A 57,671-nucleotide genomic window follows, 5' to 3' on the forward strand; every position below is an offset into this window, starting at 1 on the left:
CGGCCCCAGGTTAAAACGTCCATTGCTCAGATCGGTTTCATGACCAATCTCAACCGCCAAGCGCGTCAAAGGGGTTTGCGATTCGGCCGATACGATTTCACCGTCATCCGACTTCAAAAACAGCGTATTAAAATTCGCGGCCAACGCACTCGGATGCGCATCATAAGGATTCAGAGTATCGGTGGTGCCGGGCAAAACCAGGCCGGGCTGAAAATAACCGGCATCCAAATAAATCGCATCCAGATGCGACACGCCTCTATCCCCCAAGGCGGATCCCAAACGCGATGCGATGGTCTGCAATTCTTCCGACACCAAAAATGGGTCGCCATAGCCTTTGACCCACAAAATCACCGCGCCGTCCGACGCTCGTCTCACCACCCGAAAATCGGTTTTAAAACGGTGATCGCGCCCCCAGTGATCCAACGCCAAATAACCCGTTACCAATTTGGTGGTGGAAGCCGGAATCAATAACCGCTCCGCTTGATTCGACACCAACGGTTGCTCGGCAGCGTTCAGCAACAAGAGTCCCGAGGTCGGCCTTTTCGCCAGCTCCGACTCCAAAGCGGCGGCCGATGCCGTGAACGACACGAAGCAGGACAGCGCCAAGCCCGCAAGCACACGACCGGAAACCGGCCCGGTTCCAAACCTGCATATTGTCAAAAGCACTTTTTTCACGGACTTCCCTGCTTCGTTAAAATTTAAGTTTTCATTCTACTCGCTTTTGGCCGATGCCGACAGCAAAACCACCGCCAAAATACAATGACATTTTTCACCAGACCGGGTCGAATTTGAATACGAATTGAAACCACAGCATTGGGTGAAAAATGATAAGATAATTCGACATTCATCATACAAACTCAAACAACCAAAACCGTCATTGACACCGGAATTCGCTCAGGAACGCCTATGCAAGTACAAGACATGGAAAAGTTCTCGAAAATCCTCAGCTGGGTTTTCGCTTATTACGAAAAGGACTTAACCGACCTTACGTTTGAAATGTACTGGAACGGACTGAAAGACTATTCCATCGAACAGGTTCAAGAAGCGTTCAACGCCCACATGCAACACCCGGAAGAAGGCAAGTGGTGGCCGAAAGTCTCCGACATCATCAAACACTGCAAAGGCGGCACCCAAGACAACGCCTTGCGCGCCTGGAACGAAGTGGAAACCGCCATTCGCAAAGTCGGCGCCTATCAAGACGTGGTGTTTCACGATCCGCTGATCCATCACATCATTCATAAAATGGGCGGCTGGATGGCCATTTGCGACATTCCGGACGAAAAATCGCTGGTCTTTAAAGCCAATGAATTCAAAAACACTTACCGCGCCATGTACGGCACCCCGGCCCAGAATCAGCCGCCGGTAGAGTTGACCGGCATCATCAATGCCCAGAATTCAAAAATCGAAGGCGCGAAAAAGGCCCCGCCGGTTTTAATCGGCGACCCGAAAAAGGCGCGCGAAGTCATGAAACACCTCACCAGCCCCGACAAACTGATCACCATCAGCCGTACATCGCAAAAGCTGGCGCGTCAGTTGACCGAGCAATCCGCAGGATAAAGCATGAATATTCGTTTTGAAACCGAAGTGGCGGAAAAGCTTTCCATGCATGAAGCGATTTTTCTCGGCTGGCTACAATACAATTACACCCAATCACCGATTAAAACCGACGAACTGGAAAAGCTCTTTGCTTTCTGGCGTGACGAAGTACTTTATAAAGTATTGCTGAAACTGGAAGAACGGCAAATCATTCAGGTAAAACGCAATCTGGACGACTACTGCATCTTCCAGATCAACCCGAAAGCCTATCAGGAACAAACCGGCTTGACCCTACCCGCCGATGCGCAACTGCCGGCGAGCGAGGCTTTGATGGACGACAACCTTAAGAAACACCTCAAGCGCTTCCAAAGCACCGACTCGATTCTGAACAAAAAACTCAGTCAACTGATTCGAGAAAACAGTCAAGCCATGTTGCAATACGCCGAAGAGGAAGGCTTGTCACCGGAAGCGGCCAGTGCCAGCTTCGATAAATTCCTGCATTATGTCGCCGCCAACCCGGATCGCTTTTGGAACAGCGACTTGGTCGCCTATTGGCGCTTTTGGGTCAGCAACACCAAAGACAAGGTGCAAAACCAGCCAGGCCAACCCGGCACCGGCAAACGCGCCGCCATTGAGCGCTCCGTGCAAAGTGCCGCCAACAACTGGTTGAAAAAGAAAGCGCAAGACCCACAACTCTATCAATCGGTGAAAATCACCCACGAATAACCCGCTCGACCGCGAGTTATCACCATTCTCCAAAACCGCCAGGCCTGGCGGTTTTCTCGACATTTTACACGCCTAAAAAAACCCGCCGAAGCGGGTGTTGAAAACGCTTTCCGAACACGGAAAGCGTGGCTTAGGAAGCTCGCGAGTCTACTTGAACAAAGAACCGGTAATCCCGGCATACCAACCGTGCGCCGAACGCGCTTCCTTGGCAAAACTGCCGTCTTTCGGGAAGAGACCACCGCTGGTTTTAACGATTTTGCTTTGTTCCAACTTATAACCTGCCGCCACGGAAATGCCGTAATCCGGCGTCACCAATGAATAACACTGATTCCCCATCGTCGCATTGGCATTCGGCTGATGACCGGCCAACAAAGCGGCAACAGCCGCTCCGCACACCATGCCTTGCGAATTCGCCGAGAAACCGGACTTCGGCATCGGGCTGGCCACACTGGCATCCCCCAACACATGAATGTTCGGCACCAAAGTGGATTCAAACGTTTCCTGATTCACCGGACACCAGCCGGACGCATCGGTCAAGCCCATGCGTTTCGCCGTCGTGTTCGCGGTTTGCGACGGAATGTAATTCACCACATCCGCTTTAATCGTCTGACCATTAGCGGTAACCACTTCCTTGGTTTTCGGGTCCACACGAGTCACTTCACCGCCGTTCGATTTCGAAACCCATTCAATCATCGCATCATCCGAACCGTAACCGTAATATTCTTCCCAACCGGCAGTGAACATACCTTGTTTCGAGAACTTGTCTTTTGAATCCAGAATAATCAATTTCGCTTTCGGTTTATGCGCTTTCATGAAGGTCGCAATCATACTGGCACGCTCATAAGGCCCGGGAGGGCAACGGAACGGGTTCGGCGGCGCCGCCATCACCATCACCCCATTGTCGGGCATCGCCTGCAATTGAGATTTCAAAATCAACGTTTGGTAACCCGCTTTCCAGGCATGCGGCACTTGATATGCCGTCGATTCATCCAACCCCTCGATGGTATCCCACTTGAAGGAAATGCCTGGCGAGACCACCAAGCGGTCATAAGCCAACGGTTTCGAGGCCATGGCCAAACGCACCAACTGCTTGTCCGGATCGACACCGATGACTTCATCGTGCACAACGTTGATGCCGTGCTTTTGCTGCAGCGTCTTATAATTGAACGTAATGTCGTCGATGCCGACAATTCCGCCCAGCACCCAGTTACTGCCGAAGCAGGTTGAATAATCGGCGTTCTTTTCGACCAGCGTCACCTCAATATTCGGATTGGCTTTCTTGATGTTCTGAGCGGCGGAAATACCGCCCGGCCCACCACCGACCACGACCACTCGCCCAGCCGAAGCCGGTCCGGAACGGACTGCGGCGGCCGTACTGCAACCGGTGAGTAAGCTGGCGCCCGCCAGGGCGCCCAGTTTTAACAGGTCTCTTCGTTTCATATACCGTTTTCCTCTTTGATTATGGTTATGTTTCCCGCTGGCCGATTCAACAGACACGGGATAAGGGTTGAGACGCAACGCCTTGTCTAAAGTGCTTATCGTGCGCAACCAAACGTTCGCACCTTTTCAAACAGTTTCAAATTTCAAAAAGATACGATAAACAACTTAGCCTTGGCGCCATTTTAGATGCAAATAGTTTTTATTTATGCTGAATAAACCCTATCAATGCAAAGGAAATAAACGATTTTGTGAAATCAAGATCAGGCCGAAATGTGCAGATAAAAAGATAGAAAAAACAATGCGAAATCAGAATTGTGCAAGAAATTTGCAAAAAAAGCGTTCTAAACCAACACCTTTTAAGCAAACTCTAATATAAAAAATTTCGAAGACGGTCGACGGTATTCTCAGCGGATTAAGCGCGACTCATGTACTTGCCGGTCTCGGAGTTCACCTTTACGGTTTCACCCGGTTCGATGTATTCCGGAATCTGGATTTCCAAACCGGTACTCAAAGTCGCCGGTTTGGTTCGGCTGGTGGCGGATGCACTTTTCATGCCCGGCGCCGTCTCGACAATTTCCAACGCGACGGCAATCGGCAATTCAATCGCAATCACCTGTTCGTCCAGCACCAAGGCTTCAATCCCTTCCAGCGCCTCATACAAATAGCCGGTTTGGCCTTCCAAGTCTTCCGGCGACATGGTGTATTGCGAAAAGTCCTGCAAGTTCATGAACACATAGTTTTCACCGTCCATGTAACTGAACTGCACCGGCACCCGCTGGCAGTCGAGCTCCTTCAAAAAGTCGTCGCCCTTGAAGGACTCATCCAGCTTCTGGCCGGTTTTGACGTTATTGAAACGCACTTTATACAGAGTCGCCGCGCCACGTGACGACGGGCTTTTGCAATCGACGGTTTTCACCACATACGGCTGGTCGTTAATCTCAACCACCATGCCTTTTTTCAATTCATTCGCTTTTGGCATATTTCGTTTTCGCTCTTTTTAGGATTCGCACCCGCGCTCAATCCAAGCATCACGGCGGGCCCAGAGCATTATATTTTCTCGAACGCTCAAGCGACAACAAAAAAGAGCCAAACAAGTTAAAACCCAAAACAAATCAAATTCACCAAATTCACCAGGCCTGGTAGTTTCTGATTAACTCGGCAGATACACGAACGACAACATCGACACCGAGCTCATGTCGATAACATCATTGAAGAAATACACCTCATCGCGCACATCGCGAAGTCCCAAGCTGTATAAAAGCGGTAAATAGTGATCATAGGTCGGGTGCGCCTGTTTTCCTAAAGCGCCAAAGCCTTTGAAATCAATCAAAGTCGCATCGTCCCGCTCCGACACCGCCATTTTGACCCGCTCATTGAATTCCAACGCCCAGTCAAAGGCGGGCTTCTCTTGCCATTGGACCTGCGACAGATTATGCACCACATTACCGCTGGCCATCACCAGAACGCCCCGCTTGCGCAGGTCCTTCAAACGTGCCGCCAATTCATAATGAAACGCCGGTGGTTTTCGATAATCGATACTGAGTTGATACACCGGCACCTCCGCCTTCGGAAACATCGACAACAACACCGACCAGGTCCCGTGATCCAAGCCCCACTCGTCGGTCAGGGTCACTGTGTCTGGTGCCAGCTGTTGGGTCTGTTCGGCCAAGGCCGGCGCGCCATCACTCGGATATTGTTGCTCGAACAAGACGGGGGGAAAACCATAAAAGTCATGAATGGTTTCCGGTTTGGGCGCCGTCAACACCTGAGTTTTGCCCGGCGTAATCCAATGCGCTGAAATCGATAAAATCGCTTTCGGTTTCGGCAATGCCTGGCCGATAGCTTGCCAATTTCGGGTGACATCGTTTTCCGTAACCGCATTCATCGGGTTACCGTGCCCAACAAACAAAACAGGCATGGTCTGTGGCGTTTTTTCGAACCGACTTAAATGGTTCATCAGGGTTTGCAAGGAATAGTGACTCATGGGCTTTCTCGAAATATTTTCTGGGGTATATGGGATTATGTTGAGTTATGTTTGGTTAAAGCCTATTACGCCAAAAAACGACGCCGGAATAAAGTGGCTATTCGGCACAACAGTCTTTCCAAATAAAGCTTAATCACCCTCACCTTAAATCTATTATTGACATATAGATCCCAAAACACCGCCTATATTGACAACTGGTTTTCATTATGTAAACTAGTTGTCAACATGGTATTCAGGAGGTCACATGCCAAACAGCAAGCAAACGCTCATTACCGATACGGTTATTCAGATATTTCGTGCCAACGGACAACTGCTTCATTGGGGAGACGGATTGACCGGGCAATTCGGCCTAACCAGTGCGCGGTGGCAAATGCTGGGGGCTTTGGTGTTTTCGGATCACCCGATGACCGCCCCGCAAATGGCGAACAGCATGGGCGTCACCCGTCAAGGCGCGCTGAAGCAATTGAACCTGCTGGAAGCGGAATCTCTCGTGGCAAAACACCCCAACCCGATGAACAAGCGTTCACCGCTTTACCAGCTCACCGACGAAGGAAAAGCCCGCTATCAGCAGATACAGAACGGTTGGCATCGCCACTTGGAAAACATTGAACAAGCTTTTTCCTCGACCGATTTACAAACAACACTAAGGGTGTTGGAAAAACTGAAAGACTTACACGAAACACCACCGGCCTAATTGCGCTAAAAAAACCGGTAAACACCACCTCAACACGAAAAGGAACATACCATGACACGATGGATACACATTACCAGTGCCAGTCTCGCCTGGTGCTTGATTTTGATTTTTTGGACCAGCACCCTGCTGTCGGAAACCCTTGGCGGTCCAGATGACATTCAATTCGTCAAAACATATATTCTCTATGGGATGACGATTTTGATTCCGTCGATCATCACCGCCGGCATCAGTGGATTTCGCCTGAGTTGCGGCCGCCAAAATCGTCTGATTGAGCGCAAATTGAAACGCATGCCCATCATTGCCTTGAACGGCCTGCTGATTCTGTTACCGTCGGCGGTGTTTCTCGCCCACAAAGCGGATATCGGTGAGTTCGACGAACTGTTTTACGGTGTTCAAATGCTGGAGTTGACCGCAGGCCTGGTCAATTTTTATCTCATGACATTGAATGCCCGCGACGGCCGACGGTTAAGCCGACCGGATACCAATCAAAACCACGCCTCCATTGCAGAAAAACGCTAGTCGATTACGCATCAATGTTCGACGCGATTACGTCCGGATTGCTTGGCTTGATACAGCAGCTTGTCCAACTGTCCCTGTACGTCTTTAGGTGTGTGCTGAGCGTGCAGTTGAACCACACTGATACTGATGGTGAATTGGATGTCATGCGTCCAAGTAATCTGTTCAACACCGAGGCGTAAGGCTTCAGCCTTTTCAACCGCCTCTCGCAACCCGACCTTACGTAAAATCACCGCGAACTCTTCACCGCCCCAGCGAACCAAATCATCATCGGAACGAATGTGGTTGCGTACAAATCGCGTCAACCCTTTGAGAATCTCATCCCCCACCAAATGGCCGTGGGTGTCGTTGATTTTCTTGAAATGGTCAATGTCGTAAAACAAAATCGACACCGGTTCGCGACGGTCAAGCTGTTGAATCAACCAATACAACTGCTTATTGAAATAACGGCGGTTATAGGCCTTGGTCAGTTCATCCACTTCACTGGCGTGCCTGATGACTTTGTTTTTATGCTGCAGTACATCAATTTCATTCAACGTCGCTATCAAGCGACGGCTGTAACTGCGCAAAATCAAATACAGCAAGACCAGAAAGACCAACAAGGCCGAACCGCTTAAAATGATTTGCCCCCAGAGGTTTCGCAAATGGGTTTGATAGAAGTCGGTGATGTCTTCCAGCATCTGAAACTTGGCGACCGGCTCACCATCAAAAGACCCGAGATGCACACCGGTCACCACCAGATAGGTCCGATCATGCCGGTGTATCAGTTGAGAAACTTTGTTTTCGTCCACGGGCAGATGGTTGAAAATCGGATCGGTATAAACCACAGAATAGTCACCGACAATCGGATACGTTGCTTTGTGTTCCAAGGGCTGCAATTTCTCGGACTTGACCAGTACCTGCGATTTGATGGCAAACTGATGATTCAGACGATGGATGAAATATTCCGGGCGCACCCCGAATTCCAATACGCCGAGATAATGTTTATCGGCGTCAAACAACGGGCTGGTGATGCGATACGCAAACCCGTTGCGGCCGGTCTCAAAGCCACTGGCCTGTTTACGGCTTTGATTGACGGCCGCCACAATCGGGCGCACTTCCGTCAAATCGTCACCAGCGAACTCAGGACGGTGCATCCGCAGAATGGTGACATTATTGGGGTCGATAAAATGCATGACGAACAGATTCGGTTGCAACTGCCGCATCGCATCGTATTCCGGTTTGAGAAAATCGTAGAGCGCTTGGCGGTTTTGCGGGTGAACCAACTCAGTCAATTGCGGGTTTTGACCATAGTGCAATAACAGAAAGTTATAACTTTCCTTCAGGTGACGTTCCATATCATAAAAGGAACCGCGCACGCCTTCCGACAGGGTTTGAATTTTCTGGTCGAAACGTTTTTCGGTTTGCTCAACCCCGACATACAATTGAAAACACAGGGCGCCCGCGCCTATCAAGGCAATGGCCCAGTAATACACCCAATGCCATCCGGAATTGGGATTCACCCTTGCTTTGATCATCGCCAAACCCTTTGATTTTAAATTGAAAAACGTTTCAAACTCTTCAAATCGTTCGTGGTTTTAAGTATAACAATTTTTGTCTCATCGCGAACAAAAAACCATTATGTCCCCTTGCTCCCACTATGACCCACTTCTCCTCTTTACAGCGGCCACCGAACCTGTAAGATGGAACCTATATTCATTCCTACCGATTACAACGAGGCCATCGGATGACACCACGATTCGCGCTTTACTGGACACCCCTGACAATGCTTTTCCTGGCGTTTTGTTTCACTCCTTTCGCTTGGAGTGCGTCACTCGCCGTCGGCGAAAGTGCACCGGATTTCGCCTTAACCAATCAAAAAGGCGACACTGTCCGTTTATCGGATTACCGGGGTCAATGGGTCGTCTTGTATTTTTATCCAAAGGACGACACGCCCGGCTGCACCACCGAAGCCTGTAGTTTTCGCGACAATATCAACCGCTTGATTCAACGTCAGGCGGAGATTCTCGGTGTCAGCCTGGACGATTCCGCCAGCCACCAAGCCTTTGCCGAAAAACACCAACTGCCGTTTAACCTGCTGTCCGACCCGGACGGCAAAGTGGCCGAACAATATGGTTCGCTCGGCGACTATTTTTTATTCAAACTGGCGAAACGTCACAGTTTCATCATCAACCCGGATGGAAAAATCGTTAGAATTTATCGTGATGTCGACCCGGAAGCCCACGTCGCCATCGTATTAAAAGATTTAACGACGCTGCAAAAAGATTCGCGTTAAATCGATTCAGCATCGTCAGGGTTCCTCAAGCAATCCGGGGAAAGATTTCACGCTTGCCGCGGTCTAATGAGTAAACGGATACAGAAAAAGGAACCGCCATGTTACGCAAACTGTTAACCCTACTGGCTCTCGCCGCCACCCTGTCGGTAAGTGCCTGTGCCAAGGAGCCGGAAATGAACACGCCAACTGCCGAAAACACCGATTACATCGTTCTGGGAATGGGTTGTTTCTGGGGCGCCGAAAAACGCATGAGTGAAATTCCCGGGGTCGTTGACGTCGAAAGCGGCTACGCCGGCGGTGATGCCGAAAAGGCCGGTTATTACGACGTGCTCGGCCTGGAAAAAGAAATCCGCTACGGCAAAACCGACCAGCGCAACCATGCCGAAGTCATCAAGGTCACCTTCGATCCGCAAACAGTCGATTTGGAAACCATTCTGATTCATTTTTGGGAAAATCACGATCCAACCCAAGGCGACCGCCAGGGCAACGATGTCGGCACCAATTACCGCAGTGCCATCTACACCCATAACGACGCGCAAACCGCCGTCGCCAAACAGACCGAAGCGGCCTACCAAAGCGCTCTGACACAGGCCGGTTACCCGAAAATCACCACCGAAATCGCGCCGTTGCACAACTACATTACTGCCGAGGAATACCATCAGGATTATTTGCAGAAAAACCCCAACGGCTACTGTGGTCTGGGCGGCACCGGCGTGAAATACCCCGGCGACGGCAAATCACCGATGCCGAAAAGCGAACCGCCGGCCCCGCGCTTGCAAGGCAGTGATTTGAATCAAACGCGCCAGCTGGTGGTGTTCGAGGCCGAAGACTGCGCTTTTTGCAAACAGTTCAAAGCGGAAATCCTCGACGACTGGCAAGCCGATGTGGACGTCACCACCACCTTGAACCCCAATCCGCCGGAAGGCTGGACACTGGAAAAAACTTTATTCGCCACCCCGACCATCGTGTTGTTTGAAGACGGCCAAGAGGTATCGCGATTCACCGGTTATAACGGCGATAAAGCCCGTTTCTGGAAATGGATCGGCTTCCGCTTGCTGACGCCGGAACAACGCCGAATCGCCTTCGAGCAAGGCACAGAACAGGCCTTTACCGGTTCGCATCTCGATGAAAAACGCCCCGGCACCTTTGTGGACCTCATCACCGGCGCCGCGCTGTTCCGCAGCGACACCAAATTCGAGAGCGGTTCCGGGTGGCCGAGCTTTTTCAATCCAGTGGAAGGCGCCATCACCGAACATGAAGATTTCAGCCACGGCATGCACCGCATTGAAGTCCGCAGTGCCAGCTCCGGCATCCACTTAGGCCACGTGTTCAACGACGGCCCGCCGCCGACCCATAAGCGCTACTGCATCAACGGCAATGTGCTGAAATTCGTGCCGGATCCACCGGAAAACAGTTCGAACAACACGGAGTAATCCGCATGCGCATCGTGATTTTGGGCGGCACCGGCCTGGTCGGTTCTTACCTGAAACCGCAACTCGAACGGCATGGCCATAACGTCAAAGTTTATGGTCGTGAGGCGTTCGATCCCGGATTTGACTTGGCAGCCGAACTCAATGGCCTCGACTGCCTGATACAACTGAGCGGGGCCAATATCGGCCAACGTTGGACCGCCGCACACCAAAAACGCATTTGGACAAGCCGGGTGGATGTCAACCACCAACTGGCCAAAGTGCTGCAATCGCTGGACGAACCGCCTAAACGGGTCATCGCCGCTTCGGCCATCGGTTTCTATCCGGAATCCGATTGCGACCATCCATTGGACGAATCGCACACCGACGCCGGACAGAATGCTTTCGGCGATTTGGTCCAGGCCTGGGAAAAAGCCACCCAGAAACTCGCCGCACCGGAGCGACTGGTCACCTTTCGGTTCGGCGTCGTGCTGGCGGCGCATGGCGGCGCTTTGGGGAAAATGCTGCCCGCGTTTAAACTGGGGCTCGGCGGCCCGATTGCCGGTGGCCAGCAATGTTTTTCCTGGGTGCACATTGATGACCTGACACAAGGATTTTTATTTGCGCTCGACCATCCGGAGATGCACGGCACCTTCAACCTCACCAGCCCGCAACCGGTCTCGCAAGCCGAATTCGGTCGTCAATTGGCCCACCGGCTACACCGCCCTTTCTGGTTGCCGGTTTTCCGCTGGCAATTGCGGTTACTGCTCGGTGACGGCGCACAGGTGCTGACCGTCAGCCAAGCGGTGGTGCCCAATCAATTGACGAAAGCCGGATTCCGCTTCCAATACCCAACGCTCGATAAAGCGCTTGAGAACCTTTTCTGAAAAACCGCCAGGCCTGGTCATAAGGCGTGTTTTACTCGTGAATGGATGACGACGATTTTATAGCCGCCTTTTTACCTTTCGGGCTGAAATGTTCGGTCAATAAATCCACAAAAGCGCGAACCTTGGCCGACAAATAGTGACGATGCGGAAACACCGCATACACACCATGAGGCGGCAGTTCGTATTCGGCCAACACCTCAACCAGTTCACCCTGCTCAATCAAAGGCTGACAGAGAAATTCCGGCAAACGCCCGATGCCGACGCCGGCACTGACCAACGTCTGCTGCATCTGCAGGTTATTGGTTTCGGCAATATGCCCGATATCGACATTGATGACCTCGCCTTTTTCATTCACATATTCCCAGGTAATCGGCACCTGGTTATACAGGTACTTCACCGCCTGATGCGTGCGTAAGTCATTCGGGTGCTGCGGTGTACCGTGTTCGTCGAGATACGCTTGCGTGGCCACCGTAATCATTCGAAACGAGAGTATTTTGCGGCTAATCAGGTTGGAATCCTTCGACTCTCCCATCCGCACCGCCAGGTCAAAACCTTCGCCAGCCAAATCCACCAGACGACTGCTGAAATCCACATTGAGTTTGATGTCCGGATAACGCTGCATATACGTCGCCACCACCGGCAATAGGTGCGATTGGCCGAAACTGGCCGGCAAACTCACTTTCAAACGCCCCACCGGCTTTTGCTGCAAGGTGTCGATGCTCATTTCGGCTTCACGCGCTTCCATCAAGAGGCCGCGTGTTTTTTCGAAATAGACCCGTCCGATGTCGGTCAAACTCAAACTGCGGGTGGTGCGATTCAACAAGCGTGCGCCCAGCCGCTCTTCCAAACGGGTGACTTCCTTACTGATATACGACACCGAATGCCCCAACACCGACGCCGCTTCGGTAAAACTGCCGGATTCCACCACCTGCACAAAGGTACTGATGCCTTCCAAACTGTCGTGACGGTTTTTCATAAGCCTGCTCGATTGTTCTTTATTTGGAAAAAGTCTTTTTATTATTTAACCATTCTAAACCATACAACAACAATGTACGCTATTCATAACGCTGAAACGCAATACAAACTCGAACCGAACACAAAGGCAGGCACATGAAATTAACCAACAGTTTTTCCGGCTATGGCTGGATCAGCATCGCACTGCACTGGTTCATCGCCGTGGGGGTCATCGGCTTGTTTGCACTGGGTCTGTGGATGGTGGACCTGAGTTTTTACAGCCCCTGGTACCACGACGCCCCGGCGATTCATAAAAGCCTTGGGGTCTTGTTGGTCGGCTTGATGGCGTTGCGTCTGGTGTGGCGTTGGATCAACCCAACCCCACAACCACCCGCCAACCATTCCCGGTTCGTCACCTTCGCCGCCCACAGTGCGCATGCATTGTTGTACTTGCTGGTGTTTGCCTTGGGGGTGAGCGGGTATTTCATTTCCACCGCGGAAGGTCACGGCATCGAGGTATTCAACTGGTTTACCGTGCCGGCCTATCCGCTGGGCATTGAAAACCAGGCCGACATCGCCGGCGAATTCCATTATTGGATTGCCGTTACCTTAATCGCACTGGCGTGCGTACACATGCTGGCGGCACTGAAGCATCATTTCATCGACAAAGATGTCACCTTGAAACGCATGCTGAAAGCCACCGACGAATAACAACTTTATGAACCATCAAACACAACGTTATCTTAAAACACTATTGAAAGGAGAATCCTTATGAACACCCTCACTTGGCTTAAACGCACTTTCTTGGCCACCGGCCTTTCCATCGCCTCTCTGGGGCTGTCGGCTACGGCTGTCGCCGCACCGGCCAATTACCAAATCGACACCAAAGGCATGCACGCCTCGGTGAATTTTAAAATCCAACACTTGGGCTACAGTTGGTTGACCGGTCGTTTCGACCAGTTTGGCGGCACTTTCGTGTACGATTCCGAAAAGCCATCCAACAGTAAAGTGGATGTCAGCATCGACACCGACAGTGTCAACACCAACCATGCCGAGCGCGACAAGCACTTGCGCAGCGGTGACTTTCTGGACGTGAAGAAATTCCCGAAAGCGACCTTCGTCAGTACGGAAATCACCGAAAACGCCGACAAAACTCTGACCGTCAAAGGTGACCTCACATTGCACGGCGTCACCAAACCGATTGAAATCCAAGCCAGCAAAGTCGGCGAAGGTAAAGATCCTTGGGGCGGCTACCGTGCCGGGTTCACCGGAACCACCTTAATCAAACTGGCGGATTATGGCATTACGTATAATCTGGGGCCGGCGTCCACGGAAGTCTACTTCCAACTAAACCTGGAAGGCGTTCGTCAGTAAGGGCTTATCGTAAAGGCTTTCTTATAGAAAGCCACGTTATAAGCTTTAATCGAATCGAATAATACATAAAAGAGTCTCCTAAGACGTTACCGCTGGCCTCCCCCGAACCAGCGGTTTTTTTATCGATTTCCAAAACCCATCACCGCAACACGTAACCTTTTCACCAGGCCTGGTGACTTTTGTATCTCCCCGATAATCAACAACTTAATACTTTCCCAATCAAAGCGCCATCGAACTAAACATCGCTTTATTCCTCAAATTAGGGTAAGCTAGGTTCCCTTTTCGATGCAAATGCCTCGATTCATTTCTGTTTGACTCTGTTTGACCGAAACAACGCCTTACGCAACCCTTATGAGATCCATCTTTTATGAGCTTTAACGCCCTTGGTTTATCCACCCCCATTCTTGACGCCATTCAACAGCAAGGTTATGAAACACCGTCCCCGATCCAGCAACAAGCGATTCCCGCCGTTCTGGAAGGACGAGACGTCATGGCCGCGGCCCAAACCGGCACTGGCAAAACCGCCGGTTTTACGTTGCCAATATTGGAACGCTTATCAAAGGGGCCGTCTCCTAAAGCCAACCAAGCGCGCGCTTTGATTCTGACGCCCACACGTGAACTGGCGGCCCAAGTGGCCGACAGCGTGGCCACTTACGGCCAACATTTACCGCTCAAATCCACTGTGGTATTCGGCGGCGTCAAAATCAATCCGCAAATGATGCGCCTGCGCGGTGGCGTGGACATTCTGATTGCCACGCCCGGCCGTCTGCTCGACTTGCACAGCCAAAACGCCGTCAAATTCGATCAATTGGAAATACTCGTATTGGATGAAGCCGACCGGATGCTCGACATGGGCTTCATTCACGATCTAAAACGCATTGCCCGTCTGTTACCGAAAGACCGTCAGAATCTATTATTTTCAGCGACCTTTTCCAACGACATTCGAAAGCTGGCGCAAAGCTTCGTTCAAGACCCGGTGGAAATTTCCGTCACACCCCGCAATTCCACCGCCGAAACCGTGGCTCAGCAAGTTTACCCGGTCGACAAAAACCGCAAATCCGCACTGTTGATTCATTTAATTCAAGAACATAAATGGTTTCAGGTATTGGTGTTCTCCCGTACCAAACACGGCGCCAACCGCCTGACGCGTCAGCTGGAAACCAAAGGCATCCGCGCCGCTGCCATTCACGGCAACAAAAGCCAAGCCGCCCGAACGCGCGCCTTGAGTGAATTCAAGGACGGCAAAATTCAGGTACTGGTCGCCACCGACATTGCCGCGCGCGGGTTGGACATCGACCAACTGCCGCAAGTCATTAACTTCGATTTGCCCAATGTGGCCGAAGATTACGTCCACCGCATCGGTCGTACCGGTCGCGCCGGTGCCACCGGGCAAGCCATCTCACTGGTCAGTGCCGATGAAATCAAACAACTGTCTGACATCGAAAACCTGATTCAAAAACAAATTCCCCGTCATATTGAAGACGGTTTTGAACCCGAAACCGACTTGCCGGAAACCCGTTTGAACCACCGTCCGAAAAAGCCAAAAAAACCGAAGAAGCCCAAAAAAACCAACGCTCCTCAAGGCCAAACAGCGAATGAAGGTGCTACAAACGACACCCCATCCAACAAAAAACCGGCGCCTTCCCGAAGACGCAAACCCGCGTCCAACCGTAAGCCGTCTCAAAATCGTTCCGGCCAAAACCCATCCGGAAAACGGCCAAACCGTTCCCCCAAAAACACCCAGCATTGATTCATCAATTAATGATTTAAAACGCTTTCAAAACGCCCAGGCCTGGGCGTTTTTGACCTTTTCTGAATAAAAACCATTCCCGCTTCCATTTTTACCGTCACCTCCAAACTCGAACCAAAAAGATGACATCTCTGTAACATTTTGACTTAAAACGATTTTTTTCACTCAAAAACACCGAAAGGCTTCGTTTTCCAAAAATAATTGCGCTATAAAGAAAGTGACGAAAAACCTTATAAACATTAATAAATCAAACTTTTAGCAACCCAAAAAAACCTAATAAAAACAACATACTAAAAATTACGCACACCCAAGACAGAGTAATAGAGGCAGGCAAATGAACGGTTTAATGAATCTGACGATTAAAGCAAAACTCATCTTGTTGGTATTGGTGACCCTGGTCGGGATGTCATTCATCACCATTTACGACAGCATCACCGAAAAACAAATCATGATGGATGCCAAAAAAGAGCGCGTGGAAACCATCATCACCGGGATTTCATCGCAAATCCATGCCCTGCAGAACCAGGTCAAAGAAGGCAAGCTCACGATGGAGGCCGCCCAGAAAGAGGCCAAGGACATCGTCAGTTCGTTTCGCTACGATGGCAACAACTACGTCTGGATCAACGACTTTCATCCCAACATGATCATGCACCCGTTGAAACCCAGCCTGGACGGTTCCGACCTGAGCGAATACAAAGATAAAAAAGGCAATCTGCTGTTCGTCAATATGGCCAAAACCGCCGAAAAATCCGGTCAGGGCTATGTGGAATACTTCTGGACCAAGCCCAACCAAACCGTACCGGTACCGAAAATGTCGTTCGTGAAAGAAATTCCCGGCTGGAATTGGATTCTCGGCACCGGGATTTACATTGACGACGTCAACGAAGCCTTCTACGCCACACTCATCAGCCATTTCGTGATTCTGGCATTTTTAATCGCCATCAGCATCGGGGTCGCCTATTGGGTCTTCAACGCCATTAACCGTCCGTTGAAAGAAATGTCCTCAATCATGCAACGGGTCAGTAACGACGGCGACTTATCGCAAACCATTTCCATCCGCGGGAACGATGAAATCGGTCGCATTTCCGCCGACTTCAACCACCATATTCAGTTTCTCGCCAACACCATTGAAGAAATTCAATCGGTCATGGCCAACGTCGCTCGCGGCAATACCGATGTCTCGATTCACACCGAAATGAAGGGCGTGTTCGATGAATTGAAACAGGACGTCAATCAATCAATCGGTGCAAAACATCAACCAGACCATCGTCTTTTTGGATACCACCCTTTCATCTCTGTCAAAAGGCGAGTTCGATGTCCAAACCATTAGCGGGCTGGAAGGACGCTTCAAACACATTCTGGAAAACACCGAGTCGGTGGTAAACTCGTTGAAACTGTCCTTTGAGGAAATCAACCTGGTGATGTCGGAAATGAGCACCGGTAAATTCGACCGCCGCATCAGCATCGACGTCAAAGGCGAATTCGAAAAACTGGAACACAATATCAACCAGTCACTGGACTCGGTGGAAGAAGCCATTACTCATATTTCCGAAGCATTGAGTCGTCAGGCTTCCGGGAACTACGACCCGAAAAGCGACATTCAATTGACCGGCGACCTCAAACGCCTGGATTCCGCACTGCACACCACCTGTGACAAAGTCGGCACCACCATTTTGCAGATTAACCACAGTGCCGAAAGCGTTTCCCGCATGTCGGAAGAGCTGGCTCAAAGCGCCATGGCCTTCTCGGAAAAAACCCAGAACCAAGCCGCCACACTGGAAGAAACCTCCGCCTCGACGGAAGAAATCACCGCCACCGTCCGCCAGAACACCGATTCGGCCCGCAATGCCAATGCCCTGGCGCGTCAAGCGCAGGAAAAAGCTCACAAAGGCGCGCAAATCAATGAAGTGGCGGTTCAGTCGATGGATCAGATCACCGAATCCAGCAACCAGATTGCCGACATCATCACCCTGATTGACAGCATCGCTTTCCAGACCAACCTCTTAGCCCTGAACGCCGCCGTGGAAGCGGCACGTGCCGGCGAGCACGGGCGTGGTTTTGCGGTGGTCGCCGGTGAAGTGCGCAACCTGGCGCAAAAATCGGCTGATGCCGCCCGCCAAATCAAAACCCTGATTGAAGACAGCGTGCAAAAAATCCACGAAGGCGCGGATTACGTCAATCAATCCAAGGAATCGTTGAGTGAAATCAACGAAGTCATCACCAAAGTGACCAGCATCATTTCCGAAATCACCACCTCGTCGGAAGAACAGGCCAAGGCTGTGGAGCACATCAACCAGGCCATTGTCAGCCTGGACAAAGACACCCAGCAAAATGCCTTGATTGTGGAGCAAACCGCGCAGAACGCGCAGCAAATGAAAGAAGCGGCCTATCAGATGAGCCGCCAGGTGGATTTCTTCAAAGTCAGCGGCGATTCGGTACCACGCTTAAGCGACGAGACCGACGTCGACAACAAAATCGACTAACCCTTGAACCGAACTGTTTGTAAAAACCGCCAGGCCTGGCGGTTTTTGCCCTTAACGGCTTTGCAGAATCAACAGCGATAAATACGGCACCAGGCAAAACAAAATAATCGCCAGCTTATAAATCGCCATCCCGATATAGTGAATACGGTCAAACGCCGCCCGATCCAACTCGAACCATCGGGTATGCAAGCGATAGATCACATCGTGAGCGCCGATAAACATCGCCGCCCACACAATCAACACCGCCCAATTCAACAGCACGCTCCAGCCTAAAAACGCTTGTATCGTCGCCAACTCCATCACGTCTCTCCTGTTGTTTTAAAGGGTTTGAATCCGTGTTTTGATGTCCGCATCCAACTGTTTGGAAAAATCCGGTTGCGGCGTGGCCAACAAATAGCCCTGCGCATAGTCAATGCCCAGGCTTTTGACCAAGTCGAGGGTTTCCTCGTTCTCGATGAATTCCGCAATGGTTTCAATGCCGAGCGATTTCGCCATCGACACGGCGCTTTCCACAAACGCCAAGTCGATCTCGTTTTTGGACATATTGTTGATGAACTCGCCTTCGATCTTAATGAAATCCACCGGGAAGCGCTTCAAATATTGGAAAGACGAAAAGCCGGAACCGAAATCGTCAATGGCGAAGCGGAAGCCTTCCGAGCGCAGTTCACGCACGAACTTCTCCAGCAAGGCCACATTGTGCACGGTTTCACGTTCGGTGATTTCAAACACAATGCGTTCGTGGTCGATCTGATAGGTTTCCGTCAAGCCCTGAATCCGTTGAATGAACTCACTGGCCACAATCGCTTTCGGCGACAGGTTAATAAACAGCACGCCCTCATAACCGGAACGGTTGGCATCCGCCAGGGCTTTATCAATCAGAATCATGTCCATCTGATTCACCAAGCCCATGTGTTCGGCGGTTTCAATAAAACGCCCGGCGCTGATGAGTTCATCATCCTGACGCAACCGCATCAAAAGTTCATGCACTTCGATTTCGCCGGTTTCCATACTGACAATCGGCTGATAATTCGGTTCGATCGGTTCGCCGGTTTCCAGCGCTTTCATGATGAACAGACTCTGGTCGTTGGATTCCTTGTAGACCTCCACCAAATCGGCTTCCTGCGGATACGAAATGGCATTTTTGCCGCTACCCTTGGCACGGTACAACATGTTGTCCGCCACCATGAACAAATCTTCCTTGTCGTGTGCATGATCCGGATACATACTGATACCGATGGAACAGGTAATGTGTACCGGCTGGCCGCTCGGTGCCAGCAACTCGATGCCGTGCGTCGCGTCCAGTACCTTGTGCGCCAGTTCCTGCACTTCCGCAAAACCGGTTTCCGGGAAAATCACACAGAATTCATCCCCTCCGTAACGTGCGAAAATATCCCCTTCCCGCAAAGCGTTTTTGGCCGCCAAGGCAAACTGTTGCAACACTTCGTCGCCAAACGCATGACCGAACTGGTCGTTAATCAATTTGAAATTATCGAAGTCCAATAACATCAAACCGAAATCGTAATGATGACGGTGTGCACGCCCCACCTCATAGGCCAACATCTCATGAAACACCCGCTGATTGAACAAATGCGTCAACGGGTCGCGCGTGGCGTAATATTCCAGCTCCTTGGTGAATTTGTTAATGGCCTTGATGGAGCCGATAACGTTCACCAGGGTGGTCAAAATACTTTCCACCACCACGGAACGGGAGGAATCTTTCGGCGGGAAAGTCTTAACCCCCAAACCAACCACTCCGCCGATTTTCGGCGTATCCAGAATCAAACTCTTGCTTTGCGTCTGGATGCGGTTCTCAACCGCCAGCGGCTCTTTGGTGGCATAGCTGTGATTGACCTTGAAGACCGAGCCCTGTTCGAAAATCGACACTTCGCTGAGAATTTGCTTGGCATGCACTTCCAGTTCTTTTTCAATGGCTTTTTCCGGTTTGCCCAACCAGAAAACTTCAATGACATACTGTTCTGCATCATCGGTCCGAAACACCACGAACAACGTGTACAACGGCAATATCTGGTTGATTTCCTCCATCAACAAACAGATGTGTTGTTTCCAGTCCTTGACAATTTCCGACGACAGCACCAGTTTGTCGAGCAACTGGATTTCAAAGTCGAGAATGTCGCGGTCAATGGCGATGTTCTTAATCTTGTCTCCCAGTTGATTCAAGCTGTCATTCAACTGGTCGAACTCGGTGTAATCGAACACCGATTTGCCGTGCGCCAACTTCTTCAAATCATCGATTTGATTGATGGACACCACCTGCTGGTTCAAATCATGCACACTGCGCAACAGGCTTTTCGAAAAACGTCGCCCCACCCACAGTGCCAATAACACCGGAATCGGCATCAACAGCAGCATCCAAACCAAAAATTCGTTGCGAGCTGGCTTCAACACCTGCCCGATGTTTTGCTCGATGCCCATCACCCCCAGCACATCCCCCACCTTCGCTTGAGTATGACATTGCAGGCAGGCGTTCTGCGCCACCAATGGTCGGAAGCTGCGCACCCACTCGTCCTGTTTGATTTGCATCGGCTTCTTCGATTTCAACACTTCCTGAAAAAACGGCTGCATGCTGTCCGACACGTCCGACGCCAGAAAGCCGAATTGACGATTGACAATATCCGAACGGTAAATCGAAAAGGTCATGTCGTGGTCCTGGTAAGTCTGCTTCAAATCCGCGCGGAATTTCAGCAATTGTTCACGGTTCCAACCTTTGCTCATCAGCTGATACATGTTATCGAACGACAGCTGACTCAGGCTTTCAGCGTTTTCCACGCTTTGCTCACTGAAACGCTGGGTGAAAATCTGTGATGCGGCAAACAAGGTGATGATGAAAACCGCCAGAGCGGTAATCAACGCTCCCGCCAACATGGTCTGTTTCAAGTTCTTTTTGTGTTTGGTTTTATGGGGAGTCAGTGGGTTCACATCGGGCCTGTTCAATCTTGTTTTATCAATTGTTCTATCAAAAATACGTAGTATATTTTGCAACGAGTATAACGCAATAGATGCCCGCCAGCTATCAAATAAAACTTAAGCTAAATCAATTATTTTTAAGAACAACATAAACGGCTTCTATCCTTGGATTTGGGCCACTATCAATCAGCATTCTGCCCAGGTCTGGTCAAAAACCACCTTGCCGTCCTGAAAAAAATAGATATGCTAAAAAAAGCAAATACGATGACATTGAACCATTTTAAAAAGGCCAACCTCTTGCTCCACTCTCCCTTTCCATTACGTATTTCAATCGGGTTATTAGCCATCACCCTGCTGATGCCGTTGTCCGCCGTTCGGGCCGACATCGTCGACATCGGCGTGTTGAATTTGCGCAATACCGAAGCCGACAAAGCCTTTTGGGCGAAGACCGCACAATGGCTTTCCAAAGAGATTCCCAACCACCAATTCGTCATCAAGCCCATGGGACCGGAATGCCTGACCCACGCCATCAACAAACAACAGCTCGATTTCGCCATCACCAATCCGTCGCAAATCGTCGCGCTGGAAAAAACCGACGATGTCCACCCCATCGCCACCTTGCAAACCCGCTACGAGACCCGACCTTACAGCCATTTCGGTGCCGCACTCATCACCCGCGCCGACCGCAGTGACCTGAAACGCCTGTCCGACTTGAAGGGTCAAAGCGTCATGGCGGTGTCGCCGTCGGAATTCGGCGGCTACCAGATGATCTGGCGGGAACTGCAATTGGCCGGCATCGCCCCCAAAAAAGACTTTTTCAACCTGCTGTTCACCAACGGGTCTCAAGAAGCGATTATTCGCGCCATCATCAATGAAGAAGCCGATATCGGCATTATCCGTTCCGGTTTGATTGAATCGCTGTTAGACCAAAATAAACTGCCGGCCAACCAAATCAAAGTCATCCACCCACAGCACACCGGCCCTTACCCGTTGCTACACAGCAGCATTCTCTATCCGGAATGGTCGATGATTCGATTGGCACACACCGACATTGCGCTGGCCCGCCAAGTTTCCCGCACCCTACAAGCCATGCCCAAAAGCACCGCGCCCGGCACCTATAACCCGCATTATGGCTGGACCCGCGCCGAAGACTTCACCACCGTGCATGGTTTGCTTCGCGCCCTGAAACTGCCACCTTACGAACCGAGCAAACAGATCAGTCTCAAGGCTATCTTGCAGGAACACGGCCTCGCCGTCGGATTGATTGTGGTATTGATTCTAATGTTGTCGGCTTTTTCCGCGCGCATGAGCCGCATCAACCGTAAACTGGCGGTTTCCCAATCCGAACTCGCCAAACACCGCGACAACCTGGAAAAAGAAGTCGCCGAGCGCACGGTGGAACTCTCGCAAGTCAACCAAGCGCTGGAACAAGACATCGAAGCCCGGGAAAAAGCGGAAGATACGTTACGTCGCAGCCGCGCCGCGCTGCAAGGGGTGTACGAAATCTCCGTCGACACGCGTCTCCCCCAATCGGAAAAACTGTTACGTTTGATTCAATTGGCGCGCCGCCATTTCCGCATGGACGCCGCGTTTTTGTACAAACTGCCCGACGGCCCACACCCGGCGCTGTCGTTGTGCGTTTCCGACGGGGACATCCCCGAAGAATCCAAACTGAAACAATGTCTGGAAAGTCACTTGCCGGAATTCAAAAGCCAAGCCATTCTGCAATTTTCCGACACGCCTTGCGCCGGCCAGGTCATCACTTTCACCGTACAGGTCAATGGTCAACCGCACTGCGTGCTGGTGTTCGTGGGGCAGAACATCGCACAATGGCAACTGGCCGAAGTGGACGAAGAGTTATTGCGCCTCATCACCCAATGGATTGGCTCCAGCATCGAGCGTCAGGACATCGAAACCGAGCATGACAAATATCGCACTCAACTCGGCAAAGTCACCCGCCTGTTCACCGTCGGTGAAATGGCCTCCGGGCTGGCGCATGAAATCAACCAGCCGCTGACCGCCGCCACCAATTACATCAGCGGAAGCCTGAGGCGCCTGGAAGACAGCCAGCCGTCACACCTCAAAACCGGCCTGACCCGTTCCCTGGAAAGTCTTGATCGTGCCACCAATATCATCCGTCGCCTGCGCGAATTCGTGCAAACCGGCGCACGGCGCCAAGAAGCCTTCCAACTCAATGCCACTTTGAAACGCGTGTTGTCACTGCTGGACTCGGAAGCCAAGCAACATGCCGTGACATTGATTCCGCCGTCCTTGCAGGGCGATGTCTGTGTCGTCGGCGACCCGGTTCAAATCGAACAGGTCTTGCTGAATTTGATTCGCAACGCCATTGATGCGTGCGAGGAAAACGGCTGTGTATCGGTTGACATTCATCCTCAAACCGATACCGCGCGCATTCTGGTGTCCGACACCGGCCCCGGTATTCCGGAAAAGGAGTTGCCCCATGTTTTCGATGCCTTCCATTCCTCGAAATCAGACGGCATGGGTTTGGGGCTGGCGATTTGCCGCAGCATTGTCGAGGCGCATTACGGCCAATTGCACGTCTGCAACACTCACGAAGGCGCGCAATTTATGTTTGAATTACCCTTGTGCGAAGCCGGCAAGGCTCGCAAAAACACTTCGGAGGAAAACGCGTGATGGAACCTTGCGTGTATGTTGTGGACGACGACCGTCTGGTACGAGAGTCGTTGGAATGGTTGCTGGAATCGGTCAACCTGCAAACCCGCCTGTATGAAAACGGTCAGGCTTTTTTGGACGAATTTTCACCAGGCCTGCCCGGGTGCGTGGTGCTCGACGTACGAATGCCCGGCCTGAACGGCATGGAACTGCATCAGTCCATCAAACACATCGACCCGGATTTTCCGGTCATCATCGTCACCGGCCACGCCGACGTGCCGATGGCGATTCGCGCCATGAAAGAAGGTGCCTTCGACTTCATCGAAAAACCCTATAACGACCAACACATGCTGGAACGTATCCAACTGGCGATTCACCATTACGACGATTTGCAGAAACATCAGGAAAAGGCCGATGCCTTGCAAAACCGTTTCGAACAGCTCTCCAAACGCGAATCCCAAGTATTGACCGGCGTCCTGCAAGGCCACCCCAACAAAATCATTGCCGACCAATTGTGCCTAAGCATCAAAACCATTGAAGTGCATCGCGCGAACCTGATGTCGAAACTCGGCGTCAAAACCGTGACCGAACTGGTTCGACTCGCCATCGAAGCCGGTAAAGACCACCCCGTCCCATCATCGGAAAGCTAATCGTTTTCCCACCCAAAATGGCTCAATCTTCAAAAACTTAGGGAAAACCCTAATCGATTTAGGAACCCTCCCAATATGGTTTTCATGAGAAATTCGTAAACTGGTTTTGAGTTTCAAATCCAATAAGTGAATATTAAAGGGCAACTCGATTAATCTTTAGTGAAATTCTGCGGAACTAAAAGACTGCATATTCTAGGCGTGGCTCGCTGACCTTAGTTACCCTAAGGACAAGAGTCACAACAACGAAGATGTCGTCTTCTAGTTCCGCCCGAAGGGGCTTAGCCAAATTCGGTCAGCTCCACGTTGTGAAGTCTTGCAAGGTCTAGACATTCCTGCAACTTCACGCCTTGATCTGACGAATTTGGCGTTGCCAGAATCCACTAAAAAGGTTAACCGAATTGCCCTCAACAAAGGAGAGTCAATCCATGTCTCTGAATCGACGCGAGTTTTTACACGTTATGTCCATGGCCGCGGCCGCGGGCCTATTACCCGGCACCGGCCTGGCGATGTCTTCCCACCCCAAAGGAACGGCCATTTCAAAAGACATCTATCAGGTGCCCATGCAAGGCACCGCTCGCATTCTGCACATCACCGACTCCCATGCGCAATTGAAACCGGTTTATTTCCGCGAACCCAACGTCAATCTCGGCGTCGGTCCGGCTTACGGCCAACTGCCACACGTGGTCGGCCACAAGCTCTTGAAAGAACTGAACATTGCCGACAACACGCCGTTGGCCCATGCGTTTTCGTTCCTGAACTTTCAGGATGCGGCGGAACAATATGGCAAGGTGGGCGGCTTCGCCCATCTCAAAACCCTACTTGACAAACTCAGAGAGCAAGCGGGTGGCCAGCAAAATACCCTGACAATGGATGGAGGAGATTTATGGCACGGTTCGGGCACGGCGCTTTGGACACGCGGTCAAGACATGGTGGAAGCGTCAAACCTGATCGGCGTGGACATCATGACCGGGCATTGGGAGTTCACCTACCATGAAGACGAGGTGTTGACCAATATTCAGAAATTCAAAGGCGAATTTCTGGCCCAGAACATGCGCATCAAAGAAGATTCCCTGTTCGGCGATGCCTACCGCGATATGACCGAAAAACACGGTGGCATCGGGTTATACGACGAAGACAGCGCTCTGCCGTTTAAGCCTTACACCGTCAAGGTGGTAAACGGCGAACGTATCGCCGTCATCGGCCAAGCCTTCCCGAGAACCGCCAACGCCAACCCACGCGCCAACTTCCCGGATTGGTCCTTCGGTTTGCGGGAGGATTCCATGCAAGAAACGGTCAATCACATCCGCGAAAACGAAAAAGTCGCGGCGGTGATTATGATTTCTCATAACGGCATGGACGTGGACATCAAAATGGCATCACGCGTCAACGGCATCGACGCCATTTTCGGCGGCCACACGCACGACGGCATTCCAAAAGCCATTCCGGTGAAAGCTCCGGACGGCCATGTTTGCCGAGTGACCAACGCCGGTTCCAACGGCAAGTTCGTCGGTTGTATGGACCTGGACATCCAAAACGGCAAGTTGCGCGGCATGCATTATCGCCTATTGCCGGTCTTCTCCAACGAATTGGCGGCCGATGCCGGCGTGGATCAATTCATCACCAATCTGCGTCAAACGCAATACACCAAGTCGATTGTCGAATCGCGCAATCCGAAATACGCCTATAACCCGGAACGGCTCGGCAAAACCTATGAACAGATTCTCAGCGAAGAACTGGCTGTGGCCGAAGACACCTTGTACCGTCGCGGGAACTTTATGGGCACCTGGGACCAGATCATCGTCAATGCCCTGCGCGAAGAACACGACACCCAAATCGCCATGTCTGCAGGTGTGCGTTGGGGCACCTCGGTGCTGGCGGGCGAAACCATCACCATGGAACGCGTGATGGACGAAACCTCCATGACCTATGGGGAAACCTACAAAGCCGAATTGACCGGTGCGCAAATCAAAGACACTTTGGAAGGCGTATGCGAGAACATTTTCCAGAAAGACCCTTACCTGCAATCCGGCGGTGACATGGTTCGACTCGGCGGCATGGATTACACCTGCGAACCGAAAGCCTCGCTCGGCCAGCGTATTACCCATATGCAACTGGACGACGGCACGCCGATTGAACCGAACAAAACCTACACCGTCGCCGGGTGGGGGCAAGTGGAGGAAGTCGGTGATGGTCGTTTGATTTGGGATGTGGTCGCCGGCCACTTACGCGGTCAGCGTTCGGACATGAAGCTTAAAAAAGTCAATCACCCGACGTTGAAAGGCATTGCCGACAACCCCGGCATCGAAGATTATGCCGGCAAATTGATTTAATCACCCGCCGCCATTTTCAACGATGGCCTCCAAGATTGGATTCAAGATACCGTTGTTTCCCGCGTCGTTTCTGTCTGGCGCGGGCTTTTTATTTTGGCTTCTTAACCAAAATTTCACTCATGCCTTAGGGCATCAATCGGGTTCAAGCGCGCCGCATTGCGTGCCGGAAAATACCCGAACACAACCCCCACCATCGCCGAAAACACAAATGCCAGCGAGATAATGCCGTAATCCAACATATACGGAATCCCCATCAACATACTGCCCAACGCCGATGCGATTAAGGCCAACACAATACCAATCAATCCCCCCAGCGACGACAGCACCACCGCTTCCACCAGAAATTGCAACAGAACTTCCCTTTCCAAGGCGCCAATCGCCATACGAATCCCGATTTCTCGAGTCCGTTCCGTGACCGATACCAGCATGATGTTCATAATACCGATACCACCGACCACCAGACTCACCGCGGCCACAGCGCCGAGCAACATGGTCATGACGCGGGTGGTGCCGGTCAAAGTGTTGGTAATTTCCCGTGTATCCATCACCGAAAAATCATTTTTTTCGTTATCGCTTAAATGGCGACGATCGCGCAAAAGTAAGGTAATGGCCCGGTTCACGACATCGGTATCGATGTCCGGTTTCACCGAGATTCGAATCATGCGCACGTCCTGATTCCCGGTCAAACGGCGCTGAACCGTTTTTGTCGGCATGATGATGACATCGTCTTGGTCGTTGCCCATCATCGACTGGCCTTTCGGCTCCAAAACGCCAATCACATCGCAGGAAAAACTGCCCAGCCGGAGCTTTTTCCCCAACGCGTCTTCACCGCCCAACAATTCTTTGGAAACGGTATTACCAATGACACAGCTCGTTTTGCCGGCTTTAAGCTCCGTTTCGGAAAACAACCGGCCTTCCGCCAACTCCCAGTTCCCGGTAATAAAGTAGTCGTTATTGGTACCGACCACAGAGGTCGACCAGTTTTCGTTACCGCGCACCGCTGTCACACTGGCACTGACCGTCGGCGCTACAGCCACGACGGACACCACCTCATTGCGAATGGCCTCCACGTCCTCAATCTTAAAGGGTTTGGCGCCGCTGCTGTCTCGACCCGGCCCCATTCGTTGCCCGGGGCGCACCATCAGCAGGTTACTTCCAAGGCTGGAAATTTCCTGCGCCACTTTCGCCGTGGCGCCATTCCCCAGCGTCACCATGGTGATCACCGCCGCCACACCAATAATAATGCCCAGCATCGTCAAGGCCGAACGCATCATGTTTCGGCGAATTTCCCTGACCGCCAGTAAAAAAGCATTCCAAATCATGTCGATGGCTCCTGATACTGATCCTGTTCCACTTTTCCATCCACGAAATGAATCAAGCGGCTGGCATAAGCCGCCATTTCCGGTTCATGAGTCACCATCAGAACGGTAATGCCCAGCTCTTTGTTCAGTTGACCGAGCAACTCCATGATTTCACGGCTGCGCGCCGTATCCAGGTTCCCGGTCGGCTCATCCGCCAGCAACACCTTCGGGTTGGTCACCAATGCCCGGGCAATGGCAACACGTTGCTGCTGCCCACCGGACAATTCGCCCGGCGCATGGTCTTCCCAGCCATCCAACCCCACCAGCTTCAATGCCCGTCGGGCTTCGGCATGCCGCTGCGAGCGTTTCATACCACGATACACCAATGGCAATTCAACGTTTTCCAACGCGGACGTTCGGGCTAACAAATTGAACCCTTGAAAAACGAACCCCAGATAATGACGTCGTAATAACGCTCGCTGATCACGGGTTAAGGCTTCCACATGAATGCCCTGAAACAAATAATGGCCGGACGTCGGCGTATCCAAACACCCCAAGGTGTTCATCACCGTCGATTTGCCGGAACCACTCGGGCCCATGATGGCAACGAATTCACCTTCCTGTATCTTGAAATCCACGCCCTTTAACGCCTTGAATTCCGACGCGCCCTTGCCGTAAGACTTGACGATGTTCTGGAACTCAATCAGTGCTTGAGGTTCGCTTTCATGGACAGTGCTCATTGCAACGGCACCTCGACCCCGACAATGACCTCGTCGCCGACTTTCACATCGCCTTCCGTCACTTCAATCATTCGTCCACTGCTTTCACCGGTCTTAATCAATAACGGTTCCGGCTGACCGTTCACCAAACGCCAAATACGATGATACCCGGCTTCAACAGCTTCTTTCTTAATGTTCATGCCGCTGCGGCGGCGTGGGCGCGGCATCAAGGATTCCATCACGCTCTTTTCCGCCTTATCGGATTCATTGCCCAACAGTTCCGGCGTGAAACGCAATGCCGCCACCGGCACCATCATAATGCCGTTCTTTTCCTTCACCAGAATATCGGCCGTGGCCGTCATGCCCGGACGCAATTTCAGATTCGGATTGGCGACTTCCAATAAAGTGGTATAAGTCACAACGCCATCGGTGGTTTCCGCGCCATAACGTACCTGCTTGATTTTGGCCGGAAACTTTTGATTCGGATAGGCATCGACCGTGAAGGTCGCTTTTTGTCCGGCTTCGACTTGACCCACATCAGCTTCATCCACATCAACCTGCAGCTCCATTTTGGTCAAATCTTCGGCCAGTGTGAACAGAACCGGTGCCGTCATGGACGCAGCCACCGTCTGCCCCACCTCAATGGAACGAATCAGGACAATGCCGTTAATCGGCGAAACGATTTTGGCCTTGGCGATATCGGTCAGATTCTGCTCCAAACTGGCCTTGGCCTGATCGACTTGGGCAATAGCAGTCTGCTTCGCGGCCTTAGCCCGTTTCATGGACGCCTCCGCCGAAATCAAATCGGCTTTGGACGGCAACTTACCGTCGGTCAGTTTACGAATATTTTCCAAACGCGCGTTTTGAGCAAGACTTTCCTGCAAGGTGGCTTCCGCTTCCAATACACCGGCTTCCGCCACCTGCAAAGCGGCTCTGGATTGCAACACCTGTGCTTCCAACTTATCGGTATTCAGCTTCGCCAATAACTGACCGACCTTGACCTCATCATTGTAATCGACCAATACTTCGTCGATGGTGCCGGACAATTCGCTGCCCACCTCGACCTCATTGGTCGGTTGCAAAGTACCGGTGGCGGAAACGGTCGCGCGAATATCCCCAGTTGTCACCTTTCCGGTGTCGTAAACCGGGCCGGCCGATGGTTTGGACAATGCGAAGTACCAGGCCGCATACCCTCCGGCCAACAACAAGACAAACAAAATCAGCCATCGCCACCACTTGACGCTCGGCGACTTATCCAGGTTCAACTGCTGTTTTAAATCGTCCATATCATTATGGTTTGTTGTTTGCATTGCTTGAATCTCCACTCTGATTCACATCATTTGGTTCGGTCTGATGTTGTTGGGCCTGATTTTGTTGTTGCGCTTGTTTCATCGCCCAGTTTCCGGCAACCGCTTTCGATAAGGTGATGACTTGCGCCAGTTCCGTTGCCTGGGCCTCGATACTTTGTTTTCGTAAGGTCAATCGCGTTCTTTGCGCATCCAATACATCGGTGAAATTGGCCTCCCCCGCTTCATACTGAATGATCGCCAGTTTCTCTTCCAGCAACGACGTATTCAAGGCCCGTTCCAAAGCTTTATAGGTTTCGCGACTGTTGTGCAAATTCGATAAGGCATTTTCGGTTTCCTGCAATGCGGCCAGCACCGTTTTCTGATAACTGAGCAGAGCCTGCTGTTCCACTTCCTGCTGTATTTCCACCTGAGCTGCCAACTGGCCGCCGTCAAACACCGTTTGCGCGACGCCGGCCGTCAAGCTTGAGACCAACGACCCCACGCTGAACAAATCGCTCAGATTTGTCGAATTCCAAGACAAGCTGCCTCCAAGTGCAAAACTCGGTAAGCGATTGGCTTTGGCAACATCGGTTTGCGCCATCGCCGAAACCACACGTTGCTCGGCGGCGCGAACATCCGGCCGTTGACGTAAAACGTCTGCCGGCATCGGTAGGAATACCGATTCCGGAGACAGAGGTAACGGCGCCGATTTCCCCAAACCATCAGGCAAATTCTCCGGCTGACGCCCCAGTAGCACCGCAATCTGATATTGGGCTTCAATAATGTTTTGTCTTAACGACGGAATCGATGCCAGCGTCTGTTCATAACTGCGTTTGGCCTGCTCCACATCCAGTTGTGTCACCATCCCCGCCATTTGTTGCCAAACCGTCAACTGCACGGTTTCCTGCCAGGTTTTCAGGGAGTCTTCCGTCACCGCCAATTGCGCCTGATACCCCCGCAAGGCCACATAGTTGGCCGCCACCTCGGCACTCAAGGTAATCAAAACATCAGCATAATCGGCTTGGGAAGCCAGCTCCTGAGCATCGGCGGCGGAAAGCGCACTGCGATTGGCACCAAATACATCCGGCTCCCAACTGGCGTCCAAAACGGCGGAATAGGTGTCGGTGGTGACATCGGTATCGTGATTACGGCTGGAACCGACACCCCCGCTGGCCGTCACCGTCGGAAACAAGTCGCCCCGCGCCTGCTTACGGTAAGCCCGGGCTTCCCGTATGGCGGACTGAGCGGTCAACACGTCCGGATTCGACTGAATCGCTTCCTGGATCAATTGGTTCAACAGTGGATCATCGAGCTCTGTCCACCAAGGTATTTGCGCGGCCCGCTGCGCCTGTTCCGGCGTCTGCGCTTCAACCGGCGCCTTTTCTGACTGACTGTGCCAGTCAGCCGGAGCGGTTTCTTTCGGCACCTCTCGCGAACCGATGCTTGAGCAGCCGGACAAGACCAAGCCGCTCATACAGAAAAAAATCAATGTCCGTTTCATGCTGTATCCTCTGATGAACTGTTTGGCCATTCCGATTCTTTAAGGGCAGACGATTCAAAGTCGACTCGCGTCACATGCTCGCCATCGACCATGGTCGTCTGCAAGCCCCAACCAAATTGTCGGCACAATTTTTCAATCAAGAAAAGCCCCAGACCAAAGCCCAGTTCAGCCGGTTCTCGACCGTCTTCCGCTTCCACCAGCCGATTACGAATTTCGACCATGGCTTGCGTTTGGCGAATGGTCACCCCACCTTCCCAACTGTGTTGGAAAGCGTTGCGAACCATATTCGTCAAAACAATCTGACATGGCACTTTTGCCCAGCGTCCGACGAAAGGTTCGGTGTCGACATGAAGCGTCACCGGTTTGCCTTCCGTCAAATAGCGCAAACTGTTGACCGCTTCCATCACCTCGTTATCCAAGTGGACTTTCGCCACCGGAATGGCTTCAACTTCTTCACGACTCAACCACAGCAAGGTGTCGATCAAATCGGTCATCGTTAAACCGGCGCGGTACAATCGGTTCAGCACTCGGGTTTCGGCTTCCGACCGCTCATTGTCCATTCGGTAGAGTAACTCGATGTTATTGCGCATCACCGAAATCGGCGTGCGCAGTTCATGGCTGGCGTAATTCAAAAATTGTTGTTCCCTTTCCAAGGTGGCGTGCGTTTGTTGCAGACCTTGCTGAATCAGCGCCGCCAATTGATTGAGTTCGCGGTAACGGAAATCCGGCAGGGGTTCCTTGACGGTTTCCGGCGACACCGACCTTGCCCATTGCCCCAACCGTTCAATGGGACGTCCCAACGATTTCAGCAACAAAAACAGTACAACAATCAACACAACCAGAATCACGCCCCCGGTCACATGCAAAAACGTAAAGGAACGACCAGCCTTTTGACGACCGATTTGCGGGACTTCCGACGGTTTCATGGACTTGCCGACATACACCGGCATCTGGTCACCATTCGTGGCTTTCAATAAGAACAGAATACGGCGTGATGCACGCTCTTCAGAGACGATTTTGTGTTTATACAAACGATTGGATTCGATGTCTTTGGCGGAAAACGCCTGCTGAAATTCGCTGGGCAAGGCCTGCCAATCGGATGACACATAAAACAGGTCATCTAGGGGAGATTGTTCAAACAACGCCGGTTGCTTGCGATAATTTTTGGCGACGCCGTCCATTTGACTGACGATATAGGTATCGATGCCTTCACGGAAAAACGAACCGGCCAAAAAGGTGTACCCGACCACCAGCCCGACGCCAATCAGTAGGACGGTGCCGGCCAGATAATATTTCAAACTGAGGTTAAAGCCTTTCATCCCGTTTCCTTATCGCTGCCGGATTTGAGCACCACACCATGATGCGTCACCGTATAAATCAACGGCTCCAGGCCTGGTAAATCCACCTGCTTACGCAGTTTGTGCAAATGCACCTTCAGGCTGTCGGTATTCGGTACTTCATCGCCCCACAAAGCTTGCTCCAGCGCCTGTTTGGACACCACTTTCGGGCTGGCGCGCATCAGGGTTTCCAGTAACTTCCAGCCTGTGGGCGACAGACGAAGAGCAACCGCCCCCCGTGTCGCCTGATGTTGTTGAATGTCCATCATCAAATCTGCGACCTGAAAGCGCTTGGCCTGACCGCTGCGGCGCATCGCCAACGCTTTGATACGGGCCACCAGTTCCGCCATTTCAAACGGTTTGACCAAATAATCGTCACTGCCGACCTCAAAGCCGGTTAACTTATCATGCAATGCATCACGGGCGGTCAGCATCAATACCGGCGTATCGTTACCGTCGGCTCGCACTTTTTCACACAGGTGGAACCCGCTTTGCCCTGGCAGATTGACGTCAAGGATCAACGCATCGTAACGGTTGTCGTTGATAAGGCTTTCCGCCGCCGAACCATTGGCGATATGGTCACACTCGATTTGCTCCAACGCCAGATAATCCACCAGCGTATTCGCCAAATCCAAATCGTCTTCCACCAGTAACACATGCAACATTTTCAATCGGCACCTTGCTTTGACGGCCAGGCCTGGCCATTTTTCAGATAGTATAGAACAACTCGGGTTAACGATGGGTTAACGGCAAACGCACAAAGATAAAAATAGAAAAACCAGCCGCATCCGGCGAATAATCCGAATGCCAACTGGACGAAAAAACGTGGTTAGATCAGCTCTTACAACCAGTTTTTCAGATGGGTGTGAATGGTGGTTTCCAAATTCTGTGCCGACAAGCGCAGTAAGGTTGGCAAGTCGGCGTCAGATGGGGCCTGTTCGTGAATGGAGCGCAGTTCGAAAAACGCCGGTAAGTCCTGTGTCGTGGCTTCCAATTTACCGCAAAGTCCAACCGTCGGAATATCATAGTCCCCGGCCAGTTCGGCGATGCGATTCGGCAATTTTCCGAAACGGGTTTGCTCGTCCATTTTGCCTTCGCCGGTAATCACCAGATGCACGTCGCCGTCCCGAAGGACTTCATTCAAAGACAGCAGTTCCGCCAGCAAATCGAAGCCGGACGCCAAACGGGCATCCAGCAAACCGACAAAGGTTCCGGCCATTCCGCCGGCCGCACCGGCGCCCGGCAAATGGTCGATGCGTTTGCCCCAGTCGGCTTCAATCACTTTGGCCAACTGTTTCAACCCGGCTTCCAAAATCGGTGCGGTGGTTTCATCCACGCCTTTTTGCGGCCCAAACACCGCTGTCGCCCCCTGCTCGCCCAACAATGGGTTGGACACGTCGCAGGCAATGATCCATTCAATCTCATTTAAATCCGTTTTCACCAGGCCTGGCGCATTTCGTTCAATATGATCCAGCTCGACCAAAGCCCCGCCACCGAACGCCAGCGAGTCGCCCTGTGCATTTCGGAAATCAAACCCCAACGCCTGCAAGGCGCCGGCCCCGCCGTCATTGGTGGCACTGCCGCCCAGCCCGAGAATAATTTTTTCCGCGCCCAGTCGAATCGCCGCGGCCAAAACCTGGCCGGTGCCGTAAGTGGAGGCTGTCATCGGGTTCAACTCGTGTTCCGCCAATCTCGGCAACCCGGATGCCTGCGCCATCTCGACAATGGCGGTTTTTGAGTCCGGTTGCCAACCGAATTTGGCGGCCACCGGGCGGCCTAATGGGTCTTGTACAATCACTTCATGCGATTCGGCCAACCCGGCAAAGGTGATGGATTCGACAAAGCCTTCCCCGCCGTCGGACATGGGGCGGGAAATGAAATTCAGGCCATCGGCCACCCCCTGTCCGGCGCGTTCGACGATGCGGCAGAAGTCCACCGCGGATAAGGAGCCTTTAAACGAATCGGGCGCAACGAGAACGGTCTTCACAGCTTAGATTCCGTCCAGCGAATGTTGTCGACTGGTTTGGTTTTCACGAGCATTCTCCTCTAACGATTGTCTGTAAAAATGAGCGTCCACCACTTCATCGATGAAACGGAGTTTGCCTTGTACCACCGGCGATAAAATAAACGGATACGGATCGGCCAGCCCCATGCTGCGGTTCAGAGCGTTCATCACCTGCGACACCCGTTTCCATTCGCTGAACCAGTCATCGAAATCGTTGCGGCGTGGTTCATACACACTCAGGCTATAACTGACCGCCGTTTCCAGCGTATCCACCATGTGCAGATAATGCGCCCAGGTTTCCGCCCAGTCTTCATGCGGGTGACTGCTGGCATAAGGGGTGATGTAACGGCTTTTCCAGTGCGACACCGAGCCTTTTTCATAATAGGCTTTGAGGGATTCGTCGTAATCGGCGCGTTCATCGCCGAACACTTCCCGAAAGGCCTCCAACAGCCCTTCCTGTTCAATGATTTCATGCCAGAAATAATGCGCCACCTCATGACGAAAATGCCCCAGCAAAGTGCGATAGCGTTCACCCATTTGTTCTTTCATCACATGTAAAAAGCCTTCATCGGCTTCCGCGACATTCAAGGTAATCAATCCATTGCTGTGGCCGGTCAACACATGTTCCAGCGCGACATTCGGGTTACTGCGTTGATCTTCCAGAAAGTCGAAGCGCAAAACGTTATGCCCCGGTGCGCCTTGCGGGTCCACCAACTTCAAATCCAATAAGGTGTACATCAATTGCCGCTTGGCTCTTTCCAGAATACGCCAGCGCTTGGGATTTTTCGGCAAACTCAAATCCGGAATCGTCCGCGTGGTGCGACAGGACACACACTGACAACTGCCTTCGTCTTCCGGACTGATGAGCCAATTGCAATTCACCACCGAATAGCGGTGATTGCAAATCTTAAAACTCGGCAACTTGGTACCGTTGGCGGTGTGCGGGTAAAAGCGCGAATCGCTCCGTACTTCACCACTCCACATGGTGCCAATGGTCGGGTCATAGGCCAAATCACGACCACAAGCGGCGCAGTAGAGATTATCGAAAAATATCTCCTGCCCGCATTTGCAAAACATGCGTTTCATTAAATTGCTTCCAAATCCTTATCGGGGCGCACGATTCTAAGCGACTTCTTTAGGGTTGAACCAAATCTCATAGAACTTCGTGTGAATGGACGAAAGCTTCAATTGTACTGCATCCAGATAATCGTGTAAGGCCATCGAACCGACTTCAAAGGATTCGTTTTCACGAGTAAAGGCTTCCAGCGCTTCCAAGTCCGCAATCAAGCCGTCGGTGTTCGGCAGCTTGTCGACAATGCCTTTAACCATGTCGATGCAATAGTTCACCGAACGGGCGAACTCCGGGTCGTGAATCAAAAAGTCCACCACCTGCTGACCCCGAATATCGACTTGCACCTTTTGACGATACATGAAATAAGCGCTGACCGATTTCAACAGGTTCGCCCACAGAATGCTGTCGTAAGGTTGCTCTTCGGTTTCGTCGCTGGCCTGCGCCACGAAAAACCCGCCGACATCCAGCATCCGCGTGGTCATGTCCGCCCGTTCAATGCCCATACCCAGTTTCAGGAATCGGTAGGTGGTGTTCTGACTCATGGTGCTGGACATCATGCCCGACCAGGCCTGGCAGGCTTTGATGATTTTAGCCAACAGTTGATTACGCTTACTGCGGGACTGAAAATCTTCCTGATTTTCCTTCACCATCAAATAAAGTTCATTGATGTGAATCCACGCTTCACGCGGCAAAATGTCACGGGTGGTGCGCATATTCTCCCGCGCCCACCAGAGCGATGAAATCAACGAGGTCGGATTATTCCGGTCGCTGAGCAGCATGGTCATGCAATTTTTTTCGTTACGTCCGTCGTAATTTTCTTCAAAATAGGCTTCGTTGCTGGTGATCTGCACCAGCGTGTACCAGTTCAACTTCACAGCTTTGGGCAAGTCGAACATCAATTGGGAATGGACTCGCGCTAGGCGCGCGGTGTTTTCGACACGCTCAATGTAACGCGCCGACCAATAAACTCTTTCCGCTACTCTCGACAACATTTAGCCTTCCTCCGATTTGACAATCCAGGTGTCTTTACTGCCGCCACCTTGGGAAGAATTCACCACCAACGACCCTTTGGTCAACGCCACACGCGTCAAGCCACCGGCCGTCACATAACTTTTCTGTCCTTGCAAGATGAACGGTCGTAAATCGACATGACGCGGTTCCACCGCATCGTCGCACAAGGTCGGTACCGTCGACAGACTCAAGGTCGGCTGAGCGATGTAATTGCGCGGATTTTCCTGAATCAGTTGGCGGAATTGTTCGATTTCTTCTTCCGACGCTTTCGGCCCAATCAACAACCCGTAACCGCCGGATTCGTTGGCCGGTTTGACCACCAACTCATTCAAGTGCTCCAGCACATATTGTCTGTCTTTTTCCACACTGCACAGATAGCTGGGAACGTTCTGCACCAGCGGTTCCTCGTCCAGATAGAAGCGGATGATGTCCGGCACGTAGGAATACACCACCTTGTCGTCCGCCACGCCGCAACCCGGTGCATTGGCGATGGCCACGTTTCCGGCTTTCCAGGCGCGCATCAAACCGCGCACGCCCAAAGCGGAATCTTCACGGAACACTTCCGGGTCGAGGAAGGCGTCGTCGATACGGCGATAAATCACATCGACTTTTTTCAAGCCGTCGATGTTTTTCATGTAAACACAGTCGTCTTCCAACACCACCAAATCGCTGCCTTCCACCAGCTCCGCGCCCATTTCGTGGGCCAGATACGCGTGTTCGTAATAAGCGGAATTGAAAATGCCCGGCGTCAGCACCACCACTTCCGGAATCGGCGATTGGTTCGGCGACAGCGAACTCAACATCGACAACAGATTGGTCGGATAGTGGTCAATCGGCATGATGTTGATGTCATGAAAGACTTCCGGCATCACCTGCTTCATCACTGCGCGGTTTTCCAGCATGTAAGACACGCCGGACGGCACCCGCAAGTTATCTTCCAACACATAAATGGTGCCGTCGCCACCGCGCACCAGATCGGAGCCGCAAATACTGGCCCAGGCGCCATGTTTGAGCTTCATGCCTTTGCACTCCGGGCGGTAATCCTTAGAGGACAACACCACTTCTTCCGGCACGATGCCCGCTTTAATGATGCGTTGGTCGTTATACAGGTCTTCGATGAACATATTCAAGGCAGTCAAACGTTGCTTCAACCCCTTGGAAACCGTTTCCCATTCATCGGCATCGATGATGCGCGGGAAGACGTCAAACGGCCAAAGGCGGTCGATATTGCCCTTGTCGCTGTACACGGTGAAGGAAATGCCCATTTCCGCAATGGTGGTGTTGGCGTTGCTCTGCAACTCCACAAAATCCTTGATACTGTAATCCTGCAACTGGTCGATGAACTGACGGGCGCAAGCGCGCGGGGTATCCGGCGCTTCCATGGTCTCATCGTAGAAACTGTTGATCGGGTAGTTCAAAAGCGGTTTATTCATCTGTTCTATCCACCTTCTTCATTTAAATGCGAGTCGTTTAAGTGCAACTTCGTTTGACGCCGTCAAACAATGAAAACGCCCAGGCCTGGTCAAAAACCACATTCCGGCCAGGCCTGGCGAGTTTCTCTAATCGGCCTAATCGGTATAAGGTGCCCACAAGGCCGAGACATCGTCCACCGTTTCCGGCATCAACCACACCGACTGATACGGCTGTAAAACGTATTTGGTCTCGGCATTGGACACCCCGCCGTTATCGAGGAGATTCACCCAATAGGAAAAACGTTCCATGCCCTCGATTTCACTGAGGTTAATCAATTTGATGTCGTTGGTCAGGTTGTGAATCGCCAACAAAGGGAAGCGCAAATCTTCGGCATCCCGCCATAGTGCGAAAAAGTCGCTGCCCAAATTCAAAACCTTCTGCGGTGTGTCCGGGTGGAACGCCTTGTGTTTTTTACGGCGTTGCAGGATATTGGTAATCCGTTTCAAGACCTCCGCGTTCGAGGTTCGCCCGCTGTCCACCAGCGCCAGCAAATATTCGTAATCCCAGCGACGACGGTTGATGGAACGCGTCCGCCCGGTTTGCTCCACGCCTTGCAAATCGTTCGGCGTCGCCACCAGACTGTGAATGTAAAAGGCCGGAATACCTTGCAACGTCATCATAATGTTCTGGGAACAGATGAAGCGATCCACCTGCCATTGGTCCGGCCCGTTGGAGTGATAAGTCTCCCGACAGGCACTGAACAAGGCGATATTGATTTCATAAGGGCTTTCCGAACCGTCCGGATTGGACTTGGTGGTTACGAAACCGCCTAAACGGTGCATACTGGTGATTAAATCCTCCACCTCACGCTCGGGCAGAATGCCTTCCACCGGACGCACCCCAATGCCGTCGTGCGAAGCGGTGAAATTCAGGAAAGTACAGCCTTCCGGAGGCGGTTCCAACGACATGGCCCAATCGGTCAGATAATTCCCTTCGCCGCGGTGCAAAGCATGTAACACCAACGGTGCCAACGCAAACTGATACACCATGTGCGCCTCGTCCTGATGGCCGAAATACGACAGGTTTTCGGCATGCGGCACATTGGTCTCGGTCAACAAAATGCTTTCCGGTTTGACGAAACTCATCACATCCCGGAACAATTTCACCATCTCATGGGTTTGCGGCAAGTGAATACACTTGGTCCCCAGTTCCTTCCACAAAAACGCGATGGCATCGAGCCGGATAATGCGTGCGCCCTTTTGCAAATACAACAGCAGCACTTCCAACATCTTGATCAAAACATCCGGATTCTTGAAGTTCAAATCAATCTGATCGGCACTGAAGGTCGCCCACACCAGCGTTCGCCCATGGTGGGTATAAGCCGGCACCAACAACGGCGTGTTTCTCGGACGCGTGACCTGAGACACATCCTCGTCACCTTTCATTTCAATGAAGAATTTGTTGTACGGTGGGTTATCCGCCTTGTAATGAGTGAACCAAAGGCTTTCACGCGAAATATGGTTGACGACGAAATCAAACATCAGATGATAGTCTTCACCGATTTTTTCAACATCCGGCCAATCGCCTAAATCGGGATTGACCTGTTGATAATCGATGACCGAAAAACCATCGTCGGAGCTGTATGGAAAAAACGGCAGGATATGCACGTTATTGATGGCTTTCTTGACATGGGTTTTCAGGAAATCATGCAGAGTTTCCAACGGTTTTTCGCCATCACGCAAGAAGGTATCGCCATAAGTGATAAGCAACACATCTTCCTGCGACCAGCGCGAGTCTTTGAAATCGCCGTCTGCCGAATCCGCCAACAACGCACTGACACGCTCGAAAGTTTCCTGCCCGACGGTATCGCCGTAACAGAATACCAATCGGTCTTTTATCTGATTCAGAATCGCTTGTTTCATCGTTTTGCCTTTTGTTTGCCTGTGCTAGGCTTATTCAGTGTCGACTATTTATTGTCCTCTTCGACCGCCTCGTAAATGTTCTCCAGAATATCCGGGCAGGCACTCATCACCCGGTTCCAGTTTGGCATGAACGGAATTTCACTCGGCGATTCGATAAAGGCCTTACCGGCATCGAGAATGTTCTGCGCGAAGAGTTCGATGACCTGTTCTTCACTGTGCAAGTCGATTTTCAAACCGTTCATTTCCGCATCGAACGCATAGGATTCAAGCTGATCCAGCGCCGTACGGTAATACTTGGCTCGGATGGTACGCAAGGTACTTTGCGAGAATTGGTGTCCGCGCACCGCCAGTTTTCGGAACAACGACTTGGCGATGTCCTGACTCATGCGCGACAGACCTTTTTGCTTGTCCTCAAACGAAACGTCCTGGTGCTTATGGTCATAGACGTCGGCGATGTCGACCTGACACACGCGACGGTTGGAATAGTTCTTCAAAACCTCGGACATCACACCGATTTCCAGCCCCCAATCGGAAGGAATACGAATTTCTTTCAAACACTGCACATCCATCGCGAACTCACCCGCCAACGGATAACGGAAACTGTCCAAATACGTCAGCAAGTCGTCATTCCCCAACACGCCTTTCAAGGCACGCAGCAACGGCGTCACCAACAAGCGAGAGGCCCGTCCGTTCAACTTGCCTTCCGAGTAACGCGGGTAATAGCCTTTGGAGAACACGAAGTTGAAGGTCGGATGTGCTACCGGATAAATCAATCGTGCCAGCAAACTGCGGTCATAGGTGACGACATCGCAATCGTGCAACGCCACCGCTTCGGCCTTGCCGGAGGCTAGAATGTACCCGAAGCAGTTCCAGACATTACTGCCTTTGCCGCGCTCGCGGGGAGCCAAATCTTTTTCTTTCAATTTATTGGTAATGACCTGCATGCGCGGGCCGTCGTTCCAGATGATTTTGGCATCCTGCGGCAAACCGGAGAAATATTCCTTGGCGTATTCAAATTGTTTTTCATCCGCCCGGTCCAAACCAATGACGATTTGGTTCAGATACGGCACCTTCTTCAGCTCTTCAACAATGTTGCCCAGAGCCGGGCCTTCCAGCTCGCTGAACAAAGACGGCAGAATCAGCCCTAACGGTTTTTTGTTGCCGTGACGGCACAGCTCCGCTTCCATGTCATCAACCGGACGATCCGTGATGTTGTGGAACGTCGTAACGGTTCCGTTTTGAAAGAAATCACTCATACACTCCCCCTTGAGCTTTTGGTTAATTCGTTTTCGGGCTTCGCCAAAACGGCTTCCACCGCTTCAATCCAGCCATGCGGCGCTTCCGCATCGGTGTAAATCGCACTCGGTATTTCAATGCCTTTTCCGGCCGGGTTGGAAATCACAATCGGAATATCCGCGTAATTCAACATGGCGATGTCGTTGTCGCTGTCGCCCAACGCCATCACCACACAATCCCGCCCGCAGGAAAAATATTCTTTGTTCACTAAAAAATGCATGGCATCCGCCTTATCATGTTTACCCATCACATGATAAAAACGCCCCCCTTTTTTCAACGTTAGATGTTCTTCGGCAAGCGCATCTTTAAAGCGTTGCAGGTTCTCGTCCGAATCCTGCCAGAGAATCGGTTCGGTGACTTCTCGCTCAGTAGCCAACAGGGCTTCTTTATGATGCAAGCCGGTATGGTTCATGACTTGAGACAGCGTCCAATCGCCAAAACCTTCAAATTGCCAATCGTGACGCTTGCGCAGATGTTTGATATAAGAACGAATGTCTTTGTAAGGATGGCCGATCAACACCTTTTCCGCAGCTTGCGACGAAGTGGCCGGCACGGTCATGACACCGCCGTTTTCGGCAATGACCGGCGTGTCCAGTTTCAGTTTGGATTTCCACTCTTCCAGTTCGGACAAGGTCTTGCTGGAATTGAGCACCACCGGAATGCCCAACCGCTTCAAGCGCTCGAACATCGGTAGCACCACCTCGTAATCGTAGGTGTTATGGTTGAGCAGCGTTCCGTCCAGATCCGTAAAGATGATCAGCTTCGACACACCTTTCCCCTTCAATCAGTTTTGTTTGCCAGGCGCTTTTTTCACCCAATGGGAATAAAACGCCAGTGACAGAATAATCAATGCGATACCGATAATCAGATACAGCGCATGCAGCATCAAGGTCGGATCGTTCAACGCGATTTTAAACACCACCATCAAGGCTTCGATGGACAGTGCGATGATAATCGCAATCAGAAATTTCGAGAGCAACCGGGATTCGTCCTTCTTGTCCGAATAGGCTTTAAAGAACACCTCCCGTTCCAACAGGGTCTTAGCCAAATCGAAAATCGCCAACCCCATCGTTAAAGCGACAATCGGTTTGAACACACTTTCCAGCGTATAGGTGTCGGGATGACGCCATTGCAGGAAGTAGTCATAAAAAGCATAACCGATTGACATGATTGAGAAAAACATTAATGACAGACCAATGGCCAAATAAAAGCTCTTGGTCACTTTATTGAAGACCGGGTGCAGCTCCAGCAAACCGAGGCGCATCAATAAAGACACGACATTGAAATCGAAAAAGAAGAACCGGCCATTGGCACTGACAATCACCGTGACGCAGGATTCCCCTGTCGCCGAACTGATATAAGGCGACGTCACCGACACGCCTTGTTCTTCATGATCGACATGCGACACCAGATAGGAACGGTTTTTACCGATGGCCGCATCGCTTTGTTTGTTTTTGTAAATATTCGGAGAGGTCTGAATGTATTCGGAGTCGGCAATGTAAATCAATTCCAGACACGAGAAAATCGTGTAGAATTGCTGCGCCCCTTTTGTTTCCAAGCTCATTAACTGCGCGTTGTTACAAATGGTCTCCACCAGAAACTTCTCGATTTCCGGTTTGTGCTCATTGTATAAGCTAATAAACTCTTGCATTGCATCACCTCTTACTTATATAAGTAAATAGCGACATACAAGCCAAAATAAATTTTCTATTCGGTATCAATAACTTAATTTTTACAGCCTTCCATCAACCGTAAATATGCACCAATTTGAACCAAAAACACGCTAAAAAAGAAAGAGACTCGCCAAAGAAGAAATAAGGCGGCGGTTACACGGAAATCTGGACCGACTCCATGGATTTGTCATGATAGACCACATCGAAACAGGCGACAAATTCGCCTTCATCCAATGTAATCTGTTTGGAAATGGTAAAACACAATTGCATATCGATTAACGAGCGATATGGCTGAGACACATACACCCGCCCCGGCGTTTGAAAAGCCTTCACAAAGTAACGGCGATTCTTCCAGCACAGGCCTTTGCCTTTTTTCAAGACTTCGACTCGATCACTGACATCCGGCGAGTTGCACTCGTCACTGACCTGAAACCCTTCCTGATCCAAAATGAAATAACGTTTCACGAACGACAAATCCATGACCTTTTTCACCATCTCACCTTCCAGTGAGCGGAAACTGTTAATGTCATCGACGCGTTCGAACAAGGTTTCATAGCCACGACGTTGAATATTCTTAATGAACTGCTGTTCTTGAATGTACAGCGGGTATTCGTCAATCACTTCCTTAATGCAGGCCTGGCCCTTTTTGACCTGATCCAGTAACTGTCTCGGGCGGGCAAAATAAAAACCCTGCACCAAGTCCACGCCCACATCCATCGCCAGCAGCGCTTGCTCTTTGGTTTCAATCCCCTCTAACAAGCACACACTGCCGGCTTCTTTAATCAGACGCGTCAGATTCTTCAAAATACTTTGGCTGCGCAGGCTTTTCGACGCTTCCAGCAGCACGCCGCGATCCAGCTTCACAATGTCCGGTTGCGCCTTCCAGATACGGTCCACATTGGAATGCCCCGCCCCGAAATCGTCCAGCGCAATCAAGCAGCCCAAACGACGTAAAGTGGCAATAATTTCTTCAAACAGCTTCTCGTCGGTGATTTCGCTTTCCACCACCTCGATGACGATTTCATGCCCCTTGACACGCAAATCTTTCAAAACCTGCTCGATACAGATTTCGCTCAAGTCGTTAACGCCTTCAAAATCCAGGTTCAAAAACAACCAACTGTCCGGCAAACGCGATTGCTGCCAGTTCTCGACATGCAGACGATTCAAGGCATGACTGAATTTAGCTTGCGCCATGTCTTCCGGGACAGCCAGACATTCATCCACAGGAATCTGAAACCCGGTCTCGACCGAACGACCGCGCACCAAGGCTTCGACACCAATACATGCCTGATTGGAAAAACTGTAAATCGGCTGAAAGACCGAAAACAGCTTTTTGTCTTCCAGCTTCAATGTTTTGCTTCCGGCAACCGGCTCTCGGCTCTGCATATGAAAATTAGTGTTATTCGCTGTCATTTAAATCGTTCAACTTCTAATCCGACGCTCAGCTCAATCCTGCCCCATCGCCACCGGACGCATTCCATCATCGCCAGACGCCATAAAATGACCGCCTGCGGCATAGTCGGAAGCCGCCATGGATGAAGGCGCCAAGCCATCACACACCTCTTGCGCCACATCCGTCAAGCGGCGCCCTTGGTTCATCGCTTTCTTGCGCATGTAATGATATGCATCATCCTCGGTCATTTTTTTCGCTTGAATCAACAGGCCTTTTGCCTTTTCAATCAAGGCGCGCTTGGCCAGCTTATCTTTCAATTGCGCCAGCTCCTTCTTCAAAGACTTACGCTCGTTGAAACGCGCCAAGGCCACGTCCACAATTGGCTGAATGCGACTGATGCTTTTATCATCCACAATGTACGACACCACACCGGCTTCCACCGATTTGGCGATGACACGCGAATCGCGCTCGTTACTGAAACAAATGATTGGAATTTCGATGGCGCCGCAAATGTCCGCAAAGGCTTCAAAGAAACGTTCGGTCGGAAACTTACACTCCAACACCAATAAACCGTAGTCGTCTGACGATAGTTTGGACAACAAGTCCTCCGAAACGGACATTACATCAACGTAATTCGCCCCGGATTGACTCAAGCCAGATTTCAATGTTCCAGCATTGTCAACGTCGTCACTGACCAATAACACTTTAAGATCTGCCAAAATCGCCCCTCCTATAATCAAACCAAATTCAAACTGGTAAAACATATGCCATACCAAAAAAAATTAGTTTTATTAAATCATAATGTTATAGGAATCGTTTTTTACTGGGAGGTAAAAAAAATCACAATATGAACCGACTTGGTGCAGGAAACGTTTCATTTATTACCAGAACGCTTGGTTTTAACAGCGGCGCCAACATGATTGTTTTATTGAAAGGAGAGCCACCATCAAAACACGATGTCACAACCGAACGAAAGATTAATACTTTTTAGAGAAAACCACTTGATAACCTTTGGCTGTCGTCCAGTTCCAGTCCCGCATCTTCAAGTTTTTGACAGCATCGACTTCGGCCGCGTCCACTGACTGGCCAAAGCCCATACCATAGCGCTGGTAAGGGGTTCCCTTAGAATCTTCTCCACCATAGACAACCACCACCATCGCGCCCACTTGCCCCTCTTTATTACGCCAACAAGACGGCACCTCCGAGTAATGGTCGGGCAGTTTTTTCCGCACGTCTTTATCGGCCTGCAACGGGGAAATGGTTCGCCCATAGTGATAATAGTAAGCTTCATCACTCGGGGTATTGGTGCTATTTCGGTTGGCCACCGCGCACATGGCCGCACCGCCATCACCGCGACGCACGGAAGACTCCGAATCCGCGCCCGATGCCTCAGGAGCTTTATCCACTCCCGCTCCATTCTTACCGGCTTGGGATACGTCAACCGGCTGATTAAGGCTTTCCGTTTTCGCTTTTGCCTGTTCAATCGCTTCTTTTGTGGACAAGCGTGAGTTGGATTTCGGCTGTGGCGCTTTGGCTTTGGCAACCGTCGTGGTGTCCAAACTGCGATTCGGGAGCTTCACCGGCACCACCACCGGAATGGTTTGGGTATAGACCGGTTTTTGATTATCAAAATACGCTTTATTGCGGGCTTGCACTTCGGCGATTTGCGCTTTTACGGAATCTTTTGATCTTTGTACAGCCAGATCCATTTCCGCCCGTTCCTTGCGACGATAAGCCTCATCCCTTGCAAAGGATTGGTTCATCTTGGTGATAAGTTGGTTCATGGCCATTTGTTGTTTGGCTTCTTTAAGTCGCCCGCGCCAAGTATAAATTTCGCGAGTCTTTTTCTGAGCCTGAGCATAATAAGTGTCATTCAACCTATCCAGCGTATCGGATATCTGCTTGGAACGCGCGTTAAGCGCCGCCGTCAGCTCCTCCATTCGCGCCTTATCCGGCTGACACACACTGTTATTAACATTTTTGTTTTGCGTAAAACGCTGAACGGTCTGTTTGAAGTCTTTTTCGAATTGAACGCTATCGTCCCACACCGTACTCTTGAATAAAGCGGACGGCGAATAATCGCTCTTGATATTCTCGACGGCCCAACCCATATTGTCCCAAATATCCACATTTCTTTCGTAGCTATCCAGCTTTTCCTCCAGCCCCATCGAACCTTGCAAAGCACTTTCCGCACTTTGGACAGCCTGAACCATCTTACGACAGGCCAACTGGTCTTGTTTCGTTTCCGCAAACCCGGCCAACTGCACGGACGTCGAATCCTTGCCGGTCGATAACGCCTGCATAGTCTCTTTGGTTGAAAAAGGCTTCTCAATCATAAAGGCATCCACGGACCACTTATAATAGCCCCTTTCCAGATCCCGCGTTCCGCTCAACAAATAGGTCGAGCGCTTATTCGCATCCGTCCAGACATTAATCAAAAACTGGTCATTGGGCATTTGCGTCAAAACCGTTAACGGAAACACCGGAGATTTCGCATCGCAACGCCCCGTCAACACCGCCACGCCTTTGGTTTTCCCCATACAAGCCGCATTTTCCGGTTGGTTAATCGTCGCAATCATTTTTTGATACGACGGCAACGTCAGCACCGGTGTGTTCCGATTGTAGGATTGTAAATAAGTCGTCTCGGTGATTAAGTCACGCACAAACGGAGACTCCCAAGAGTAATATTTCCGATTTGGATCACGCTTAGTCGTCCGCCCCGATAAGTCATACCGCCCCAAATAAGCCGGTTTAGGCGGGGTAATCAATAAATTACGAGGATAAATCTGCTTCGCTTTTAACGCCTTGGCCAAAGATTCCTCACGAATATAGCTCGAACGTTTCGGGTCATCCGGAAAGGCTTTCACAAGCACCTGAGGTTTTGGCAAAACAAATTCGTATTGCGGGAGCATAGAGCCATAATAGGGCTTCTGCCCTGTTTCTTTTTCGATAAAGGGCAGTCTTCTTTGAGTGTAATATTTATAACTCGAAGCGTTACTGCGCTTCATTAAACTTGAATAGCGCCAGGAGTAACGATAAACATGGTACTCCCGACTGACCAGGCGCCCTTTCGTGTCATACTGCTCAACAAACCCCTCTCGCAACGTCCCCAGGTTGGCAGGACTGCTTCCAAAAACCTTACCTTCATAGAAACGCGCCCAAAAAGACCCTGTAATCACCGTTTTTCGACCACTCTTTTGTTGAATCGTCAATCGCCCAAGATACGGCATCGGGTCGTTTCGTTTATGCCAGCGCCATAAATACCCTTCAAAACGCTGTTTATACAAGGTTCCCCTCTCCAAACCTAAAGACACCATGCCACGCGTATCAACCACGGTCGTTGTTCCCGGAGACGTCAGCAACAAATCAAAATCGTTCTTTTCCGTCACCTTCAACAAACCGCCACCTTCGTTTTCATATTGGCTCAGCGGCACGCCATTCAGAGGGGCATAAAACGGATCAGTATGGGCGTTAGACTTGGACGCTTTAGCCGAAGTTTCAGACGGTTTGGTCTCGGATGGTGAGTTACAGGCGGCAAGTACAACAGCAATAAATGGAAATAGAATCTTGGAGAAGCGCAACATAGTGAACCTTTAACAAGGGTTTTTATATACAGGGTTAAAAGCCTAACAACCTCCTACCCAAGCGTCAAGACTTCCTCAAGAGTTTAGCGAGATAATAAATTATTTGGAAATACAACTAATTAGAAGACCGACAGCAAGGCCTAAACAACAAAGCACTCAAGCCTACTGAAACAAAAATGATTGAATCAAAACAGACATCCCTTTTTCGGGAAGCAGAAAACAAAAAAGGCCTGTCATGAAACCATGACAAGCCTTTGGAATAATGGCGCGCCCGAAGGGAGTCGAACCCCTAACCGCTCGGTTCGTAGCCGAGTACTCTATCCAGTTGAGCTACGGGCGCATATCGAAATGAAGTGCGTATTCTAGGGAGTTAAGAGCATCTTGTCAAGCCATTTTCAGCGCTTTTAATGCCTTTTCCCATCGCAATTTTAAAAGCTGTCAAATAACACAACTTTTGAAATTAAATGGCGGTGGACTAGGGATTCGAACCCCAGGTAGGCTACTAACCTACAACGGTTTTCAAGACCGCCGCCTTCAACCACTCAGCCAGTCCACCAAATCAGGTGCGTATTATAGAGGGATGCCGGATAATTGCAAGCGTTTCCGGCGTTTTTTACCCTTTTTTTACAAAACTTTTTCGGCGGCCAAAGCTTCGCCCTTTTACCGCTCTCGCCAAACACACAGCGAATGCGGCCGAACCTTTTCAAACCCCAGAAATCCGTCTTTTGGCTCATATAAAAAAACCACCAGGCCTGGTGGTTTTCGATATAGACGATGAAAGCGCCGATTCGGGCTTATAAACGCTCTGCGCCACCCAAATACGGACGCAAGGCTTCCGGCACGGTAACGGAACCGTCTTCGTTTTGATAGTTCTCCAACACTGCGACCAACGTGCGCCCGACGGCCAAACCGGAGCCGTTCAGCGTGTGCACCAATTGCGGTTTGTCTTGTCCGGTACGGAAACGCGCTTTCAAGCGACGTGCCTGAAAATCCTCAAAGTTGGAACAGGAGGAAATTTCACGATACGCCTGTTGCCCCGGTAACCAGACCTCCAAGTCGTAGGTTTTGGCGGATGAAAAACCGATATCGCCGGTACACAATGCCATGACACGATACGGCAGTTCAAGCTTTTGCAGAATCAATTCCGCTTGCTGTGTCAGACCTTCCAATGCGTCGTAGGATTGCTCCGGGTGGACGATTTGCACCATCTCCACTTTTTCGAACTGGTGCTGGCGAATCAAGCCTTTGGTATCGCGCCCGTAAGAACCGGCTTCGGAACGGAAACACGGCGTATGCGCGGTCATCTTCAACGGCAATTGCGCTTCGTCGATGATTTCATCACGGAATAAATTGGTCACCGGCACTTCGGCGGTCGGAATCAAATACAAATCACGATCCGAAGTGTCGTGTTCTTCGTGTTTATCGATTTTATAGGAATCGGCTTCGAACTTCGGCAATTGGCCGGTGCCGTACAAACTGTCCTGATTCACCAGAAACGGCACATAAACTTCTTCGTAACCGGCTTCGGCATGGGTATCGAGCATGAACTGGGTCAAGGCACGTTGCAGTTTCGCCATTGGCCCTTTCAACACCGAGAAACGTGATGAGGTGATTTTCACGGCCGCTTCGTTATCGTACCAGCCGCGCGCTTCGGCCAAATCGACGTGGTCTTTGATCTCGAATGTAAATTCACGCGGCTGCCCCCAACGACGCAGTTCCACATTATCGTCTTCGGACGCACCGACCGGCGTAGAGTCATGCGGTAGATTCGGAATGCCGCCGTAGATATTTTCCAATTCGGCTTGAATGGCGTCGGATGCGGTTTTCGCTTCTTCCAACTGTTCGCCGAGATTCGCCACTTCATCCAATAACGGCTGAATATCTTCTCCGGCCGCTTTGGCTTTACCGATGCCTTTCGATCGACTGTTACGCTCGGCCTGTAAGTCCTGGGTTTTCACCTGCAGTTCTTTACGCTGCGCTTCCAGCGCCTCGATGCGCGCCACATCGACGTCGAAGCCGCGCGTTTTCAATTTTTCGGCGACCGCTTGCAAATCGGTTCTCAGCAATTTTGAATCTAACATGAAAAAATCTCTAACAAATTAATTAAAAGTGAATAACGTGTTGTGCTATTAAATCGTGGACACAGAATAGGTGACTATTTTACGGACTGAAAAAATGTTTGCCAGCTAAAATCCCGAGCCACACGGCGACCAAACCGGACAAAACGCTCACCACGATATTGATCATGGCTTTGGTCACGTCGCCGGTTTGCAGAAACGAATAGGTTTCGAACGAAAACGTCGAAAACGTCGTGAAGGCCCCGAGGAATCCGACAATCAAAAAGGAGCGCATTTCCACCGACAACTGCACCTTGTCGATCATCAGAATCGTCAACAGCCCGATAATAAACGCCCCCAACACATTGACCGTCAAGGTGCCCCAGGCGAAATCCCGCCCCAACCAGGTATACATCTGGTTGGACACCAAAAACCGCGCCATGGCGCCTAAGGAACCGCCCAACCCGACGGCGACCAACTGCCAGATATGAAACGAGTGAATCAAGACTCTCTCCTTTTGATTGGGGATTGCGCGTCCATTTGTCTGAGGCGCTGCATCTTATCGGCGATTTTGATTTCCAGGCCACGGTTGACCGGTTGATAATAATCGCGCTCCAGCATTTCTTCCGGAAAATAACTTTCACCGGCGGCGTAGGCCTCGGGTTCGTCATGCGCATAACGATAACCCTCGCCGTAGCCCATGTTCTGCATCAGCTTGGTCGGCGCATTGCGCAAATGCAGCGGCACGTCGTAGGAACCGTGTTCCTTGATATCTTTCAAAGCCGCTTTATAGCCCATGTACACCGCATTGGATTTCGGAGCCACCGCCAGATAAACCGCCGCCTGCGCCAGTGCCAAATCGCCTTCCGGCGAACCAAGTCGCTCATAGGCTTCCGTCGCATTGACCGTGACTTCCAAGGCGCGCACATCGGCATTACCGATGTCTTCACTGGCCATGCGAATCAAACGGCGTGATAAATAACGTGCATCCACGCCGCCGTCCAACATGCGCGTCAGCCAATACAAGGCGGCGTTCGGATCGGAACCGCGCACGGACTTATGCAAGGCGGAAATCTGATCGTAAAAAGCTTCTCCGCCTTTATCAAAACGTCGCACGCCGCCCAGCACCACCTCACGGCAATTGGCTTCGGTCAAAACCACCAGGCCTGGTGAATTCTCTTCCTCACGGAACTCGGCAAAATCCACCGCCTGTTCCAACAAGTTCAGCAAGCGCCGCGCGTCGCCGTCGGAAAACTGAATCAGCGATTGCTTGGCCGCGTCTTCCAACACCAGTGTTTGCGCCATTTCATCGCTCATCAAGCGGACGGCGCGGTCCAAGACTTCCGCCAAATCTTCGTCGTCCAACGAGCGCAATACATACACCCGCGCCCGCGACAACAAGGCATTATTCAATTCAAACGACGGGTTCTCGGTGGTGGCGCCGATGAACACGAAAGTGCCGTCTTCCACAAAGGGTAAAAAGGCGTCCTGCTGGGCCTTGTTGAAACGATGCACCTCGTCCACGAACAGCAACGAACCTTCCTGAAACTGGGAACGATGTAATTTGGCCTGCTCGACAGCGGCCCGCACTTCCTTAACCCCGTCCAACACCGCAGACAAGCTTAAAAACTGCAAACCGGACTGCTTGGCAATCAACCGTGCCAAAGTGGTTTTTCCGGTGCCCGGCGGCCCCCAGAAAATCATCGAATGCATGCGGCCGGATTCAAACATTTTCGATAAGGCGCGCCCCGGCCCCAGCAAGTGTGTCTGCCCGACAAATTCGTCCAGCGCCTGCGGTCGCAAGCGGTCCGAAAGCGGTTGGTAAACGTGGGTTTCCATCGTTTTATCTGGCCTTTATCGCACCGGCTGACCGATGACGTCCACCCCTTTCGGCGGCGTAAACTGGAAATCCGAGGTGTTCACCGACTGGTTTTGACGGATGTTGTTGAACTTCACCTTGGTGATGTTGTCCACGGATTGGTACATCCAAATCTGCGTCATCTTGCCGTCGGCAATCGCCACGTCCAGACTTTGGAAAAAGGTGCCGTCTTTCGGCGTCAGGTTGAACCAGCTTTCCCCGTTGCGCACGTCTCCGGGAATGATATTGAAACGTTCCGACAACGGTTCTTTATACAGCAACCAACTCAACGGAAAATCCGCTTCCACCGAGCTGAGCGGGCGCACGGTGGCTTGATCCAGCTCGACGTCGTACACCCAGACATTTCGGCCATCGGAAATGATTTTCTGCGGGTCCGGCTTTTCATACACCCACAACAGTTGCCCCGGGCGTTGCATGACGAAATACCCTTTGGAACGGTTCATTTCAAACAGGTTTTCTTCCGGTTGAGTTTGTTCGAAGCTGGCGCTGAAGGTTTCCAGATTCGAAACGAAACGGTTCAAGTCCGCCACTTGAGCTTTGGCCGCCAGGGCCATTTGCATCGGCCACATCAATAGGAGACCGATGAAAAACGACGCCACACCTGAGCGGCGCTTCAATGGATTACACTGCATATTCGACTGCATAAGCGATTCAATATTCCTACAAAAGTTCTCAAAACACCACCTGCGGAAATCACACCCTAAAGGGTATAAGGCCTGGCGGTTTTCAAGAAAGTTACGATTCGTTAAAGATTAATCCTGCGGTTTGGGCGCCAACACATCGCGGTTACCGTTGGCTTTCATCGGCGACACCACGCCGGCGGATTCCATCGCCTCGACAATACGTGCCGCACGGTTATAACCGATTTTAAACTGACGCTGCACCAAGGACACCGACACCCGCTGGTTTTCCAATACAAACGCCACCACTTGGTCGTAAAGTAAATCTTGTTCGGCATCTTCCGCCAAACTGTCATTCTTTTCACCCGAATTGGCCTGAGTCACGCTTTCCAAGTATTGCGGCTCGCCTTGCGATTTGACGAACTCCGCCACCTTATGGACTTCTTCATCCGTCATAAACGCGCCGTGCACCCGTTTCGGGCTGCCGGTGCCCGGCGGCATGAACAGCATATCCCCCATGCCCAGCAACTGCTCGGCGCCGCCTTGATCCAGAATGGTACGCGAGTCGATTTTGGTGTTGACCATAAAGGAAATCCGCGTCGGGATGTTGGCTTTGATCAAACCGGTGATGACGTTGACCGACGGCCGCTGTGTCGCCAAAATCAAGTGAATCCCGGCGGCACGCGCTTTCTGGGCGATACGAGCAATCAACTGCTCGACTTCTTTACCGACCACCATAATCATATCGGCGAACTCGTCCACCACCACAACAATGTAGGGTAACGGTTCCAAAGTCGGTGGCGGCTCGCTCATTTCGTGTCCAAAATTGGCCGGTTGCTGATACAGCGGGTCGATAATGGGTTCGCCCTTTTCAATTGCGCCTTTGACTTTGGCATTGTACCCGGCGATATTGCGCACCCCGAGCTTCGCCATCAATTGATAACGGCGGTCCATTTCATACACGCTCCAACGCAAGGCATTAGCCGCTTCGGACATATCCGTGACCACCGGCGTCAACAAATGCGGAATGTCTTCGTACACCGACAATTCCAACATTTTCGGATCGACCATAATCAAGCGCACTTCTTCCGGCGTGCTCTTATACAACATACTCAAAATCATGCTGTTCACACCGACCGATTTACCGGAACCGGTGGTTCCCGCCACCAGCAAATGCGGCATTTTGGAGATATCCGCCACCACGGCTTTACCGGCAATGTCTTTGCCCAGCGCCACGGTCAGCGGCGATTTGGAGTTTTGGAATTCATCGGACGAAATCACTTCGCGGAAGCTTACGACCTCACGTTCATCGTTTGGAATTTCGATTCCCACCACGGATTTACCCGGAATGATGTCGACTACACGCACAGACTTGACCGACAAAACCCGCGCCAAATCCTTGGCGAGATTATTGATTTGGCTGACCTTGACCCCGGCCGCCGGCAAGACTTCAAAGCGCGTGACCACCGGCCCCGGCTGCACCGCTTCGACTTTTACTTTGACGCCAAACTCTTCCAGACGTTTTTCCAATAACAACGACAAGGTGGTCAGCTCGTCTTCGGAAAAGCCTTCATCATATTCCGGCACCGGATTCAGCAGTTCCACACTCGGCAACTCGCCGGAACGAACCGCCGGCACCGTACTGTTGGAAATGGCTTTCTTGCCGACTTTGACCGACGACGATTCTTCCGAAGACGACGACTCGTCCAACTTATCCATATCAATCGTGGGTTCGACACGTGGCATTTCAGCACCGTCGTCTTTGCTTTCCAGCATCTGTTTGCTTTTCGACTTGACCTTTTCCGCCAGAGCCTCGACCACTTTGGACTTTTTCTTGACCGGTTCCAGCGCGGTTTTGTCGGCATGTTTGCCCGCTTGGTTTGGCGGTGTCAAAATCGCCGGTGCACGGGTTTCCGTTGAATCCGCCACCAAGGCATCATCCTGCCTGGCCTGGCGTTTTTCCTGATAGTCGGAACGCAGAGCGTCGAGTTGCAGTTTTAATTTATCCAACAGCTTCCAGACCATGACGCCGGTGTAATCGATAATGGTGATCCAGGAAAAGCTGGTCAACATGCTGAAGGCAATCGCAAACATCACCAACAGCACCAGGGTCGCCCCCAATAAATCGATGCCGTCCACCAAAAAGGCGCTGAACTCATAACCGAGCACACCGCCGCCGGAATACGGCAGTTGAATCACGGCATTCTGCGGTTCGAGATACAAGGCCGCCAACCCGGCGCCGGACACGATCAACAGCGCCAGCCCCAACATACTCAGGGCGAAATGCACGTAATCCATTTCTGAGCCGGCACGGATTTTCAGGGTCACCATACCGGCGAACAGCAATCCAAACGGAATCAGAAAACCGAAAATGCCGAACAGATACAAGATAAGCGAGGAAATCCAAGCCCCAGTGCGGCCACCGTAGTTTTCCGCCATTTGACCTTCATTGACGGTATCGAAGCCCGGATCGCTCGGATGATAGCTGAACAAGACGATAAACAGGAAAAACGCCAAACCGATGCAGGCCAGCAAAATCGCGTCTTTCACGACCCAGTGCACACGGCGGCCGGAAACGTCGGCGTCTTGCACGTCGTCCACCAGGTCCGCTGATTTCGGTTGTTTAAATCCCATCGATTACTGTTTCATCCTATTCAAGGGTTATCGGATTCTTTTATCGAATTTAAAGAAATTTCTATCAAAATACAATTCGCCGCAAACACAGTCATACTCACTCAATGCTGCCGTTTTTTCCGCAAATATAATTATGCAAAGCCAGTTGAAAAGCTGCTAGAATTCTAGCATATTTCAGAAGCCGTCGTTAATTCTATTCCGCTCTCGACACGGCCTCGTCAGGCCTGGCGAATTCGGTGTCTTTAACGACAAACGAAACCTTCTGCCTGATTCAAGCACCCGTCCGGCGGAGCGATGTATCGCCCACCTCGGACAGAGACAAATAAGAAAGGAAAGGATGTTATGTCAAAGCATTGCAAACTATTGATTCTCGGCTCCGGCCCAGCCGGTTACACCGCCGCCGTTTATGCCGCCCGCGCAAACCTAGAACCGGTCATGGTGACCGGGATGCAGCAAGGCGGTCAATTGACCACCACCACGGAAGTGGACAACTGGCCAGGCGACGTGGAAGGATTGACCGGCCCGGACTTGATGGTGCGCATGCAAAAACACGCCGAGCGTTTCGGCACCGAAATTATTTTCGACCACATCCACACCGCTGAATTACAGCAACGCCCATTCAAACTAATTGGTGACAGCGGCGAGTACACCTGCGATGCGCTGATTATCGCGACCGGCGCTTCCGCCAAATACTTGGGACTGGAATCCGAAGAAGCCTTTAAAGGCAAAGGCGTTTCCGCTTGCGCAACTTGTGATGGTTTCTTTTACCGCAACCAAAAAGTCGCCGTCATCGGCGGCGGCAACACCGCCGTGGAAGAAGCCTTGTATCTGTCCAACATCGCCGCGGAAGTCACCATTGTGCACCGTCGCGACAGCTTCAGTTCGGAAAAAATTCTGGCCGACCAACTGAAAGAAAAAGCCGAAAACGGCAACATCAAGATTGAATACAACAGCACGTTGGAAGAAGTGCTGGGCGACAACATGGGCGTGACCGGATTGCGTTTGAAAAACACGCAAAGCGGCGACACCAAGGAAATCGACGTCGCAGGTGTCTTCATCGCCATCGGCCACACCCCGAACACCGGCATTTTCGACGGCCAACTGGACATGGACCACGGCTACCTGAAAGTACAGAGCGGCTTGCAAGGCAACGCCACTCAAACCTCCATCCCGGGCATTTTCGCCGCCGGCGACGTCATGGACCAAGTCTACAAACAAGCCATCACCTCCGCTGGCGCGGGCTGTATGGCCGCTCTGGATGCAGAGAAATACCTGGATCATCTGGAATCTCAAAGCTAATCCAATCGAATAACAAAACCGACCAGGCCTGGTCGGTTTTGGCATTCGAACCCTTCCAATCATTATTCGAGACGTTTATGAAAAAACAATTACTCACCACGGCTCTGCTTGTGACGCTGTCCGGCGCCAGCGTCACCGCTCTGGCCGACGACACCAAGTTGAACTCCGTTGACAAAAAAGCCAGCTACGCCCTCGGCTCCGATCTGGCCAAAAACTTCCAGCAACAAGGCGTTGAAATCGACATTCCGGCATTGGTTCTGGGCATGCAGGACGTGATGGAAAACAAATCCTTACGCTTGACCGACGCCGAAATGCAGCAAGCGGTCAATGAAGTGAAAAAACAGGTCATGCAAAAGCAAGCCGAAGCCCGTAAAAAACTAGCGGAAGACAACGCTCAGAAAGGCGAGGCTTTTTTGGCGAAAAACAAAAAACGTGACAATGTGAAAGTCACCAAAAGCGGTTTGCAGTACCGCATTATCGAGCCGGGCAAAGGTGCAACGCCAAAAGAAGACGATGTCTTGACCGCCAACTACAAAGGCACCTTAATTGACGGTACCGAATTCGACAGTTCTTACAGCCGCGGCACGCCGATTGAATTCCAGATGGGCGATGTCATTCCGGGCTGGGGTGAAGCTTTGAAAATGATGAAGCCGGGCGCAAAATGGGAAATTTTCGTGCCACCGTCACTGGGCTACGGTTCCAAAGGTGCGGGTGACATCATCGGACCGAATGAGACGCTAATTTTCACCATCGAACTGATTAAAGCCGAAAAACCAGCCTCCTAAAACGAAAAAAGCCCGAACACGATCCCTGTGTCCGGGCTGTATTATCGGTTATCTAATACAAAGGGAGGATTAGTTGAAGTTTCAACTATTCCCAGTGTACCAGTTACATTATTTTTTTCTAATATAAAGTTTATCTATGTCGATAGATAAATTTTATCTTAAGCCTATAACCCCTCTACCAACGCCATCACATCGTAAGCGGGTTCTTCATAAGGGTGCGATTCTTTCAACGCTTTCAAAACCGTTTTAGCGCAGCTTTTTTCCATGACCATTTCCACCCGATACTCAGCCACGTTTTCCAGGGCTCCTTGCGT

The 57,671-nt window shown here is 51.3% G+C and carries 48 protein-coding genes and 2 tRNA genes (2 of these 50 cut by a window edge); 17 read left to right on the plus strand and 33 right to left on the minus strand.

Annotation, left to right across the window (positions count from 1 at the left end; all coding sequences use genetic code 11):
• Positions 1-660, minus strand: the 5' portion of a protein-coding gene (locus tag AYJ59_RS09300) for a D-alanyl-D-alanine carboxypeptidase/D-alanyl-D-alanine-endopeptidase (RefSeq protein ID WP_237260316.1). The gene continues 654 nt to the left of window position 1, outside the view; only the first 660 of its 1,314 coding nucleotides appear in the window; it begins with the start codon at positions 658-660; the stop codon falls past the left edge of the window.
• A gap of 246 nt (positions 661-906) precedes the next feature.
• Here AYJ59_RS09300 and AYJ59_RS09305 point away from each other — a divergent pair, with 246 nt between their 5' ends.
• Both AYJ59_RS09305 and AYJ59_RS09310 read left to right on the plus strand, forming a co-directional pair.
• Positions 907-1,557, plus strand: coding sequence for a DUF6475 domain-containing protein (locus AYJ59_RS09305; RefSeq protein WP_068648034.1), 651 nt, complete (start codon positions 907-909; stop codon positions 1,555-1,557).
• Positions 1,558-1,560: 3 nt separating this feature from the next.
• On the plus strand, positions 1,561-2,262 hold the full coding sequence (locus AYJ59_RS09310; protein WP_127119947.1) for a hypothetical protein: 702 nt from the start codon (positions 1,561-1,563) through the stop codon (positions 2,260-2,262).
• A gap of 147 nt (positions 2,263-2,409) precedes the next feature.
• Here AYJ59_RS09310 and AYJ59_RS09315 read toward each other — a convergent pair whose 3' ends face one another.
• From AYJ59_RS09315 to ygiD, 3 genes are all read right to left on the minus strand, one after another.
• Entirely contained in the window at positions 2,410-3,702 is a 1,293-nt protein-coding gene (locus AYJ59_RS09315) for an NAD(P)/FAD-dependent oxidoreductase (RefSeq protein ID WP_127119948.1), read from the minus strand.
• A gap of 412 nt (positions 3,703-4,114) precedes the next feature.
• Positions 4,115-4,681, minus strand: coding sequence for an elongation factor P-like protein EfpL (gene efpL, locus AYJ59_RS09320; RefSeq protein ID WP_127119949.1), 567 nt, complete (start codon positions 4,679-4,681; stop codon positions 4,115-4,117).
• Positions 4,682-4,852: 171 nt separating this feature from the next.
• Positions 4,853-5,686, minus strand: coding sequence for a 4,5-DOPA dioxygenase extradiol (ygiD, locus tag AYJ59_RS09325; protein WP_127119950.1), 834 nt, complete (start codon positions 5,684-5,686; stop codon positions 4,853-4,855).
• Positions 5,687-5,930: 244 nt separating this feature from the next.
• Here ygiD and AYJ59_RS09330 point away from each other — a divergent pair, with 244 nt between their 5' ends.
• Together AYJ59_RS09330 and AYJ59_RS09335 are read left to right on the plus strand one after the other, a co-directional pair.
• Positions 5,931-6,380 (plus strand): MarR family winged helix-turn-helix transcriptional regulator, encoded by a 450-nt coding sequence (locus AYJ59_RS09330; protein WP_127119951.1) that lies wholly within the window; start codon positions 5,931-5,933, stop codon positions 6,378-6,380.
• A 51-nt stretch (positions 6,381-6,431) separates the two neighbouring features.
• On the plus strand, positions 6,432-6,899 hold the full coding sequence (locus AYJ59_RS09335) for a hypothetical protein (RefSeq protein ID WP_127119952.1): 468 nt from the start codon (positions 6,432-6,434) through the stop codon (positions 6,897-6,899).
• 11 nt (positions 6,900-6,910) lie between these two features.
• Here the strand turns inward: AYJ59_RS09335 and AYJ59_RS09340 are convergent, their stop codons facing one another.
• The gene (locus AYJ59_RS09340; protein WP_127119953.1) at positions 6,911-8,413 is read right to left on the minus strand and encodes a sensor domain-containing diguanylate cyclase; all 1,503 of its coding nucleotides are present in this window, start codon (positions 8,411-8,413) and stop codon (positions 6,911-6,913) included.
• A gap of 209 nt (positions 8,414-8,622) precedes the next feature.
• Between AYJ59_RS09340 and AYJ59_RS09345 the strand changes: the two genes are divergently transcribed.
• The 3 genes from AYJ59_RS09345 (at position 8,623) to AYJ59_RS09355 (ending at position 11,467) form a co-directional block, all read left to right on the plus strand.
• Entirely contained in the window at positions 8,623-9,171 is a 549-nt protein-coding gene (locus AYJ59_RS09345; protein WP_206197870.1) for a peroxiredoxin, read from the plus strand.
• A 98-nt stretch (positions 9,172-9,269) separates the two neighbouring features.
• Complete coding sequence (gene msrA / locus AYJ59_RS09350; RefSeq protein WP_127119954.1) at positions 9,270-10,604, plus strand: peptide-methionine (S)-S-oxide reductase MsrA; 1,335 nt, start codon at positions 9,270-9,272, stop codon at positions 10,602-10,604.
• Positions 10,605-10,609: 5 nt separating this feature from the next.
• Positions 10,610-11,467 carry a TIGR01777 family oxidoreductase gene (locus tag AYJ59_RS09355; RefSeq protein WP_127119955.1) on the plus strand — a complete coding sequence of 286 codons (858 nt, stop codon included), beginning with the start codon at positions 10,610-10,612 and terminating at the stop codon, positions 11,465-11,467.
• Between the two features lie 31 nt (positions 11,468-11,498).
• On the opposite strand, the gene AYJ59_RS09360 is transcribed toward AYJ59_RS09355, so the two are convergent.
• Positions 11,499-12,443 carry a LysR family transcriptional regulator gene (locus AYJ59_RS09360; protein ID WP_127119956.1) on the minus strand — a complete coding sequence of 315 codons (945 nt, stop codon included), beginning with the start codon at positions 12,441-12,443 and terminating at the stop codon, positions 11,499-11,501.
• Positions 12,444-12,577: 134 nt separating this feature from the next.
• On the opposite strand from AYJ59_RS09360, the gene AYJ59_RS09365 reads away from it, so the two are divergent.
• From AYJ59_RS09365 to AYJ59_RS09385, 5 genes are all read left to right on the plus strand, one after another.
• Positions 12,578-13,132, plus strand: coding sequence for a cytochrome b (locus tag AYJ59_RS09365; RefSeq protein WP_127119957.1), 555 nt, complete (start codon positions 12,578-12,580; stop codon positions 13,130-13,132).
• 60 nt (positions 13,133-13,192) lie between these two features.
• Positions 13,193-13,795 carry a YceI family protein gene (locus AYJ59_RS09370; RefSeq protein ID WP_029937625.1) on the plus strand — a complete coding sequence of 201 codons (603 nt, stop codon included), beginning with the start codon at positions 13,193-13,195 and terminating at the stop codon, positions 13,793-13,795.
• Positions 13,796-14,162: 367 nt separating this feature from the next.
• Entirely contained in the window at positions 14,163-15,545 is a 1,383-nt protein-coding gene (locus AYJ59_RS09375; RefSeq protein ID WP_127119958.1) for a DEAD/DEAH box helicase, read from the plus strand.
• A gap of 334 nt (positions 15,546-15,879) precedes the next feature.
• Entirely contained in the window at positions 15,880-16,875 is a 996-nt protein-coding gene (locus AYJ59_RS09380; protein WP_127119959.1) for a cache domain-containing protein, read from the plus strand.
• On the plus strand, positions 16,790-18,028 hold the full coding sequence (locus AYJ59_RS09385) for a methyl-accepting chemotaxis protein (RefSeq protein WP_206197871.1): 1,239 nt from the start codon (positions 16,790-16,792) through the stop codon (positions 18,026-18,028). Before AYJ59_RS09380 ends, AYJ59_RS09385 begins: the two co-directional genes overlap by 86 nt.
• Before the next feature lie 51 nt (positions 18,029-18,079).
• On the opposite strand, the gene AYJ59_RS09390 is transcribed toward AYJ59_RS09385, so the two are convergent.
• Together AYJ59_RS09390 and AYJ59_RS09395 are read right to left on the minus strand one after the other, a co-directional pair.
• Positions 18,080-18,328 (minus strand): DUF6868 family protein, encoded by a 249-nt coding sequence (locus AYJ59_RS09390; protein WP_029937622.1) that lies wholly within the window; start codon positions 18,326-18,328, stop codon positions 18,080-18,082.
• Positions 18,329-18,346: 18 nt separating this feature from the next.
• Positions 18,347-20,965, minus strand: a complete 2,619-nt coding sequence (locus tag AYJ59_RS09395; protein ID WP_237260317.1) for a putative bifunctional diguanylate cyclase/phosphodiesterase — start codon at positions 20,963-20,965, stop codon at positions 18,347-18,349.
• A gap of 252 nt (positions 20,966-21,217) precedes the next feature.
• Here AYJ59_RS09395 and AYJ59_RS09400 point away from each other — a divergent pair, with 252 nt between their 5' ends.
• The 3 genes from AYJ59_RS09400 to AYJ59_RS09410 all read left to right on the plus strand — a co-directional run bounded on the left by AYJ59_RS09400 (position 21,218) and on the right by AYJ59_RS09410 (position 26,567).
• Positions 21,218-23,608 carry a sensor histidine kinase gene (locus AYJ59_RS09400; RefSeq protein WP_164730761.1) on the plus strand — a complete coding sequence of 797 codons (2,391 nt, stop codon included), beginning with the start codon at positions 21,218-21,220 and terminating at the stop codon, positions 23,606-23,608.
• Positions 23,608-24,237 (plus strand): response regulator transcription factor, encoded by a 630-nt coding sequence (locus AYJ59_RS09405; protein ID WP_029937619.1) that lies wholly within the window; start codon positions 23,608-23,610, stop codon positions 24,235-24,237. Before AYJ59_RS09400 ends, AYJ59_RS09405 begins: the two co-directional genes overlap by 1 nt.
• A 425-nt stretch (positions 24,238-24,662) precedes the next feature.
• Entirely contained in the window at positions 24,663-26,567 is a 1,905-nt protein-coding gene (locus AYJ59_RS09410; protein ID WP_127119961.1) for a 5'-nucleotidase C-terminal domain-containing protein, read from the plus strand.
• A gap of 113 nt (positions 26,568-26,680) precedes the next feature.
• On the opposite strand, the gene AYJ59_RS09415 is transcribed toward AYJ59_RS09410, so the two are convergent.
• From AYJ59_RS09415 to AYJ59_RS13130, 24 genes are all read right to left on the minus strand, one after another.
• Positions 26,681-27,889 (minus strand): ABC transporter permease, encoded by a 1,209-nt coding sequence (locus AYJ59_RS09415; protein WP_127119962.1) that lies wholly within the window; start codon positions 27,887-27,889, stop codon positions 26,681-26,683.
• A complete protein-coding gene (locus AYJ59_RS09420) occupies positions 27,886-28,608 on the minus strand; it encodes an ABC transporter ATP-binding protein (RefSeq protein ID WP_127119963.1) in 723 nt (240 codons plus the stop codon). The genes AYJ59_RS09415 and AYJ59_RS09420 overlap by 4 nt, the downstream gene beginning before the upstream one ends.
• Positions 28,605-29,897 carry an efflux RND transporter periplasmic adaptor subunit gene (locus AYJ59_RS09425; RefSeq protein ID WP_127119964.1) on the minus strand — a complete coding sequence of 431 codons (1,293 nt, stop codon included), beginning with the start codon at positions 29,895-29,897 and terminating at the stop codon, positions 28,605-28,607. Before AYJ59_RS09425 ends, AYJ59_RS09420 begins: the two co-directional genes overlap by 4 nt.
• The gene (locus AYJ59_RS09430; protein ID WP_164730762.1) at positions 29,878-31,377 is read right to left on the minus strand and encodes an efflux transporter outer membrane subunit; all 1,500 of its coding nucleotides are present in this window, start codon (positions 31,375-31,377) and stop codon (positions 29,878-29,880) included. The genes AYJ59_RS09425 and AYJ59_RS09430 overlap by 20 nt, the downstream gene beginning before the upstream one ends.
• Positions 31,374-32,696, minus strand: a complete 1,323-nt coding sequence (locus AYJ59_RS09435) for a sensor histidine kinase (RefSeq protein WP_127119966.1) — start codon at positions 32,694-32,696, stop codon at positions 31,374-31,376. Before AYJ59_RS09435 ends, AYJ59_RS09430 begins: the two co-directional genes overlap by 4 nt.
• Complete coding sequence (locus AYJ59_RS09440) at positions 32,693-33,379, minus strand: response regulator transcription factor (RefSeq protein ID WP_127119967.1); 687 nt, start codon at positions 33,377-33,379, stop codon at positions 32,693-32,695. Before AYJ59_RS09440 ends, AYJ59_RS09435 begins: the two co-directional genes overlap by 4 nt.
• A 176-nt stretch (positions 33,380-33,555) precedes the next feature.
• A complete protein-coding gene (locus AYJ59_RS09445; protein ID WP_127119968.1) occupies positions 33,556-34,701 on the minus strand; it encodes a glycerate kinase in 1,146 nt (381 codons plus the stop codon).
• Between the two features lie 3 nt (positions 34,702-34,704).
• Positions 34,705-35,805 (minus strand): zinc-binding metallopeptidase family protein, encoded by a 1,101-nt coding sequence (locus AYJ59_RS09450; RefSeq protein ID WP_127119969.1) that lies wholly within the window; start codon positions 35,803-35,805, stop codon positions 34,705-34,707.
• 36 nt (positions 35,806-35,841) lie between these two features.
• Positions 35,842-36,783 (minus strand): alpha-E domain-containing protein, encoded by a 942-nt coding sequence (locus AYJ59_RS09455; protein WP_029937609.1) that lies wholly within the window; start codon positions 36,781-36,783, stop codon positions 35,842-35,844.
• Positions 36,784-38,235, minus strand: coding sequence for a circularly permuted type 2 ATP-grasp protein (locus AYJ59_RS09460; protein ID WP_127119970.1), 1,452 nt, complete (start codon positions 38,233-38,235; stop codon positions 36,784-36,786).
• A gap of 135 nt (positions 38,236-38,370) precedes the next feature.
• The gene (locus AYJ59_RS09465; protein WP_127119971.1) at positions 38,371-40,137 is read right to left on the minus strand and encodes a sugar phosphorylase; all 1,767 of its coding nucleotides are present in this window, start codon (positions 40,135-40,137) and stop codon (positions 38,371-38,373) included.
• Positions 40,138-40,181: 44 nt separating this feature from the next.
• Positions 40,182-41,393, minus strand: coding sequence for a glycosyl transferase (locus AYJ59_RS09470; protein ID WP_029937606.1), 1,212 nt, complete (start codon positions 41,391-41,393; stop codon positions 40,182-40,184).
• Positions 41,390-42,202 carry an HAD-IIB family hydrolase gene (locus tag AYJ59_RS09475; protein WP_127119972.1) on the minus strand — a complete coding sequence of 271 codons (813 nt, stop codon included), beginning with the start codon at positions 42,200-42,202 and terminating at the stop codon, positions 41,390-41,392. Before AYJ59_RS09475 ends, AYJ59_RS09470 begins: the two co-directional genes overlap by 4 nt.
• Before the next feature lie 15 nt (positions 42,203-42,217).
• Positions 42,218-43,084 (minus strand): hypothetical protein, encoded by an 867-nt coding sequence (locus AYJ59_RS09480; protein WP_127119973.1) that lies wholly within the window; start codon positions 43,082-43,084, stop codon positions 42,218-42,220.
• Positions 43,085-43,259: 175 nt separating this feature from the next.
• Positions 43,260-44,519: a sensor domain-containing phosphodiesterase gene (locus tag AYJ59_RS09485; protein ID WP_081836777.1), complete on the minus strand. Its 1,260-nt coding sequence runs from the start codon at positions 44,517-44,519 to the stop codon at positions 43,260-43,262.
• 33 nt (positions 44,520-44,552) lie between these two features.
• Positions 44,553-45,218 (minus strand): ANTAR domain-containing response regulator, encoded by a 666-nt coding sequence (locus AYJ59_RS09490; protein WP_164730763.1) that lies wholly within the window; start codon positions 45,216-45,218, stop codon positions 44,553-44,555.
• A gap of 258 nt (positions 45,219-45,476) precedes the next feature.
• Complete coding sequence (locus AYJ59_RS09495) at positions 45,477-48,083, minus strand: hypothetical protein (protein WP_127119975.1); 2,607 nt, start codon at positions 48,081-48,083, stop codon at positions 45,477-45,479.
• 263 nt (positions 48,084-48,346) lie between these two features.
• A tRNA-Arg gene (locus AYJ59_RS09500) sits at positions 48,347-48,423 on the minus strand.
• 125 nt (positions 48,424-48,548) lie between these two features.
• Positions 48,549-48,639, minus strand: a tRNA-Ser gene (locus AYJ59_RS09505).
• A gap of 238 nt (positions 48,640-48,877) precedes the next feature.
• On the minus strand, positions 48,878-50,164 hold the full coding sequence (gene serS, locus AYJ59_RS09510; RefSeq protein WP_127119976.1) for a serine--tRNA ligase: 1,287 nt from the start codon (positions 50,162-50,164) through the stop codon (positions 48,878-48,880).
• 79 nt (positions 50,165-50,243) lie between these two features.
• Positions 50,244-50,642 (minus strand): fluoride efflux transporter CrcB, encoded by a 399-nt coding sequence (gene crcB, locus AYJ59_RS09515; protein WP_127120429.1) that lies wholly within the window; start codon positions 50,640-50,642, stop codon positions 50,244-50,246.
• On the minus strand, positions 50,642-51,979 hold the full coding sequence (locus tag AYJ59_RS09520; RefSeq protein WP_127119977.1) for a replication-associated recombination protein A: 1,338 nt from the start codon (positions 51,977-51,979) through the stop codon (positions 50,642-50,644). The genes crcB and AYJ59_RS09520 overlap by 1 nt, the downstream gene beginning before the upstream one ends.
• A gap of 15 nt (positions 51,980-51,994) precedes the next feature.
• Positions 51,995-52,663 (minus strand): outer membrane lipoprotein chaperone LolA, encoded by a 669-nt coding sequence (gene lolA / locus AYJ59_RS09525; protein WP_237260318.1) that lies wholly within the window; start codon positions 52,661-52,663, stop codon positions 51,995-51,997.
• A 108-nt stretch (positions 52,664-52,771) separates the two neighbouring features.
• The gene (locus AYJ59_RS13130; RefSeq protein ID WP_206197873.1) at positions 52,772-55,273 is read right to left on the minus strand and encodes a DNA translocase FtsK; all 2,502 of its coding nucleotides are present in this window, start codon (positions 55,271-55,273) and stop codon (positions 52,772-52,774) included.
• A gap of 342 nt (positions 55,274-55,615) precedes the next feature.
• On the opposite strand from AYJ59_RS13130, the gene trxB reads away from it, so the two are divergent.
• Both trxB and AYJ59_RS09540 read left to right on the plus strand, forming a co-directional pair.
• Positions 55,616-56,572: a thioredoxin-disulfide reductase gene (trxB, locus tag AYJ59_RS09535; RefSeq protein WP_127119978.1), complete on the plus strand. Its 957-nt coding sequence runs from the start codon at positions 55,616-55,618 to the stop codon at positions 56,570-56,572.
• Between the two features lie 77 nt (positions 56,573-56,649).
• Positions 56,650-57,357, plus strand: a complete 708-nt coding sequence (locus tag AYJ59_RS09540; protein WP_127119979.1) for an FKBP-type peptidyl-prolyl cis-trans isomerase — start codon at positions 56,650-56,652, stop codon at positions 57,355-57,357.
• 164 nt (positions 57,358-57,521) lie between these two features.
• Here AYJ59_RS09540 and AYJ59_RS09545 read toward each other — a convergent pair whose 3' ends face one another.
• On the minus strand, positions 57,522-57,671 hold the final stretch of the coding sequence (locus AYJ59_RS09545) for a Nif3-like dinuclear metal center hexameric protein (RefSeq protein ID WP_127119980.1). It continues 165 nt past the right edge of the window; 150 of the gene's 315 nt are visible here — the last part of the coding sequence; the start codon falls outside the window, past its right edge; it ends in the stop codon at positions 57,522-57,524.

Source organism: Thiomicrospira sp. S5, from assembly GCF_003991075.1.
GTDB classification, from domain to species: Bacteria; Pseudomonadota; Gammaproteobacteria; order Thiomicrospirales; family Thiomicrospiraceae; genus Hydrogenovibrio; species Hydrogenovibrio thermophilus.

Excerpts from the sequence above, each read along its gene's own strand:
- AYJ59_RS09465 (WP_127119971.1), bottom strand. The coding sequence starts at position 40,137 with ATGAAACAAGCGATTCTGAATCAGATAAAAGACCGATTGGTATTCTGT.
- AYJ59_RS09380 (WP_127119959.1), top strand. The coding sequence starts at position 15,880 with ATGAACGGTTTAATGAATCTGACGATTAAAGCAAAACTCATCTTGTTG.
- AYJ59_RS09405 (WP_029937619.1), top strand. The coding sequence starts at position 23,608 with ATGGAACCTTGCGTGTATGTTGTGGACGACGACCGTCTGGTACGAGAG.
- AYJ59_RS09305 (WP_068648034.1), top strand. The coding sequence starts at position 907 with ATGCAAGTACAAGACATGGAAAAGTTCTCGAAAATCCTCAGCTGGGTT.
- AYJ59_RS09420 (WP_127119963.1), bottom strand. The coding sequence starts at position 28,608 with ATGAGCACTGTCCATGAAAGCGAACCTCAAGCACTGATTGAGTTCCAG.
- AYJ59_RS09470 (WP_029937606.1), bottom strand. The coding sequence starts at position 41,393 with ATGAGTGATTTCTTTCAAAACGGAACCGTTACGACGTTCCACAACATC.
- AYJ59_RS09460 (WP_127119970.1), bottom strand. The coding sequence starts at position 38,235 with ATGAATAAACCGCTTTTGAACTACCCGATCAACAGTTTCTACGATGAG.
- trxB (WP_127119978.1), top strand. The coding sequence starts at position 55,616 with ATGTCAAAGCATTGCAAACTATTGATTCTCGGCTCCGGCCCAGCCGGT.
- ygiD (WP_127119950.1), bottom strand. The coding sequence starts at position 5,686 with ATGAGTCACTATTCCTTGCAAACCCTGATGAACCATTTAAGTCGGTTC.
- efpL (WP_127119949.1), bottom strand. The coding sequence starts at position 4,681 with ATGCCAAAAGCGAATGAATTGAAAAAAGGCATGGTGGTTGAGATTAAC.
- AYJ59_RS09430 (WP_164730762.1), bottom strand. The coding sequence starts at position 31,377 with ATGAAACGGACATTGATTTTTTTCTGTATGAGCGGCTTGGTCTTGTCC.
- AYJ59_RS09520 (WP_127119977.1), bottom strand. The coding sequence starts at position 51,979 with ATGGAAACCCACGTTTACCAACCGCTTTCGGACCGCTTGCGACCGCAG.
- AYJ59_RS09480 (WP_127119973.1), bottom strand. The coding sequence starts at position 43,084 with ATGCAAGAGTTTATTAGCTTATACAATGAGCACAAACCGGAAATCGAG.
- serS (WP_127119976.1), bottom strand. The coding sequence starts at position 50,164 with ATGTTAGATTCAAAATTGCTGAGAACCGATTTGCAAGCGGTCGCCGAA.
- AYJ59_RS09415 (WP_127119962.1), bottom strand. The coding sequence starts at position 27,889 with ATGATTTGGAATGCTTTTTTACTGGCGGTCAGGGAAATTCGCCGAAAC.
- AYJ59_RS09410 (WP_127119961.1), top strand. The coding sequence starts at position 24,663 with ATGTCTCTGAATCGACGCGAGTTTTTACACGTTATGTCCATGGCCGCG.
- AYJ59_RS09450 (WP_127119969.1), bottom strand. The coding sequence starts at position 35,805 with ATGAAACGCATGTTTTGCAAATGCGGGCAGGAGATATTTTTCGATAAT.
- AYJ59_RS09495 (WP_127119975.1), bottom strand. The coding sequence starts at position 48,083 with ATGTTGCGCTTCTCCAAGATTCTATTTCCATTTATTGCTGTTGTACTT.
- AYJ59_RS09375 (WP_127119958.1), top strand. The coding sequence starts at position 14,163 with ATGAGCTTTAACGCCCTTGGTTTATCCACCCCCATTCTTGACGCCATT.
- AYJ59_RS09365 (WP_127119957.1), top strand. The coding sequence starts at position 12,578 with ATGAAATTAACCAACAGTTTTTCCGGCTATGGCTGGATCAGCATCGCA.
- msrA (WP_127119954.1), top strand. The coding sequence starts at position 9,270 with ATGTTACGCAAACTGTTAACCCTACTGGCTCTCGCCGCCACCCTGTCG.
- AYJ59_RS09440 (WP_127119967.1), bottom strand. The coding sequence starts at position 33,379 with ATGTTGCATGTGTTACTGGTGGAAGACGATTTGGATTTGGCGAATACG.
- AYJ59_RS09310 (WP_127119947.1), top strand. The coding sequence starts at position 1,561 with ATGAATATTCGTTTTGAAACCGAAGTGGCGGAAAAGCTTTCCATGCAT.
- AYJ59_RS09315 (WP_127119948.1), bottom strand. The coding sequence starts at position 3,702 with ATGAAACGAAGAGACCTGTTAAAACTGGGCGCCCTGGCGGGCGCCAGC.
- AYJ59_RS09425 (WP_127119964.1), bottom strand. The coding sequence starts at position 29,897 with ATGCAAACAACAAACCATAATGATATGGACGATTTAAAACAGCAGTTG.
- AYJ59_RS09330 (WP_127119951.1), top strand. The coding sequence starts at position 5,931 with ATGCCAAACAGCAAGCAAACGCTCATTACCGATACGGTTATTCAGATA.
- AYJ59_RS09340 (WP_127119953.1), bottom strand. The coding sequence starts at position 8,413 with ATGATCAAAGCAAGGGTGAATCCCAATTCCGGATGGCATTGGGTGTAT.
- lolA (WP_237260318.1), bottom strand. The coding sequence starts at position 52,663 with ATGCAGTCGAATATGCAGTGTAATCCATTGAAGCGCCGCTCAGGTGTG.
- AYJ59_RS09335 (WP_127119952.1), top strand. The coding sequence starts at position 6,432 with ATGACACGATGGATACACATTACCAGTGCCAGTCTCGCCTGGTGCTTG.
- AYJ59_RS09345 (WP_206197870.1), top strand. The coding sequence starts at position 8,623 with ATGACACCACGATTCGCGCTTTACTGGACACCCCTGACAATGCTTTTC.
- AYJ59_RS09455 (WP_029937609.1), bottom strand. The coding sequence starts at position 36,783 with ATGTTGTCGAGAGTAGCGGAAAGAGTTTATTGGTCGGCGCGTTACATT.
- AYJ59_RS09355 (WP_127119955.1), top strand. The coding sequence starts at position 10,610 with ATGCGCATCGTGATTTTGGGCGGCACCGGCCTGGTCGGTTCTTACCTG.
- AYJ59_RS09540 (WP_127119979.1), top strand. The coding sequence starts at position 56,650 with ATGAAAAAACAATTACTCACCACGGCTCTGCTTGTGACGCTGTCCGGC.
- AYJ59_RS09485 (WP_081836777.1), bottom strand. The coding sequence starts at position 44,519 with ATGACAGCGAATAACACTAATTTTCATATGCAGAGCCGAGAGCCGGTT.
- AYJ59_RS13130 (WP_206197873.1), bottom strand. The coding sequence starts at position 55,273 with ATGGGATTTAAACAACCGAAATCAGCGGACCTGGTGGACGACGTGCAA.
- AYJ59_RS09400 (WP_164730761.1), top strand. The coding sequence starts at position 21,218 with ATGACATTGAACCATTTTAAAAAGGCCAACCTCTTGCTCCACTCTCCC.
- AYJ59_RS09390 (WP_029937622.1), bottom strand. The coding sequence starts at position 18,328 with ATGGAGTTGGCGACGATACAAGCGTTTTTAGGCTGGAGCGTGCTGTTG.
- AYJ59_RS09360 (WP_127119956.1), bottom strand. The coding sequence starts at position 12,443 with ATGAAAAACCGTCACGACAGTTTGGAAGGCATCAGTACCTTTGTGCAG.
- AYJ59_RS09370 (WP_029937625.1), top strand. The coding sequence starts at position 13,193 with ATGAACACCCTCACTTGGCTTAAACGCACTTTCTTGGCCACCGGCCTT.
- AYJ59_RS09435 (WP_127119966.1), bottom strand. The coding sequence starts at position 32,696 with ATGAAAGGCTTTAACCTCAGTTTGAAATATTATCTGGCCGGCACCGTC.